The 57671-nt window shown below is 70.6% G+C and carries 43 protein-coding genes (1 of these 43 only partly in view); 28 read left to right on the top strand and 15 right to left on the bottom strand.

Annotation, left to right across the window (positions count from 1 at the left end):
• Both WME79_RS27855 and WME79_RS27850 read right to left on the bottom strand, forming a co-directional pair.
• On the bottom strand, positions 1 to 1322 hold the 5' portion of the coding sequence (locus WME79_RS27855; RefSeq protein ID WP_437520753.1) for a hypothetical protein. 364 nt of this gene lie to the left of the window's left edge; the window shows 1322 of its 1686 coding nt (coding positions 1-1322); the start codon lies at positions 1320 to 1322; the stop codon falls past the left edge of the window.
• Positions 1319 to 1567, bottom strand: a complete 249-nt coding sequence (locus tag WME79_RS27850; RefSeq protein WP_437520752.1) for a hypothetical protein — start codon at positions 1565 to 1567, stop codon at positions 1319 to 1321. Before WME79_RS27850 ends, WME79_RS27855 begins: the two co-directional genes overlap by 4 nt.
• 406 nt (positions 1568 to 1973) lie before the next feature.
• Between WME79_RS27850 and WME79_RS27845 the strand changes: the two genes are divergently transcribed.
• The 4 genes from WME79_RS27845 (at position 1974) to WME79_RS27830 (ending at position 7932) form a co-directional block, all read left to right on the top strand.
• Complete coding sequence (locus WME79_RS27845; protein ID WP_437520749.1) at positions 1974 to 2621, top strand: TetR/AcrR family transcriptional regulator; 648 nt, start codon at positions 1974 to 1976, stop codon at positions 2619 to 2621.
• 86 nt (positions 2622 to 2707) lie between these two features.
• Positions 2708 to 4246 carry an FAD-dependent monooxygenase gene (locus tag WME79_RS27840; protein ID WP_437520746.1) on the top strand — a complete coding sequence of 513 codons (1539 nt, stop codon included), beginning with the start codon at positions 2708 to 2710 and terminating at the stop codon, positions 4244 to 4246.
• Positions 4247 to 4293: 47 nt separating this feature from the next.
• Positions 4294 to 4695, top strand: coding sequence for a group II truncated hemoglobin (locus WME79_RS27835; RefSeq protein ID WP_437520743.1), 402 nt, complete (start codon positions 4294 to 4296; stop codon positions 4693 to 4695).
• A 204-nt stretch (positions 4696 to 4899) separates the two neighbouring features.
• Positions 4900 to 7932, top strand: a complete 3033-nt coding sequence (locus WME79_RS27830; RefSeq protein WP_437520740.1) for a hypothetical protein — start codon at positions 4900 to 4902, stop codon at positions 7930 to 7932.
• Here the strand turns inward: WME79_RS27830 and WME79_RS27825 are convergent.
• The gene (locus WME79_RS27825; RefSeq protein WP_437520739.1) at positions 7919 to 9082 is read right to left on the bottom strand and encodes a M20 metallopeptidase family protein; all 1164 of its coding nucleotides are present in this window, start codon (positions 9080 to 9082) and stop codon (positions 7919 to 7921) included. The two genes, WME79_RS27830 and WME79_RS27825, sit on opposite strands and share 14 nt — an antisense overlap.
• A gap of 61 nt (positions 9083 to 9143) precedes the next feature.
• Between WME79_RS27825 and WME79_RS27820 the strand changes: the two genes are divergently transcribed.
• The 3 genes from WME79_RS27820 to WME79_RS27810 are packed head-to-tail and all read left to right on the top strand — an operon-like array spanning position 9144 to position 10359.
• A complete protein-coding gene (locus tag WME79_RS27820; protein ID WP_437520736.1) occupies positions 9144 to 9482 on the top strand; it encodes a YgaP-like transmembrane domain in 339 nt (112 codons plus the stop codon).
• 8 nt (positions 9483 to 9490) lie between these two features.
• Positions 9491 to 10105 carry an RNA polymerase sigma factor gene (locus WME79_RS27815; RefSeq protein WP_437520734.1) on the top strand — a complete coding sequence of 205 codons (615 nt, stop codon included), beginning with the start codon at positions 9491 to 9493 and terminating at the stop codon, positions 10103 to 10105.
• A complete protein-coding gene (locus WME79_RS27810) occupies positions 10102 to 10359 on the top strand; it encodes a hypothetical protein (protein ID WP_437520731.1) in 258 nt (85 codons plus the stop codon). Before WME79_RS27815 ends, WME79_RS27810 begins: the two co-directional genes overlap by 4 nt.
• A 1-nt stretch (position 10360) precedes the next feature.
• Here the strand turns inward: WME79_RS27810 and WME79_RS27805 are convergent, their stop codons facing one another.
• On the bottom strand, positions 10361 to 10609 hold the full coding sequence (locus WME79_RS27805; protein ID WP_437539968.1) for a hypothetical protein: 249 nt from the start codon (positions 10607 to 10609) through the stop codon (positions 10361 to 10363).
• On the opposite strand from WME79_RS27805, the gene WME79_RS27800 reads away from it, so the two are divergent.
• From WME79_RS27800 to argC, 5 genes are all read left to right on the top strand, one after another.
• On the top strand, positions 10530 to 10940 hold the full coding sequence (locus tag WME79_RS27800) for a hypothetical protein (protein WP_437540116.1): 411 nt from the start codon (positions 10530 to 10532) through the stop codon (positions 10938 to 10940). The genes WME79_RS27805 and WME79_RS27800 overlap by 80 nt on opposite strands.
• A 129-nt stretch (positions 10941 to 11069) precedes the next feature.
• Complete coding sequence (locus WME79_RS27795; protein ID WP_437520728.1) at positions 11070 to 12248, top strand: lipase family protein; 1179 nt, start codon at positions 11070 to 11072, stop codon at positions 12246 to 12248.
• Positions 12249 to 12465: 217 nt separating this feature from the next.
• A complete protein-coding gene (locus tag WME79_RS27790; RefSeq protein WP_437520725.1) occupies positions 12466 to 12642 on the top strand; it encodes a hypothetical protein in 177 nt (58 codons plus the stop codon).
• 4 nt (positions 12643 to 12646) lie between these two features.
• Positions 12647 to 12910, top strand: a complete 264-nt coding sequence (locus WME79_RS27785) for a hypothetical protein (RefSeq protein ID WP_437520722.1) — start codon at positions 12647 to 12649, stop codon at positions 12908 to 12910.
• Between the two features lie 54 nt (positions 12911 to 12964).
• On the top strand, positions 12965 to 13915 hold the full coding sequence (argC, locus tag WME79_RS27780) for an N-acetyl-gamma-glutamyl-phosphate reductase (RefSeq protein ID WP_437520720.1): 951 nt from the start codon (positions 12965 to 12967) through the stop codon (positions 13913 to 13915).
• Positions 13916 to 13936: 21 nt separating this feature from the next.
• On the opposite strand, the gene WME79_RS27775 is transcribed toward argC, so the two are convergent.
• Positions 13937 to 14905 carry a LysR family transcriptional regulator gene (locus WME79_RS27775; protein WP_437520719.1) on the bottom strand — a complete coding sequence of 323 codons (969 nt, stop codon included), beginning with the start codon at positions 14903 to 14905 and terminating at the stop codon, positions 13937 to 13939.
• Positions 14906 to 14981: 76 nt separating this feature from the next.
• Between WME79_RS27775 and WME79_RS27770 the strand changes: the two genes are divergently transcribed.
• Together WME79_RS27770 and WME79_RS27765 are read left to right on the top strand one after the other, a co-directional pair.
• On the top strand, positions 14982 to 15641 hold the full coding sequence (locus WME79_RS27770) for a glutathione binding-like protein (protein ID WP_437520717.1): 660 nt from the start codon (positions 14982 to 14984) through the stop codon (positions 15639 to 15641).
• Positions 15642 to 16169: 528 nt separating this feature from the next.
• On the top strand, positions 16170 to 17720 hold the full coding sequence (locus WME79_RS27765) for a hypothetical protein (protein ID WP_437520715.1): 1551 nt from the start codon (positions 16170 to 16172) through the stop codon (positions 17718 to 17720).
• 68 nt (positions 17721 to 17788) lie between these two features.
• On the opposite strand, the gene WME79_RS27760 is transcribed toward WME79_RS27765, so the two are convergent.
• Entirely contained in the window at positions 17789 to 18952 is a 1164-nt protein-coding gene (locus WME79_RS27760; protein WP_437520713.1) for a PAS domain-containing protein, read from the bottom strand.
• Between the two features lie 226 nt (positions 18953 to 19178).
• On the bottom strand, positions 19179 to 19991 hold the full coding sequence (locus WME79_RS27755; RefSeq protein WP_437520712.1) for a hypothetical protein: 813 nt from the start codon (positions 19989 to 19991) through the stop codon (positions 19179 to 19181).
• A gap of 147 nt (positions 19992 to 20138) precedes the next feature.
• On the opposite strand from WME79_RS27755, the gene WME79_RS27750 reads away from it, so the two are divergent.
• Positions 20139 to 21041, top strand: a complete 903-nt coding sequence (locus WME79_RS27750) for a nucleoside hydrolase (RefSeq protein WP_437520711.1) — start codon at positions 20139 to 20141, stop codon at positions 21039 to 21041.
• Between the two features lie 19 nt (positions 21042 to 21060).
• Here the strand turns inward: WME79_RS27750 and WME79_RS27745 are convergent, their stop codons facing one another.
• Entirely contained in the window at positions 21061 to 21759 is a 699-nt protein-coding gene (locus WME79_RS27745; RefSeq protein ID WP_437520709.1) for a transcriptional regulator, read from the bottom strand.
• 295 nt (positions 21760 to 22054) lie between these two features.
• On the opposite strand from WME79_RS27745, the gene WME79_RS27740 reads away from it, so the two are divergent.
• Positions 22055 to 22921 carry a HEAT repeat domain-containing protein gene (locus WME79_RS27740; protein ID WP_437520707.1) on the top strand — a complete coding sequence of 289 codons (867 nt, stop codon included), beginning with the start codon at positions 22055 to 22057 and terminating at the stop codon, positions 22919 to 22921.
• 96 nt (positions 22922 to 23017) lie between these two features.
• Here WME79_RS27740 and WME79_RS27735 read toward each other — a convergent pair whose 3' ends face one another.
• Together WME79_RS27735 and WME79_RS27730 are read right to left on the bottom strand one after the other, a co-directional pair.
• The gene (locus WME79_RS27735) at positions 23018 to 23785 is read right to left on the bottom strand and encodes a phosphotransferase enzyme family protein (protein WP_437520706.1); all 768 of its coding nucleotides are present in this window, start codon (positions 23783 to 23785) and stop codon (positions 23018 to 23020) included.
• Positions 23786 to 23951: 166 nt separating this feature from the next.
• Positions 23952 to 24791, bottom strand: a complete 840-nt coding sequence (locus WME79_RS27730) for a hypothetical protein (protein WP_437520704.1) — start codon at positions 24789 to 24791, stop codon at positions 23952 to 23954.
• 307 nt (positions 24792 to 25098) lie between these two features.
• Here WME79_RS27730 and WME79_RS27725 point away from each other — a divergent pair, with 307 nt between their 5' ends.
• The 3 genes from WME79_RS27725 to WME79_RS27715 are packed head-to-tail and all read left to right on the top strand — an operon-like array spanning position 25099 to position 30886.
• A complete protein-coding gene (locus WME79_RS27725; RefSeq protein WP_437520702.1) occupies positions 25099 to 26844 on the top strand; it encodes a serine/threonine-protein kinase in 1746 nt (581 codons plus the stop codon).
• Positions 26845 to 26846: 2 nt separating this feature from the next.
• Complete coding sequence (locus WME79_RS27720) at positions 26847 to 29630, top strand: FG-GAP repeat domain-containing protein (protein WP_437520700.1); 2784 nt, start codon at positions 26847 to 26849, stop codon at positions 29628 to 29630.
• Positions 29627 to 30886 (top strand): PEGA domain-containing protein, encoded by a 1260-nt coding sequence (locus tag WME79_RS27715; protein WP_437520699.1) that lies wholly within the window; start codon positions 29627 to 29629, stop codon positions 30884 to 30886. The genes WME79_RS27720 and WME79_RS27715 overlap by 4 nt, the downstream gene beginning before the upstream one ends.
• Positions 30887 to 31072: 186 nt before the next feature.
• On the opposite strand, the gene WME79_RS27710 is transcribed toward WME79_RS27715, so the two are convergent.
• Both WME79_RS27710 and WME79_RS27705 read right to left on the bottom strand, forming a co-directional pair.
• Positions 31073 to 37465: a DUF4215 domain-containing protein gene (locus WME79_RS27710; RefSeq protein WP_437520697.1), complete on the bottom strand. Its 6393-nt coding sequence runs from the start codon at positions 37463 to 37465 to the stop codon at positions 31073 to 31075.
• 402 nt (positions 37466 to 37867) lie between these two features.
• The gene (locus WME79_RS27705) at positions 37868 to 38764 is read right to left on the bottom strand and encodes an SDR family oxidoreductase (RefSeq protein ID WP_437520696.1); all 897 of its coding nucleotides are present in this window, start codon (positions 38762 to 38764) and stop codon (positions 37868 to 37870) included.
• Positions 38765 to 39368: 604 nt separating this feature from the next.
• On the opposite strand from WME79_RS27705, the gene WME79_RS27700 reads away from it, so the two are divergent.
• The 6 genes from WME79_RS27700 to cobT all read left to right on the top strand — a co-directional run bounded on the left by WME79_RS27700 (position 39369) and on the right by cobT (position 46504).
• Entirely contained in the window at positions 39369 to 39599 is a 231-nt protein-coding gene (locus WME79_RS27700; RefSeq protein ID WP_437520694.1) for a hypothetical protein, read from the top strand.
• A gap of 138 nt (positions 39600 to 39737) precedes the next feature.
• Complete coding sequence (locus WME79_RS27695) at positions 39738 to 41009, top strand: hypothetical protein (RefSeq protein ID WP_437520692.1); 1272 nt, start codon at positions 39738 to 39740, stop codon at positions 41007 to 41009.
• Positions 41010 to 41011: 2 nt separating this feature from the next.
• A complete protein-coding gene (locus tag WME79_RS27690; RefSeq protein ID WP_437520691.1) occupies positions 41012 to 41551 on the top strand; it encodes a glycine-rich domain-containing protein in 540 nt (179 codons plus the stop codon).
• Positions 41548 to 42759 (top strand): MFS transporter, encoded by a 1212-nt coding sequence (locus WME79_RS27685; RefSeq protein ID WP_437520689.1) that lies wholly within the window; start codon positions 41548 to 41550, stop codon positions 42757 to 42759. The genes WME79_RS27690 and WME79_RS27685 overlap by 4 nt, the downstream gene beginning before the upstream one ends.
• 65 nt (positions 42760 to 42824) lie before the next feature.
• Positions 42825 to 44468 (top strand): flavin-containing monooxygenase, encoded by a 1644-nt coding sequence (locus WME79_RS27680; RefSeq protein WP_437520687.1) that lies wholly within the window; start codon positions 42825 to 42827, stop codon positions 44466 to 44468.
• Positions 44469 to 44656: 188 nt separating this feature from the next.
• Positions 44657 to 46504, top strand: a complete 1848-nt coding sequence (gene cobT / locus WME79_RS27675) for a nicotinate-nucleotide--dimethylbenzimidazole phosphoribosyltransferase (protein WP_437520686.1) — start codon at positions 44657 to 44659, stop codon at positions 46502 to 46504.
• On the opposite strand, the gene WME79_RS27670 is transcribed toward cobT, so the two are convergent.
• From WME79_RS27670 to WME79_RS27660, 3 genes are all read right to left on the bottom strand, one after another.
• Positions 46456 to 47430, bottom strand: a complete 975-nt coding sequence (locus tag WME79_RS27670) for a hypothetical protein (RefSeq protein ID WP_437520684.1) — start codon at positions 47428 to 47430, stop codon at positions 46456 to 46458. The genes cobT and WME79_RS27670 overlap by 49 nt on opposite strands.
• Before the next feature lie 292 nt (positions 47431 to 47722).
• Positions 47723 to 48103: a response regulator gene (locus WME79_RS27665; RefSeq protein WP_437520682.1), complete on the bottom strand. Its 381-nt coding sequence runs from the start codon at positions 48101 to 48103 to the stop codon at positions 47723 to 47725.
• A gap of 284 nt (positions 48104 to 48387) precedes the next feature.
• The gene (locus WME79_RS27660; protein WP_437520681.1) at positions 48388 to 50286 is read right to left on the bottom strand and encodes a c-type cytochrome; all 1899 of its coding nucleotides are present in this window, start codon (positions 50284 to 50286) and stop codon (positions 48388 to 48390) included.
• Positions 50287 to 51090: 804 nt separating this feature from the next.
• On the opposite strand from WME79_RS27660, the gene WME79_RS27655 reads away from it, so the two are divergent.
• The 3 genes from WME79_RS27655 to WME79_RS27645 all read left to right on the top strand — a co-directional run bounded on the left by WME79_RS27655 (position 51091) and on the right by WME79_RS27645 (position 57585).
• Positions 51091 to 53943: a DNRLRE domain-containing protein gene (locus WME79_RS27655; RefSeq protein ID WP_437520679.1), complete on the top strand. Its 2853-nt coding sequence runs from the start codon at positions 51091 to 51093 to the stop codon at positions 53941 to 53943.
• 236 nt (positions 53944 to 54179) lie between these two features.
• Positions 54180 to 56030 carry an asparagine synthase (glutamine-hydrolyzing) gene (gene asnB, locus WME79_RS27650; RefSeq protein WP_437520678.1) on the top strand — a complete coding sequence of 617 codons (1851 nt, stop codon included), beginning with the start codon at positions 54180 to 54182 and terminating at the stop codon, positions 56028 to 56030.
• An 889-nt stretch (positions 56031 to 56919) separates the two neighbouring features.
• Positions 56920 to 57585, top strand: coding sequence for a pectate lyase (locus WME79_RS27645; protein WP_437539966.1), 666 nt, complete (start codon positions 56920 to 56922; stop codon positions 57583 to 57585).
• The last annotated feature ends 86 nt before the right edge of the window (positions 57586 to 57671 follow it).

Genomic DNA, 57671 nt, shown 5'->3' with positions numbered 1-57671 from the left:
CCGTTGGTTCCGCACGACGCCGCGCCGGTGTCCGGGCAGTCGTTGTCCGGATCGCTGCCGGCCGCGATGTAGCCGCAGGCGCCGTCGGCGCCGCCGAGCTTCTTGGCCGTGGAGCACGCCTGGCAGGCGCCGGTGCACGCCGTGTCGCAGCAGACGGCGTCAACGCAGTGCGCGCTCGCGCACTCGGCGTTGATCCCGCAGGACGCGCCGTCCGGCTTGGCCGCGCAGGTGCCGCCGCTGCAGAAGCCTGCGGTGCAATCGCTCGCGATGTCGCATTTCTTCCCGAAACCGCACTTGTTGCAGGCCGGAGCGCCCTGGAAGGACGCGCCGCCGCAGTCGATGTCGGTCTCGTTGCCGTTCTGGTCGGTGTCCATGCAGCTGGGCGTCGCGCACCTGCCGGCGGTGTTGCAGTAGCCGCTCGCGCAGTCCGAATCGAGCGCGCACTCCAGGTTGTCGGCGCAGGGCGCGCAGCCGGAGCCGTCGTCGATGCCGCCGCAGTCGACGTCGGTCTCGCTGCCGTTCTGCGCGCCGTCGGTGCAAGACACGTCCACGCACGTGCGCGTGCCCATCGGATCGCAGACCTGGGGCGCGGTGCAGTCGGTGCTCGTGAGGCAGCCAACGCACGCGCCGCTGCCGTCGCAGACCTTGCCGCCGGTGGTGCATCTCGTGCCCGCGGTCTTCGGTGAGCTGCCGGGCGTGCCGCCCGCGCACGTGCCGACGTTGCATTCGTCGTCGGCCGGCCTGTCGGTGTTGTCGTTGATCGACGTCGTGCCGCCGTTGCCGCCGCAGACCTGCTGCTTGCAGTCGCCCAGCGTCTGGCCCGCCATCGTGGCGGTGCCGTCAGGCACGTTGGTCGTGCCGCAGCACCGCGCTTCGCACGTGGCCTTGACGCACTCCGTGGTCGGGATCGGGCAGTCGCTGATCGCGTCGCACGGTGTCACGCCGCCGGAGCACGTCATTGAGCCACCGGTGCCGCCGGTGCCATCCAAACCACCGGTGCCGCCGGTGCCATCCGAGCCGCCGGTGCCGCCGGTGCCATCCGAGCCGCCGGTGCCGCCGGTGCCATCCGAGCCGCCGGTGCCGCCGGTGCCATCCGAGCCGCCGGTCCCGCCCATGCCGCCGGTGCCGCCGGTGTCTGACGACGAACTGGCGCTGCTGCTCGTCGTTGTGTCGCTGCCGGAGCCACCGGTCCCGCCGGCGCCGCCTGTGTCGGCGATCTTGCTGCGATCGACGGCGACGATCGCCTCGCAGCCGGTCACGGTCACAGTGAGCGCGCCCGCCGCGAGCACCCATGCGGTGAGGAAGGTCGTTTTCTGGTTCATGCCAAGATCCTGGATCGGAAGGTCGTCAACGCAGCGGCGCCACCGCCCTGCGGGCTGAAGTACGGCGTGACGAAGCCGCGCACGGCGCGCTCCTTGTGCGGGTGCGCCGTGCCGGTCCTGGGCTGCTGCGGTTTCCCCTGCCCAACCGCGGTTGTGGTGAAGGGAATCGCCAGACCCGCGACCATCACCGCTGCCGTGGTCGCCGTCATCTCGATCGCAGAGCCCAAAGCCATCTTGAAACCCATGGTCGCGGCCAACTGACGCTCACGGGGCAAGCGCGTACAAGCACGCTCGCCACGGTGCCAGACCTGACCTGGGGCCGAGCCTACAGCAAAAGGCACAAGGGATCGCCGGTTTTCTCCGGTGAGTCGAATCGGTGGGGTCCGGCACCGCTCGCTGCGCGATCGCCCCTTGTCCGCGGCGCCGAGCTCCGCGTCCGGCGCGCCCTGCTCTGAAGGCGGCACGTGGAGCCCACATCGGGCCACAGCGGAAGAGGACCCAGCCTCCCGGGAGGCATGGGCCCAACGCGGGCCGACCGCCCGCGCCCGAGAGGGGAGAGCCCGCGCCGGGCGCCCTGTCCCCTCGCGAAGGGACGTGGCCAGGTCGCGCCCTTGACCGCCGCTGGTTCATGAGTAAATAAACATTTACCTGATGCCGGGAGACGAGAAAAAGGAGACGCGGCGGGCGCTCCTCGACGCCGCCGCCGAGGAGTTCGCGCGGCATGGGCCTGACGGGGCCCGCGTGCACGCCATCGTGGGGCGCGCCGGGGTCAACGAGCGCATGATTTACCATCACTTCGGGAGCAAGGATGGCCTCTACCGCGCGGTCCTCGAGGACCAGTGGTCCGGCCTGATAGAGGGGTGGCGGCCGGCGCTCGAGGCGTCGGCGGCGCTCGAGCCGCGCGAGGGGCTCTGGCGCGCGTTCACGATGTTCTTCCGGCTGCTCCTCTCGCGCCCGCTGTGCATGCCGCTCGCGATGCACGAGGCGATGAGCGGCTGGCGATCCGCGCCGCCCGCGACGCTCGCGAAGCTGCCATCGCAGCTGCGCGATCTCTACGAGCGAGGTCAAGCCAGCGGGGTGTTCCGGCGAGACTGCGATTTCGAGCTCCTCTATTGCACCGTCGTGGGCGCGCTGGCCGCGATCGGCATCTTCGGGCCGCGCTTCTCGGACCTCCGGGCGCGCCTCTCGAGCGACCCCGAGCACGCCGCGCGCCTCGGCGAGCAGACCGTGAGCCTCTTGCTGGACGGCGTGACCGCGCCTGGATGGGGCGGCCGCGCGGGCGCTTCAGAGGCCACGTGACGTGAGCCTCGTTCATCCATCGTCGGCCACGGGCCGTCGCTGAACAGTCGTTGTCAATCGATCGTTGCTCAACAAGGAGAGCGCGTATGAACGTCGATGTCGTCATCGTGGGCGGCGGTCCGACCGGGTTGATGCTGGCGTGTGAGCTGCGGCTGGCCGGCGTGCGCCCCGTCGTGCTGGAGCGGTTGCCCGAGCCCACGGGGCTCTCCAAGGCGCTCGGCCTCGGCGGGCGCGGCGTGGAGATCCTCGACCACAGGGGCCTGCTCGATCGCTTCCGCGGGGAGCAGAGCGCCGCAGAAATGACGCGCTTCGTGCACTTCGGCGGGATACCGCTGGCCCTCGGCGGCGACAACGCGCGCGTCTCCAGGCGCTTCCTGACCATCCATCAGGCACGCATAGAGTCACTGCTGGAAGAGCGTGCGCGCGAGCTGACGACGGAGATCCGTCGAGGTCACGAGCTCATCGGGCTGGATCAGGACGCGGAGGGCGCGACGGTCGCCGTCCGAGGCCCGGACGGCGACTACCCGCTTCGAGCGCGCTTCGTGGTGGGGTGTGACGGCGGCCGCAGCGCCGTGCGCAAGCTGTCCGGGATCGGCTTTCCTGGCCTCCCGCCCTCTCGGCTCCTGCGCCTCGCCGACGTCACGCTGGCCGAGGGCGCGACGGAGGACGGGCACCTCGTGCTCTCCGGTGGCCGCCGCGTTCGGTTCGGGCTCGGCGGGATCGCCCTCGTTCCGCTGGGAGCGGGCGTGTTTCGTGTGGTCACGTCGGAGCCGTATCCGCCGGACTTCGATCGCGATGCGCCGATGACGCTCGATGAGCTCCAGACCAGCGTTCGCGCGGCGCTCGGCGAGGATCTGCCCATCCGCGAGGTGCGGTGGTTGTCTCGGTTCACCGACGCCAGCCGCCAGGCGGATACGTACCGCGCGGGCCGCGTGCTGCTCGTGGGCGACGCGGCGCACATCCATCTTCCCGCCGGCGGGCCAGGCCTCACCACCGGACTGCAGGACGCGGCCAACCTCGGCTGGAAGCTGGCCGCGGAGGTCCACGGCTGGGCGCCGCCGGGGCTCCTCGACACCTACCATGCGGAGCGGTACCCCGAGGGCAAGCGCGTGATCATGCACACCCGGGCGCAGGGCGCGCTGATGATGCGGGACGAGCGCGTCGCCGCGCTGCGCGAGCTGCTCGGCGAGCTGCTCAAGCACGAGCAGAGCCTGCGGTATATCGTCGAGATGCTGGACGCGGCCGACGTCCGTTACGAGATGTCGACCGAGCCCGGCGAGCAGCATCCGCTGCTCGGGCGATGGGCGCCGGACGTCCCGCTGACCACGCAGAAGGGGGAGACGCGGGTCGCGCAGCTCATGCACGGGGCCAGGGGCGTGCTGCTCGACCTGACCGGCGGCGCCGCGCTCGGCGGCGTGGCCGCGCCCTGGGGCGATCGCGTGGACGTCGTGAGCGCGCGCTGCGCTGCGCTTCCGCGCCCCGCGGAGGCGCTGCTGATTCGCCCCGACGGCTATGTCGCCTGGGCGGCGGCGGCAGGCGAGCCCGAGGCCTCCGCCCACCGCCGGCTGCGCCGCGCGCTCATCACGTGGTTCGGCGCGGCCTCCGGCAGCTCCGTCGCGGCGTGAGCCAGCGGCGTGCAGCGCCGGCGCAAATCCGGTAGAGGGCATCGCCCATGGCCGAGCCCTCCGAGACCCCTTTCGATCTGCTGGGCGGCGAGCCGGCGGTGCGCCGGCTCGTCGAGCGCTTCTACGACTTGATGGGCCGCGACGAGCCGGCGCTCACGCGCCTCCACGTCTGCGACGAGGGCGGCCAGGTCGCCCGCGAGAGCCGCGACCGATTCGCGCTCTTCCTGATCGGCTGGCTGGGCGGGCCGCAGGACTACATCGCGGCGCACGGCCACCCGCGGCTGCGGATGCGCCACGCCCGCGTCCCGGTCGATGTGGCGATGCGCGACGCCTGGATGCGCTGCATGCGGGCGGCCATGGCCGAGCTCGACGTGCCCGCGCCGCTCCGCGCCTTCCTCGACCAGCGCTTCGCCGAGGTCGCGGACTTCATGCGAAACCGTCCGGGCTGACGGGAAGCGCCGGCCGGCGCGGCGCGCGGGGTCGCGCGTCCGGGCGCCCCCATCGCTCCCCGATTTTCCGTACGATACGTCGTCCGCTCTCGTGAGGTCGCGCGAGACGCCTGCCGCCAGCGCACGGGGATCCGCTGTGCCACGGCGGGCGTGCGGCGCCTGGAACCCGTGCGGGGAACGATGTCCCAACCGAACGAGCACCCGATGACCAAGCCCACACCGCCGGACGACGGGCGCGCGCTGAAGCAAGGGAGCACCCGCGCCGGTGACGCGCCGCATCGGCAGGGGCCGCGCAACGGGGAGCGCAGCCCGTGGCCATGGGCAAGGCGCTTGCTTGGCGAGCTGCATCCGCGCGTTCGGCGGCTCCTGGTGCCCTACTGCCTGATCGTTGCGGCGGTGCTGTTCAGGGTGCCGCCGAAGCTCGTCACTCCCGTCTTCGAGCAGCGCGGCGCGCTCGCCAGCGCGGCGGCGCACGCGTTCCCGATCACCTTGGTCTTCTTGCTGTCCATGGCACCTCAGGCGGTTGTCCTGTGGAGCTTCTTCCGGCGCCCGCCGCAGGATCCACCCCCAGCAGCGGGCTCGGGCCGGCTGAAGCCCATGAGCCGCGGCGGGCTCTTGATCGCCGTCGCTCTGCTGGTGACCACGTTTCTCACGGTGTGGGGGGTGGCGCTGTGGTACGCGGTCCACGGGAACGAGCACACCAACCTGCTGTACAAGGCGGGTTGCTCGTTCATCGTCTTCCTGATGCTGATCCTCGGCACGCTGCTGACGATCCTGCAATCGTGGGAGTCCGCCGAGAGGCCTTCGAGGGACGAGGCCGTGTACCCCGACATCGGTCGGCTTCGCGCGCTCGAGGCCGAGTGGATCCAGGCGCGGCGCTGCGCGGCGAAGCTGAAGCACGAGGCCGCGGGCGACGGCGATCCGCGCGGCGCGCACCTCGTCGGGCTATCGCTCTCCGGCGGAGGCATCCGCTCGGCGACCATCTGCCTCGGCTTCCTGAAAGGGCTCGCCACGATCCCGACGAAGAGCGGTGAGGTGATCCTCAAGTACGTCGATTACATGAGCTCCGTGTCCGGCGGCGGCTGGGCGGGGGGCGCGCTCACGGCTCGGACGTCCGGCCCTCGCCCGGAGGGGGACGCAGAGCGTGAGCGCCGCTTCGACCCGCTGGAAGCCGCCTCATGGAACCGCCTCCTCGACAGGATCCGCTTGCGAGGCGACTACCTCATTCCCGGCGGAATCGGCCTCACCGCCAACACGCTCCAGCCCGTCCTCATGATCTTCGTCGGCGCGATCGCCAATGCGCTGTCGCTCCTGACCGCCGGGTTCGCGGCGATCGTGTTCCTCCACCACTCGAGCGCAAGGTCGCCGAAGGCGTTCCTCGCGCGCGTTGTCGAGCACGGCGTGACCACGGTCGTCTGCCACGTCGACGGGGCGCGATCGCTCTTCTTCACCACGGCCTTTGTGGAGCCTGGCACGTTGCCTGGCGCGATCGCGAAAGAGCTCCCCGTGCTCGACCTCCTCGTGTTCGTCCTTGTGTTGATAGGGGGTGTCCTTCTCGCCGCCCTGCTCGTCATGTACCTCGGGATCCTCTTCTCGTGGCCGTCCGTCCACGAGGCGGGGACCTGGCTCGCCGCGCGCGCGGCGCTGCTCGTGGTGCTCACGTGGGGCTCCCTGCTCGCGCTGCGGGCCGATCCCCTGCTCACCCTCCTCGTGCTGTGCGCTTCCCTGGCCGTCGCGCTCGCTGTCCTGCTGAGTCGCCTGAAGCGCGAGCAGCTCCTCGCGGTCATCGGGGTCGTCATCAGCGGACAGGTGTTCGCGCTCAGATTCACCGATCTCTACAATGTCGTGAAGGGCGTCACGTCGACATGGGCGAGCGCGCTTCAGTGGCTGCTCTTCGCGCCGATCGAGTTCGCTCGGTCGATCGATGGGCTCGTCCACGTGCCTGTCCAGCAGGACCCGATGAAGGTCGTCGAGCTGACGTTCGGGGCGATGCTCTGCCTGGTGTTCATCGGGCTCAGCTTCCTGACGTCGAGGAACTACGCGGGTATCAACAGGTTCTGGGGCAACCAGATCCGCCGTGCCTACCTGTCGCTGCCGGGCGACTCACACCGGGCGGCCAGCGATTCACCCTCCGCCTGGCCGCTCGCGGCGCTGCGGCCCTCGGACAAGTCGCGCGTTAAGAGGACGTACGCGGCGGACCCGGCGCCCTGGAACCTGGGGGGGCCGCACCGCGGCGCGCCGCTCCACGTCGTGAACGCCACGGTCAACACCCCAGGTTCGGACGATCCTGTCCTCTACAAACGGGGCACCGCGCGGTTCGAGTTCAGCCCCTATGCCGTCGGCGGGCCCGCGACCGGGTGGGGGCCGGCCGAGGCTTATGGCGACGCGCTCACCCTGGCCCATTCGATCGCCATCAGCGCTGCAGCCGTGAACAGCCAGGGCGGCACGTTGATCCCGCGGTGGGCGCGCGTCGTCCTCACCCTGCTCAACTGCGGTCTCGGGGTCTGGGTCCGGAACCCGCGCTTTGCGAGGCGCGCCGGCAAGCAGCTCGTGCTCTTCCGGAAATGGGCGCACTTCTGGAGCGCCTATCATGTCAAAGAGATCTTCGCGCGGAACAAGGAGAGCGACACGCTGGTCTTCGTCTCCGATGGCGGTCACCACGACAACCTGGGACTGACCACGCTCGTCGAGCGAGAGTGCGAGCTCATCCTGTGCATCGACGCCGGCGCCGATCCCGAGTGGACGTGCGACGAGCTCGCGAAGGCGGCGCGGATCCTGCGCGTGGACCATGGGCTGAACTTCGAGCTGAAGCGCGAGGACCTCGAGCGCGTTCGCCCGAAGGATCCGCGAGGCACCTGGGAGCAGCGCACCCCACGCACGCCGATCCTGGTGGGGAAGTTCACGCGGGATCAGGGCGCAAAGACCGAGCCGGCCAAGGAGGTCGCGGTGGTCTACGTGAAGGCCGGCCTCTTGCCCGGACTGCCGCTCGACGTCCAGCGTTATGCGGAGTCTTACCCCGAGTTTCCGCACCAGACGACCGCGGATCAGTTCTTCGATGAAGCCCAGTTCGAGGCGTACCGGCTGCTCGGCGAGGCGCTCGCTCGCGAGGTCGTGTGCACGCTGGACGACACGACGGGGAGCGCAGGCCGGATATGGGCGAGCACCGTGGAGGATCTTCGCCCCGAGCCTCGCGCCGTCGGACCCGGCGACGTCGCCAGTCGCGTCACTCCGGCTTGAGCGCGGCGAGCGTGGCGCGGGTGAAGATCTCCGCGATGAGCCCGATGGCGCGCTCGTCGAGATCGAACGCGTGGTGGTGGTGCGGCGCCGCGCTCGGCCCGCCCGCGCCCACGGTGAACAGGCAGCCCGGGACGCGGCTCGTGAACTCGGAGAAATCCTCGCTCACCGTGAGCGGGCCGGGATCCATGACCTCGGCGCGCTCCGTCGCCCGCGCGGCGGCCGTCACCAGATCCACGGGCGCCGCGGCGTTGGCCGTGACCGGCGAGCTCGACAGCACCCGGAACTCGCACGAGGCGCGCAGCGCCGAGCACACGCCCGAGGCGATCCCGTGGATGCGCTCGAGCGCGTGCTCCCGGCTCGGCTGCGAGAACCAGCGCACCGTGCCCTGGAGCGCCACGCGCTCCACGACGACGTTGGACGCGTTCCCGCCGGAGATGGCCGAGATGCTGACGACGAGCGGCTCGCCCGGCTTCGTCTCGCGCGCGACGATCGACTGGAGCGCGGTCACGACCTGCGCCGCTGTGTAGATCGGATCGACCGACATGTGCGGCAGCCCGCCGTGGCCCGCCTTCCCGACGACGGCGATCTCGAAGGTGTCGATCCCCGCGAAGAACGGCCCGGTCCGCGTCGCCACCACGCCGAACGGGAAGGGGGAGATCACGTGCGCGCCGAGCGCCTGATCGACGCCGTCGAGCGCCCCGGCCTCGATCATCTGGAGCGCGCCGCCGGCGAGCTCCTCGGCCGGCTGGAAGAGGAAGCGCACCCTGCCGGCGATGCGGTCCCGGCGCGCCGAGAGCAGCGTGGCCGCGCCGAGCAGCGCGCTCACGTGGGCGTCGTGGCCGCACGCGTGCATCACGCCCCGCGTCTCGGACGGGAAATCGTGGCCGGACTGCTCCTCTACCGGGAGCGCATCCATGTCGGCGCGCAGCAGCAGGGTGCCGCCGGGGCGCTCGCCGTCGAGGTCGGCGATGACGCCCGTCCCGGCCACACCCGTGCGCACCGACAGGCCGAGCTTGCGCAGGCGCTCCGCGACGATCTGGGACGTGCGCACCTCGGTGTAGCCGAGCTCCGGGTGCCGGTGAATGTCGCGCCGTACGGCGACAAGATCGCGGTCGAGGAGCTGCACGTCCCTGCTCAGGTCATCGGCCATGCGCGATGCTAGCACCCGCCTGGATGCGTCGCGTAGGCGTGGACGCATCGCGTAGGTGTGGATGCGTCGCGCAGGATGGATGCGTCGTGCAGGCGTCGCTCGGTCGCTTTCTGCGCCATCGGCGCAACGATTTCGTGAATCCTCCACCCCGCGTCGGGGCTTCTCCGGACGAAGGATGGAGGAGCTCATGAAACGCAATGTGGGGAACATGGATCGGTTGCTGCGTGGTCTGGGTGCGCTTGCGCTGCTGGCGTGCGCCTGGGCGGCGCCGCTGACGCTTGTGACGCGCCTCGCCGTGTTCGGTCTGTCGGGCGTGTACATGATATTCTCGGCGCTCTCGGGCACGTGTTTCGGGTACGCTCTGATGGGCAGATCCACATGCCCCCTCCAGCGGAGCTGAGGCGTTGAATGGAAGCATCGAGATCCCACGATCCGGTCTTCACGGCGGCGGCGCGCGGCGATGACGGCGCGCTGGAGCTGCTCGTCCGCGCCTACCACGACCGCGTGTACCGCTTCGGGCTGCGCGCGTGCCGCGACGCCTTCGACGCCGACGATGCGGTCCAGGAGGCCTTCACGAAGCTCGCTCGCCGCCCCGAGGTGGCGCGCGATCCGGGCGCCCTCTCCTGGCTGATGACGGTGGTCCGGAACGCGTGCCTGCGCATGCTTCGCCCCTTCGCGCGGGAGCGCTCGCGGCTGGGGGATCGGGTGGACGACATCGATGCAGTGCCATCGGGCGATCTCGACCCTCACGCGGCATTCGAGCGCTGGCGGCTGGTCCGCGCCGTGCATGAGGCGATCGGCGTGCTGGAGCGGCCCTATCGGGAGGTGCTCGTGCTGCGCGACGTCGAGGGTCTGACGGGCGAGGAGGTGTGCCAGATGCTCGGGCTCGGCGAGGCGGCCATGAAGAGCCGCCTGCACCGGGCGCGGCAGCTGGTGCGGCGGGAGGTCCTCCGGCAGGAGGGCGCGCCTTCCGCCTCATGGGTGCGGGGAGGGGAGGAGAGGAGAAATAAGCCATGTTCATGAGCAGGAGCCTTGTGGAGCACTTCGCGCGCGGGGCGATCTTCCTCGCGGCCCTCGTGGCCTCGGTGCTCGTCGCGCGCGCTTCCCTCTGGCTGGCGATGGCGCTGTTGCCGGTCGCGCTGGTGGCGGTGGGCGGATGCCCGATGTGCTGGACGCTGGGGTTGATCCAGATGGTCAGCGCCAGGGCGCGAGGGGAGCACCTCGAAGAGCCGTGCGACGACGGCGGATGCGCCTGGGCGCCGCAGAGCCGTCGGTGAGCTAGCGCGTCATCCATCGATCTCGCCAGCTATCCATCGACCTCGCCAGGTCGCGTCGCCGGCTTCGTGCTCCTCGGGCGGTAGCAGCGCGCCCACGGTGAAGAGGCAGCCCGGGACGCGGCTCGTGAACTCGGAGAAATCCTCGCTGACCGTGAGCGGGCCGGGATCCAATGCGGTCCCGGCGCGCCGAGAGCAGCGTGGCCGCGCCGAGCAGCGCGCTCACGTGGGCGTCGTGGCCGCACGCGTGCATCACGCCCCGCGTCTCGGACGGGAAATCGTGGCCGGACTGCTCCCTCGATCGGGAGCGCATCCATGTCGGCGCGGAGCAGCAGGGTGCCGCCGGGGCGCTCGCCCTCGAGGTCGGCGATGACGCCCGTCCCGGCCACGCCCGTGCGCACCGACAGGCCGAGCTTGCGCAGGCGCTCCGCGACGATCTGGGACGTGCGCACCTCGGTGTAGCCGAGCTCCGGGTGCCGGTGAATGTCGCGCCGCACGGCGACGAGATCGCGATCGAGGAGCTGCACGTCCCGGCTGAGCTCATCGGCCATGCGGCGATGCCAGCACTCCACCACGGTTCGTGAAGGTCGGAACCGCCCTGGGGTCGAGACGTCCGAGCGAAGATCCATGTTCGATCCATCGCCTCGATTGACCATCGATGGTCGTGAAGTAGGATGTTCGATCGCGGCTGGCTCGAGCCAAGGGGGAGGCGTATGAGAATCGATATTGCAGCTGTGCCGGAGGAGGACGAGCGTGACGTGGAGGCCGAGTCGAACTCGAGGGGTTTTGGCGATCGGTTCATCGATCACCTGTTCGAGGTGCGGCAAGGCCTATATGACCACAAAGCTGCGCACATCATGTCGCTCGTTGCGTCCTGGTCGTACTCCGATGTGACCACGTTTGCCGATGTGATGAGCCGTCGCGGGTTCGGCGGAGGAACTGCGGTGTCCGTCAACCTTCAGAACGACGCCATGCTGGTGGGCACGACAGCGATCCTCCTCCAGAGCGCGGATAAACGCGTGGTGGTGCTCTCGTTCCGCGGGACAGAGCCGGGCAGCCTGATCAGCTGGATGGGGAGCATCAACGCCAAGGTGGAGCTGTTCCAGGCGATGGGGTATGTGCACGGCGGGTTCTATCGGCCTTTTCTGGCGTTGTGGCCCACGCTTTCGCGGCTGCTCGGCGCCGCCATGGCAGGGACGTCTCTCTTCGACGCGAGCAATCGGGAGGTGGAGAGATTCAACTCTCGTCGTGCTGGTGCCGACGCTGCTATCTCCAGCGAGATCGTCGAGCCAGACCGCGACGACGAGCGCGACTTGGGGGCTCCCATGCTCTCGAAGGTCGGAGCCTCCCGGGCCGGCGACGCTCCGGCCGCCGGGGACAAGGACGAGCGGGCGCTCTATATCACAGGTCACAGCCTGGGCGGCGCGCTGGCCGTGCTCGCTGCGGCGCGTCTTTTCACCATAGGCTCCCTGTACAGGAAGCACTGGAAGAACCTGCGCGGCATCTACACGTTCGGTCAGCCGATGGTCGGCGATCCCACTTTCGCTCGGCGGTACGAGCAGGCGTTCGGACATACGCTCTTCCGGCACATCTACAAGAACGACGTTGTGCCGCGGATGCCTCCACGAACCGCTGGTGAATTCAAGCACATCGGCGAGGAGTACCACGCGGGGGACGATGGCTGGGCGTATCGAGGAAAGTTCGTGAGCCAGGCGTCCAGCTTCGTCGGAAGCATGCTCACCGGCGTCACGGACTTCTTCAGGGACCAGCTGGGCGGCATCCCCGGACTTGCGTGGATACCCTTCCCTTACTCCTGGATGGCTCACTCACCCGTCAACTATCTGCGCGTCTCGCAGAGGAGCCGCGCCGCCGCGGGGGTATATGGTGCATGATCGGCTCGACAGCGCCGGCCAGCGCGCGGCGGCGGCCCTGCTGTGCGACCGCGCCCAGCCCTCCGGCCGCCCGTTGCGCATCGCGCGGCACGCGTCGATCTCCTCGCCGGGCGCTGCCCGGACCTCGTCCGGTCGGGGCGCGAGCGTCGCGCGGTGACGATTTCCTGAATCCTCCGCCCCGCGCCGGGGCTTCTCCGGGCGAGGGATGGAGGTGCTCATGAGACGCAATGTCGGGAAGATGGATCGTCTGTTCCGTGGTCTGAGGGCGCTCGGCTTGTTGACGTGCGCGTGGGTGGCGCCGCTGCCGCTCGCCGCGCGCCTTTCGGCGTTCGGTCTGGCGGGCGTGGGCACGCCCGCCGCGCCCCGCGCGCGGCGGGGCGGAGAAGGAGGGTAGCGGCGTGTTCGCCAGCAGGAGCCTCGCGGCGCACCTCGCGCGCGGGGCGATCGGCCTCGGGGCCCTCGTGGCCGCGGCGTTCCTCGCGCGGGTGTCCCTCTGGGCGCCGGTCGCGCTGCTGCCGGTCGCGCTCATGGCGCTGCGCGGGTGCCCGATGTGCTGGACGGTGGGGCTGATCCAGATGATCGCCGCCCGGGTGCGGGGGGAGCGCCCTCGCGGGCTGTGCGACGACGGCGGGTGTGCGACGGCGTCGAGGAGGCGTCGGTGAGCTAGCGCGAAGCGCTGGTCCCGGGGGCGCGCTCGGCGTATGGACACAGCCACCATGCATCGGGTCTTCATCGACGGACAGGAAGGTACGACCGGGCTCCAGATCCGCGAGCGGCTGCAGGGCCGCCGCGACCTCCAGCTGCTCGAGATCGACCCGGAGCGCCGCAAGGACCCGGCGGCGCGCCGCGCGCTGATCAACGAGGCGGATGTGCTCATCACGTGCCTGCCCGACGACGCCGCCCGCGAATCCATCGGGTGGATCGAGAACCCGAGGACGCGCGTCATCGATCCGAGCACCGCGCACCGCACGGCCGACGGCTGGGTGTACGGCTTCCCGGAGCTCCGCCCCGGCCAGCGCGAGGCCGTCCGCGGCGCGCGGCGCGTCGCCGTCCCCGGGTGCCACGCGACCGGGTTCCTCGCGCTCGTGGTGCCGCTCGTCGACCAGGGGCTCCTGCCCAGGGACGCCCGCGTGATCGCGCACTCGCTCACCGGCTACAGCGGCGGCGGGCGCAAGATGATCCAGGCCTACGAGCAGGCCGACGGCGCCCGCCGCGAAGCGCTCCGCGGCCCGCGCCCGTACGGGCTCACCCTGCAGCACAAGCACCTGCCGGAGATGCGCGCCATCGCGGGCCTCGACAGGGCGCCGCTGTTCCAGCCGGTCGTGGGTGACTTCTACAAGGGCATGCTCGTCTCGGTGCCCCTGTTCGTGGACGCCCTGGCCCGGCCGGCGACGCCCGCCGCGGTCCACGAGCTCTACGCGTCCTATTACGCCGGCGAGCCGTTCATCCGGGTGATGCCGCTCGGCGGCCAGGGCGCGCTGGAGGACGGTTCCCTCGGCGCGGTGGAGTGCAACGACACGAACCGACTCGACGTGTTCGTGTTCGGCAAGCCGGACCAGATCCTGGTCGTGGCGCGCCTCGACAACCTCGGCAAAGGGGCCTCCGGCGCGGCGGTGCAGAACCTGAACCTGATGCTGGGCACGCCGGAGGCCACCGGCCTCGACTGAGCCTCACCCGGGTCACCCGGGTCACCCGGCGCGCGTGTAGAGCCGCGGCGCCGAGCCCTCGAGGGCGGCGAGCAGGCGCTCCGCGGCGTCGGCCGACGCGCGCCGGAACGCGATCCGCCAGGGCCGGCGGAGCGGGCCGGACGAGAGCCGCTTGACCAGGAGGTCGCCGCCGTCGAGATAGGATTCCGCCACCCACTCCGACAGGGCCGCGATCCCCATCCCGGCGCGCGCCGCGTCGATCACGGCCTCCGTGAGCGGGAAGCGCAGGAGCTCGAGCTTGGGCCGCTGGCGCCCGAAGACGGCGCTCATGAACCAGCGCGCCTCGGCCGGCGGCGCGTTCGACGTGATCAGCGGGCCCTTCCGGAGGTGGTCGCGCGTGAGCGACGACCGCCCGGCGAGCGGGTGCGAGGTCGAGATCACGAAGACGACCTCGTCCGAGAAGAGCGGCCGCTCCACGAGCGCGCAGCCCGCCTCGCGGTCGCTCGGCAGCGGCGATGTGGTGAGCAGCGCGACGTCGATGTCCCCCCGGACGAGCGCGGCGACCGGATCGTGGGTGTGCTCGACCGCGAGCACGATATCGAGGCGGGGCAGCCTTCGCCGGAGGCTCGTCATCGTGGAGGGCAGCCAGCGGTACGCCGTGTAGCACTCGCACACGAGGCGGACGCGCGTCGTCGCGGCGACCGGCGCCGCGACCTCTCGCTCGAGCTCCCGGAGCTGCGCGAGGACGAGCCCAGCCCCCGCGATGAGCCGCTCCCCCGCGGCGGTCGGCGTGACCCCGCGCGCGGTGCGCTCGAAGAGGCGCGCGCCGACGCGGTCCTCCGCCTGGGCGAGCGCCCGGCTCACGGCGGACTGCGTGATGTGCATCGCCGAGGCGGCGCCGGCCGTGCTCCCGGCGGCCGCCAGCGAGAGGACGAGCTCCAGATCGCGGATCTCGAGCTGAGGTCGCGGTCCGATCGCAGGAGGCGCAGGTGAAGAAGGTATGCGTGACACGCATAGACCTTATCACGACGATGCGTTGGACGCACAGCCTCTCGAGGCGCACCTTGGGCGCCGTCAGGAGGTTTTCATGAAGCTCTATTTCGCTCCGCTCGCATGTTCTCTCGCCACGCGCATCGCCCTCTACGAGGCCGGCGCGGAGGTCTCGTATGTGGAGGTCGACCTGAAGACGAAGCGGACCGAGGGGGGCGCCGACTACCGTGCGATCCACCCGCTCGGGTTCGTCCCCGCGCTCGAGATCGAAGGAGGCGAGATCCTCGCCGAGAACGCGGCGATCCTTCAGCTCGTGGCGGATCGGTTCCCGAAGGCGGAGCTCGCGCCGCGGGATCCGCTCGGCCGGGCGCGCCTCCAGCAGTGGCTCGGCTTCATCGGGAGCGAGCTCCACAAGGCCGTCTACACCCCGCTCCTGGACAAGACGGCCTCGGCCGAGGTGAAAGCCTATGCGCTGGCCGGGGCACCGCGCCGCCTCGGCTGGTTGGCCGAACGGCTCGAAGGGCGGGAGTTCCTTCTCGACCGTTTCTCGGTCGCCGACGCGTACCTGTTCGCGGTGCTCAACTGGTCCGTGGTCACGCCGATCGACCTGAAGTCCTGGCCGGCGCTCGCCGCGTACCATGCACGCCTCCACGGACGTCCGAGCGTGGCCCGCGCCTTCGCCGAGGAGCGGGAGGGCTACTTCCGGGAGCAAGCGCGGCACGCGAAGGCCGCCGACGCGCCGGCGCCAAACGGTTGACCCGAGCGGATCGCGCCCGGCGGCGGTGAGGTACTTACCCCACCCTGCCGGAATGATGGAGCCGCCAAGGCGCCATAAGATGCCAAGATTATTAAATTTTCTTGGCGTCTTATGGCGCCTTGGCGGTTCAAAAAAACACCTTCAGCCAAAGTACCCCACCACCCTCCCGGCGGGGGGCGCTGGGCCCGCCGCGAAGGCGGAGCCGCCCGGGGCGACGATCGCTTGCGACGCAAGCCGACAGAGGAGGACGGGATGCGAGAGGAGGCGATAGCAGCCGACAGGCGAGGCGCGCGATGAGAGGCGGCGATGCGATGACCGGGGGACTCGATGAATGATGGGAGGGGGCAGCGCAACCAAGGTATCGGCGCATGGCCACATGGCCGGCCAATGGCCGGCCGATGGCCGATGGCCATTGGCCGGCCGATGGCCAATGGCCGCATGACCGATGGACGCGCGACGTCATGGCGCCCTCACGAATCCAGCTTTTCACGCGCGACCGGCTCTGATACGAGGGTCATTATGAGACACTTGCGACAACTCTTCGTATGTTCGGTCCTGGCCATTGCTGCGATCCCGGTCGGCTGCACGGCGGACGCGCCGGATGACGCCGAGCAGGAGTCGGATGTCGGCTCGCTCAGCCTGGCCCTCGTCGGGAGCAGCTCCTCGGGCGCGACGTACCGCCTGTCCCAAGCGTGGTTCGATATCTACGGCCCGACGGCGCGGACCCTCTACGGAGGTGGCGACACGCCGGCGCTCACGGAGGTGCTGCCGGTCGGCGGTTATAACGTGATGCTCCAGCCGGGCTGGGTCCTCGAGCGGTGGACCGGCGGCGGCTTCCAGCCCGTCTCGGCGTCCCTCACGTCGGCCAATCCGGTCGGGGTCTTCATCGGCGAAGGCACGACGACGACCGTGGCGTTCCAGTTCCGGGCAGACGGCGATGTCATCTCCGTCGGGCAGGGAAGGATCGACATCGTCATCGGGGTCGACGACACGCCGCTGTACGAGAACAACTATGTGGCCTGTAGCAACGGCTACGATGACGATCTGGATGGCCGCGCGGATTGCGCCGATCCGGAATGCCAGGGGCAGCCATTCTGCGCGCCGCAGCGCGAGGACACCGAGTGGGCGTGCAGCAACGGCTACGACGACGACGGAGATGGCCTCCCGGATTGCGCCGATCCGGAGTGCCAGTGGATGCCGCTCTGCTCCCCGTGGCGCGAGGACACCGATTGGGCTTGCAGCAACGGCGCCGATGACGACGGGGACGGCCTCGCGGATTGCGCCGATCCGGAGTGCCAGTGGATGCCGTACTGCGCACCGGTGCGCGAGGACACCGACTGGACGTGCAGCAACGGCGCCGATGACGACGGGGACGGTGCAGTGGACTGCTCCGATCCGGACTGCCAGTCGCAGCCGTACTGCATGCCGTGGCGCGAGGACACCGATTGGGCCTGCAGCAACGGCTCCGATGACGATGCGGACGGTCTCACGGATTGCTCCGATCCGGACTGCCAGTGGTTGCCCGTCTGCGCGATGCCGGGCCTCGTCATCGAGGACTTCGAGGACGGCGATTTCCTCTTCTCCCCGCCGTACGCGGGCAGCGCCCCGCCGTTCACGGGGCCGTGGGCGACGTACGACGACGGGACCGTCCCGCCGGTCGACCTGTTTCCCGTTCCCGGGCCGTTCGGCTCGACGGCGCTCGCGGCGTACTCCCCGGGGGTGCCGACCGCGTCGGGCGCTGGCGTGACGCTGTCCTTCGAGATGTGGCCCGTCGATGTGTCGCCGTTCCAGGGCATCCGCTTCCACATCCGTGGCCAGGGCACGCAGGTTCGCTTCGACGTCGGCACGCTCCTTACGACGCCTGAGGGCGGGCTCTGCTCGGCTTGCTACGACAGCCACGGTATCGACCTCTGGGTCGGACCGGAGTGGGTCACCGTGGAGCTGCGCTGGTGGGATCTGAGGCAGCAGGGGTGGGGCACGCTGGTGCCGTTCGAGCCCTGGAGCGTCATGAACCTGAACTGGCGCACGCCCGTGGGACAGCCGCTGCGCATCGAGATCGACGACGTCCAGCTGTTCTGAGCTCGGGCGCCCAGGGAGCAGCGCCAGCGCTGGTGCTGCTCCCGAGCGCCTCGTCCTCCGCAGTCGTGTTATGCGACGTCGCGGGTGGGCGGCGCCGGGCGCGCCGTCAAACGCCGCATGCAGTGCATAAGGCCGGCCCGCAGGTTGGCCTTGGTCACGATGGCGCTGAGGTCGAGCCCCAGCGCCACCATCGTCTGCGCCACGGTCGGGCGGATGCCGCAGATGATCCCCTCGGCGCCGAGCAGCTGGATGGCCCGCACGAGCTTGATCAGGTGATCGGCGACCTTCGTGTCCACCATCTGCACGCCGGTGAGATCCAGGACCGCGAAGCGCGCCCCGCGGCTCGAGATCGCCTCGAGCAAGCTCTCCATCGCGTCGGCCGTCCTCGCGCTGTCGACGACGCCGATCATGGGCAGCGCCAGCACGCCGTCCCATACCTCGATGATCGGCGCCGCGAGCTCCCGGATGACCCGCTGCTGCGCCTCGATCACGTCGAGCTTCGTCTGGAGGGCCTGCTGCGCGCGCTGGCCCTCCGTCACGTCGAGCGAGAACCCGACGACGGAGCTGACGTTCCCCTCTTCCTCCGCGAGGGGGACCATCCAGCTCTCCCATACACAGCCGTGCGCCTCGGCCAGCCCGTGCACCGGGTTACCGGCCAGCGCGTGCGTCACGGCGCCCTTGGCGTCGCCGTAGAGGTCAAAGATGTTCGCGCCGACGAGCTGCCCAGGTTGATGGCCGACAGCCTCCAGCCCCTTGCCTTCATGGTAGAGATACGTTCCGTCAGGATCGACGGCCCACATCGCTATCGGGAGAGCGCTGATCAAGGCGCGGAGCATCTTGTCCCGCGCCCTCAGCTCGGTCAGCTCGTCGAGCGCGCCGTCGCCGACCGGCGCGTCACGGAACGAGCCGTAGACCAGCCCATCCGAACGCGCGCTGCGCACAACGCAGGCGAGCGGTTTGTAGCTGCGCTCCGCGCTCATGACGCGGCCGTGGACGTGAATGGGGGCCGTGCTCTCGCGCACTTGCTCCCACCTTGTGGTGACCGCGCTGCGGTCCTCCGGGTGGAAGAGCTCGGTCAATGGGGTTCCTTGCGCGAGCGCGGGCCCGATCGTCTTGCCCAGCGCGTCGCTCCATCGCAGCAGCGCGCCGTCGCCCCCGGCGACGAACAGCATCTCCGTGGAGTGTGCGATAAAGTCATCCAGCGAGCTCAGTGCTCCGTTTGCGTCAGCCATCGTATTCCCCTCCGCAACCGGACAGGCATACCGGGATTGCGCATAACAAGGTAGATCGATGACCGCACACGAATAGTAGGGCGCAATCCGCGACGCGCACGAAGGCAAGACCTTAAACCAATCGTCGAGCGCACGAGGCGGACATACCGCCTCGGGCGACGCTCGCCGCGCGATCTCCGGCGATCTGTATGACCGGTACGTACGGGTTCGTCCGCGCCGGAGCGGCTCAGCCGCCGGAGCCGGCGTCGCGGGTAGGAATGCCGAGCAGATAGAGCTTCTTCGCTCTCCCGCCGGTCACTCCCTTCTCCCATCTGTAATCTTCATTCCGGAGCCCGCTCAACAGCTCATCCAGGTCATCGAGCGTGTAGGTCCTCGCGTTCGAGACCGCTCCGTCCCATGCGAAGCACAGCGGGATGATCGGCACGATATAGGTGAAGACGAGCTGCCGTACGGTCATGGGCCTCGCCAGGGGCGTGATGAGGAGGCACATGACGACGTTGATCGGGAGGGCGAGCCAATTGAGGAGCAGCGGATGACTGTTGTCGCTGATCTCGAAGATACAGATAGGCTGCCTGCTCTTCTGGGCCGACTCCAGTATCTTCCTCGCGTCGTCCGGCCTCATGTGATGAAAGCTGCTGACCATTGTTCTAAGGCCCCTGAGGCCGGCGGTTTGACCGTCGATCTTCGTGGCGTCCACCGGGCTCGTCTGGTAGGATACGTTGCTCCCTTCCTGGTTGTTGATGAGCTCCGCCGCCTCCTTGCTCGGGTACAGATCCGTGAGTGTCAGTTGTATGCCCTCGAGCCCGGGCCTCTCGCGCAGGATCCGCACGACGTCGATCATCGGCCCGCCGCTCCCGGAGCAGAGGTCGATGATGTTCGATGTGTTCGACTCCTTCAGTGCTCTGGCGATCAGCTCGGCCAGCGCCTCGCGCGTGCCCAGCGCTCTGTGCATGACCACGATCAGGCGTGTCAGGCAGGCCCGTAGCCACCCGGGAAACCAGCTGAAATCCTCTAGCTCGAACAGGTGTATGCGCTTCATTCGCTCCTCGGGGTCGTGCAGCCTGGCCGCGCGCAGCAGCGCGGGTCGAGCGCTGGCTCCGTCGGGCGGCCGGTCGTCTCTCCGGCTGCCCGCTCGGATCGAGTCTATTCAATTTTGCGTTACGGCGCGATGGCCTGGAGGTGCGGCGTGAGGCGCATGATCTTCGAGATGGAGACCGCGGACCCGGATGACTTCATGACGCTGCTCTGGCTCGCCGATCACCCCGACGTCGAGCTGCTCGGCGTGCTCGTCACGCCCGGCTCCGAGGATCAGTGCCGGCTGGTCCGCTGGGGTCTGGATCGCTGCGGGCGGGCGGAGGTCCCGATCGGCGCGCTGCACGGCCCCGCGTGGTGGGCGACGAGCGAGGGCAAGAAGGCGCGGGTCTCCGGCTTCCACCAGGCGTGCTACGGCCCCGGCATCCTGGAGCACCCGGCCGGCGAGGTCGCGGTCGGCCCCGCGCTGCTCGCCGAGCTGCTCCGCGAGCCGGACGCCACGGTGCTCGTCGGGGCCGCGCCCAAGAACATCGGCAAGGCGTTCAAGGACGTCCCCGGGCTCCGGCTCGCTCGCTGGGTCCAGCAAGGCGGCTTCGCGGGCGACAACCTGGTCGCCGAGCCGCTCGAGAAGTTCCGCGGGCGCCTCACCTGCCCGAGCTTCAACCCCGGCGGCGCGCCCCGGGAGACGCTCGCGCTGCTCGCCTCACCGCAGATCGGAGAGCGGAGGTTCGTGTCGAAGAACGTATGTCACGGGGTCGTCTATACCGAGGCCATGCGCGAGGCGCTGAACCGCCGGGTCTCGGGGCGATCGCCGCGGAGCGGCCTGACGAGGATGATCGAGGCGCTCGATCGGTACCTGGCAGACAAGGGCGTGGGCAAGGCGATGCACGATCTCGTGGCGGCCGCCTGCGCGCTCGACGAGCGCGTCTGCGACTTCGTCGAGGTCGAGATCTATCGCGAGAAGGGCGAATGGGGGGCGCGCGCCATGGAGGGCACGAACACGCGGATCTCCGTCGGGTTCCACGAGGAGCGCTTCCTCGACGTGCTCGCGCGCTGAGCCGCCGGCGGAGCCCGCCTCACCGGGCTGCGCAGGTCTTGCGGAGGGCGCGCGCCCTGTCGATGCACGCGGCGAGGGTGTCCTCGGGCGGCTCGTCCGGGCACGCGGCCTCGAAGGCGCGGATGGCGTCGCGGAGGCCCCCCGCGCCGCCGACGCCCAGATCGAGCTTGTGCTTGTTGTCGTCGTCGTCGTCGCCGCCGACGAGCAGGAGCGTTCCAACGACCGCCCCCACGACGACGACGCCCGTGACGACGCCCGCCACGATCACGCCTGTCTTGCCCTCCACGTCCGGCGGCTCCGCGTCCGGGACCGACGGCGTGCCCGCCGGGATCGGCGGGGCCTCGAGGCCCGCAGCGAGCGCGGTGGTGGCGATGCCGCCCGCGAGCCCCAGGCCGCCGATGACGAGGCTCGACAGCGTGAGCGCGCTGGGCCCCGCGTCCGCGCGCGCGCTCACGCTGGCGGAGAGGCGCACCTGCGCCGCGTTGCACGCGGCGTAAGCGTCGAGGCGGTGGATCTCGAGCGATGCGCGGGGCGCGGTCTCGGGCGGGAGCTTCGCCGCGAGGATGATGTCGTCCGCCGAGCGCCGGAACGTGAGAGGTGCGAGCGGCTCGGGGGCGGCCGCGGGCGGCGTGGAGGCCTTGCCGCCGCAGCCGGCCAGTCCACACGCGATGAGCAAGAGCGTCGTGCAGCAGAGGGCATGATCGCGCCTTTGGGTCATACAGCCACGCTACGCCGATCGAGCGCGGTTTCGTCGAGCGAAATTGGCCTCGTCGCAGATCGGAACGACCGCCGGCGAGCGGGCTGAGCCTGGATGACAACGTGGTGTGGTCGACGCGCCGAGGAGCGGAAGGTGCGATATGCGCAGGCCTGTTGACCGTCCCGAACGTGAGCTCCACCGCGTGTGTTAAGATACCGTTCCTGTCGACCGGTCTCGCGTTTCGCGGGAAGAGGGCCGGTCCCGGCGAGGGTCTTCGCAGGATGGGATTCGAGCAGGCGTCGCGCGAGGTCAGGAGATGAGCACGGCCGATCGCCGGCGACCGGTGGATGTCCTCGAGGCGCTCGTCCGGGAGCCGCAGCTTCGCGCGCTCTGGCAGGCGTCGGCCCGAGCGCTCATGGCGCTCCGCCGCGGTCCGGTGCCCGCCGAGCTCTCGGCCGATCTGCTGGTGCGGGTCCTCGCCGTGCGACGTCCTGCCGAGGGGTACGACGAGAAGCTCTATGCACGTCTGGACGTCGCGCACCTGCGCGGACACGTGGCGCGCGCGCTCGGGAGGATGGGCCGTCGCGCTGCCGTCGCGGTGCCGGTGCTCGTCGAGACGCTGCGTGAGCCGCTCGGGGAGCGGTGCTCGCCCATGTGCTGCTCGGCCTCGTCCGTGCGTCACGAGCAGATCCTCGCCCGGGTCAGCGTGCTCGATGCGCTGCGCCGGCTGGGCCCGCAGGCGGGGACGAGCGTGCCGGCCGGCGTCGTGGCGGAGCTCCTCGCGCCGGCGTCCCGCAGGATCGCCCTGAGCGCGGCGGAGCTCCTCGCGCGACATCCGGAGAGCGCGCTTCACCACCGCGCGGCGCTGCTCGAGGCGCTCGAGCATCCGTACGCGCCCGTGGTCGAGGCGGCCGCGCGCGGGCTCTCGCGGGCGGCCTCGAGCGCCGCGCGCGAGGCGGTGCGTCCCCTGACGAAGCTGCTCCGACACGAGCAGGGCGCCGTGCGGCGCGCCGCGATCCGGGCGCTCGTCGCGATGCGCCCGGACGCGAGGGGAAGCGAGATCGCGCGGGCGGAGGAGCGCTTCGTGGGGCTCGCCGAGCGCGATCCGGACGCCGCCGTGCGGGCGGTGGCCCGCCGCGCTCTCGGGTCGCGCGAGGGCCCGTCGGGGGCCGACGGTGGCTAGGACTTCCGCTCGCCGCCGTCGCCGAGCATCCCCTCGGGCTTGAGCCCGACCACGAACTTCCCTCCAGCTTTCGCCATCTGCGGGTGCGTCGGCCCCTCACGGGGTGAATGCCCGCAGGAGCCGATCGCGCTGCGCCTGCAGGTAGCGGATGTCCTCTTCGTACAGCGCGGGGTGCCCGGCCGCGATGTGCGCCTGGGACGCGACGTCGCCGGCCGCGGCCCGCGCGCGCATGGAGGCGAGCAGCGCCGCGAGCCGGTCAGCCACAGCGTCGAGCAACAGGGGCCCTGGCGCGAGGCCATAGGCGCGGCAGAATTGAGCTGCGTGCCGCGCCTGGTCCTCGGGGCTGCCGGCGCTGTCCGGGTTGCTCGGCGCGTGGAGCGGCGCGAAACGGTAGACCGCGTACCCCACGTCCCAGAGGCGCGGGCCTGGATGAGCGGTATCGAAATCGATGAAGCCGACGACCCGGCCGCCGCGGACGACACAGTTGTAGGGCGCGAGGTCGCCGTGACAGATCACCTCGGCCGGCGAGCGGGGCGGGAGCTGCCACCGATCGTCCGGCCCCGGGACGAACGTCGCGCTCGCGTCGTGGAAGCGTCGCAGCAGGGTGGCAGCGGACGTCAGGAGCTCAGGAGTGCGCAGCTCGGCCGGGAGCGGGTTGTGCACGTCGCCATCGAGGTACGACAGCACCTCGTTCCCCTCGTCGTCGTATCCGAGCGGCTCCGGCGCCGCGTCAAAGCCCGCTGCCCGGAGGTGCCGCAGCAACCGGTGGATGGCAGGCGCCGCCGACGTCGCGGGCCGGTGCACCCTGTCGCCGCGCCGGCGCACGGTGTTCACGCCGCCCTTGAATACCGTCTCTTCGACCATGCAAGGCTCTCTGATCGCAGCGCCAGCCCCCAGGGCGAGCGGCTCGGCGGGGTGGTTTCTGGATGCTCACTTGTCGCATACCCGCTCTGCGCTCGTTTGTACATGACCCATTGCGCGCGATGGGTTCTTGTCCACGGAGATGACGATGAGCTGTTCACTCGCATCCTCAGGGCACAGGACGGTGCCTGGCACAGCGACTGGAAGCCGGGCCGGGAAGCGAATCGCCATGATGTCGAGCGCGCCGAGCAAGGCCGCGCAGCCAGAGCGCCGCGAGCAGCGCGCACAGCCACGCGGCGCCGTAAGCGGCCGCCGGGGACATCCACGCGAGCCCCACGTGGAGCGCCACGAAGAAGGAGGCGAAGCCGAGCAGGCCGCGCAAGAAGCCCGCGAGCAAGGCCACCGTGGCGGCAGCGCCGTGCCTGGGCAGCGTGAAGCACGGCAGGACGTTGCCGGTGATCGGGATCGCCATCAGCAGGCCGCTGAAGCCCGCCGGCGCGGCGCCAGCGCTGCGCACGATGCACCAGGCCATGACCATCGCCGCGACAACGCGGCAGGCGAGCTCGACGCGCGGGATGGCCACCGCCGCGGGCGGCTCGCGCAGGCGTGGCAAGGCGAGCGCGCCCAGGGCGGGCGATGCCAGCGCTGCAGCGCACGCGAGCGGCGGGGGCAACCGCAGCGCGAGCAGCGCCGCGCCCACCGACAGGAAGGCCGCGTTGGCCGTGAGCAGCGCCACGCCCCAGCGCCACCCCCGCCGCGCGCACCAGGCGAAGGTGAGCACATGGACGATCGTGGCCGGGACGCACACAAGCGTCGCGAGCGCGATCGCGCCCGCGTGGGCTGGCGTCTCCTGCATCAGCACGAAGCCCATGATCGGGCCCACGATCATCGGCAGTCCGGCGAGCGTGCCGCCCACCGCGTGACCGAAGCGGCGCGCGGCGAGCGAGGAGAGCAGCACCGACGCGCCCACCAGCGCGAGCTTCAGCAGCACGAAGGCCCGTGCCTCCATCGATCGCGCCGCACGACACGCATGGCTCGCGGGGCCCTGTAGGGCCGCACCCCGTGTGAGACAATGCCAGAGGCTCTCCTGCTCGGCGCCTCGAGGTGGTCAGATCTCCGGCGCGGCGAGACCGGGCCACGCACCGCGGCGAGGCCGGGCCTCGAGGCGGCGAGCGGCAACAAACGACGCGACGCCGAAGGGACGCGTCACGCTGCGCCCGCCCGCCGGAGCGAGGAGCTCTCCTCTCGCCAGTTTGCGACGCTCGGGGGCTCTGGGCTGCGCCGGGCTCCCCGTGTACGCTCTCCGTGGTTTTCTCATGTCGACATGCCCTACGTGCCGAACCGAGCATGCGGACGGCGTCGCTGCCTGCCCGACGGACGCCGAGACGCTCGCGGCGGAGCCCGCGCCGCCTGGCGCCGATCCGGAGCTCGCGCCGGGCACGCCGGTCGGTGAGTACCGCGTCGAGGCGAAGATCGGGGCAGGGGGCTTCGGGACGGTCTACCGCGCGATCCACCCCGTCATCGGCAAGGCGGCGGCCATCAAGGTCCTGAGCCGCCAGTGCTCCGCGAACCCGCAGCTCGTCTCCCGCTTCGTCGCGGAGGCGCGGGCCGTGAACCAGATCAGGCACCGCAACATCATCGACATCTTCTCGTTCGGCGCCCTGGAGGACGGCCGGCACTACTACGTGATGGAGCTGCTCGAGGGGATGACCCTCGACGCCTACCGCCGCAAGCGCGGGCGCCTCCCGCCCGCCGAGGCGCTGCCCATCCTCGTCAAGATCGCGCGCGCGCTCGACGCCGCGCACGCGGCGGGCATCGCGCACCGCGATCTCAAGCCCGAGAACGTGTTCCTGGTCTTCGACGAGGACGGCGCGATCTTCCCGAAGCTGCTCGACTTCGGCATCGCCAAGCTGCTCGGCGAGTCCTCGAGCACCGTGCACAAGACGCGGACGGGGCACCTGATCGGGACGCCGCTCTACATGTCCCCCGAGCAGTGCCGTGGAAAGAACGTCGATCACCGGACGGACATCTACTCGTTCGGGATCCTCGCGCACGAGCTGCTCGCAGGCGCGCCGCCGTTCGACGCCGAGAACGCGTTCGACCTCCTGATCAAGCACACGTCCGAGGCGGCACCCCCCGTGTCGACCGTGGCGACGCACCTCTCGCCGGCGCTCGACGCGCCGCTCCTGCGGATGCTCGAGAAGGAGCCCGCGAGCCGCCCGGCGTCGCTGCTCGAGGCGACCGCGGCGCTCGTGGAGGCCGCGCGTGGCGCGGGGTACGAGCTGCCCGGCGGCCTTCTGCGGGCGAGCGACGCCGCCGTCGGGCGCGGCGCCGGCGGGGCCGCCGCGCGGGGCCGCGCGCGCGGCGCGGCCGCGGAGGCGCTGGACGCTGGGCTCGCGCCGACGCAGCGCGGCCCCGCCGCGGAAGCGACCACGGGGCTGCACGGGAACGAGACGTTGCTGCAGGGATCGCTGCCGAGCCAGCTGGAGAGCACGCCGGCCATGGCGTCGCGACGGAAGGCGGCGCTCACGGCGGCCGCCGTCCTCGGCATCGGCGCGGCCGCGGCGCTCACGCTGCACCTCGGGCACATGCACCTCGGGCACGGCGAGCCGGCGGCCGACGCACCGCCCGCGTCGGCCGCGCCCGCGTCGGCCGCGGCGATGCCGAGGACGGAGGCCGCGCTGGTCGCGCCGGTCCTGCCGGCTTCCGCCGTCGCCGCGGCCGCGCCGGAGTCGGCCGCGCCGTCTCCATCGCTGGAGGCGACCGCCGCGCCTGCGGCGAGCGCTGACGCGGCGCCGCCCGACGTCGAGCTCCGGATCCAGGCGACGCCGAAGGAGCTCGAGGTGTGGAGCGAGGGCAAGCTCATCGGCAAGGCGCCGGGGCCGCTGCGCCTGCCGCGAGGGCGCGCCCTGAAGCTCACCTTCAAGGCGCCCGGGTACCAGGAGCAGGCGCAGGAGGTCCCGGCCGAAGCGGACGGCGCGATCACCGTGGCGTTGAAGAGGGCGGCGTCGACCGCGAGGGGCGCCGTCAGGAAGGGCGACCTGGAAAACCCGTTCCAGTGAGCATGCGCGCGCGGACCAGCTTCAGGCGATACGTGCGGGCGATCGGGGGGGCCGCGGCGCTGCTCGTCGCGGCTGCCGGCTCCGCCGGGTGCGAGGACCTCGCCGAGATCTCCCCGGGCGTGTGCGGCAACGGCGTCATCGAACCGTCGCGCAACGAGGACTGCGACTGCTTCGAGAAGAGCGAGCCCTGCGAGGTGAAGACGCAGGATGCGCAGGGCGCGACCTCGACCACCTGGTGCAACCCGCGCGGAAGCGAGAACGAGTGCCGCTTCGTGTGCAACGACGCGGACCAGACGTGCCCGAGCGGGTGGGGCTGCGGGGTCGACGGCGTGTGCCGCGTCTCCACGGGCAATTTCAAGCCGCTCGGCGCCGCGCTGCCGCTCGGCGCGCAGCGGCTGATCACGGGTGATCTCGACGGCGACGGCCGCGGCGACCTCGTGGGCGTCGGCTCGACGAGCCTCGAGGCGCTCTATTTCGATGCGAACAGCACGGTGGGGACCCAGGTGTCGATCCCCTCCGCAGGGGACACGCCCGCGCTCGCGCGCCTCACCGACGACGGGACGACGGACATCGCGCTCAGCGTGGGGCCTGGCGTGGCGATCCTGAGCGGCGAGCCGGGCCGCACGTTCGCGCCGGTCCCCGTGCTCGCGTCGGTGTTTCACCTGGGTTCGTTGCTCGGCGCGGCGTCCGAGACGACGACCCTTCGCGGCGCGCGGCTCTTGCCCGTCGGTAGCACGCGCGAGGATGGCCAGACGTGGGTCGCCCTGGTCGTGGGGACCGACACGGGCGGGGCGGCGCCGGAGGATGTCATCGCCGTCGTGCAGGGGGCGGAGAGCGGCCGGTTGTCGTTCATCGATCGGCAGCGCGGGCTGCGCGACGTCGCCGGTCCGCTCGTGAGCGCGGACCTCGGCGGCGGCCCGCTCCACGAGGTGGTCGTCGCCCTCGCGGACGACTCGGCCGTGCACATCTACTCGCCGGACGACGGCGCGCACTCCGCGGTGGAGCTCCCGGCCGGCGCGCGGATCGCGGGCGCGGCCTTCCTCCGGGATGTCACCGGCGATGGCGTCCTCGACCTGCTGGTCGGCGCCACGTGCGCGCAGCCTGACCCCCGTTTGTCCGCGGGCGCGCCTTGTTACGAGCTCGACGTCGCGGAGGGCGCAGGCGGCGGCGCGTTCGGCGGCATGGCGCCGTACGGCGATCTCTCGTACCCGGCCGGCGACATGAGCTCCGAGCGCTTGCCCGGCTTCGGGGCTCCCGTCGCGATCGGTGATCTCAACGGCGACGGGGTGATCGACATCGTGGACCCGGACGCCGTGAGGCTCGGAAAGGCCCCGCCGTCTCCTCCCTACCAGGTCGAGTTCGACCGGCTCGCGCCGGCGAACGGCCGGCGCTGGACCAGCGCGGTGATCGCAGACCTGACCGGCAACGGCGCGCCCGACGTCGTCGCTGGCTCCGCGGACGCGACGGATCTGACGTTCTTCAACGGCGTCCCCGGCGCGCAGGCCTCCGACTTCAAGCTCAACGAGCTCAAGATCCCGACGCTGGGCAACGTCTCGAGCTTCGTCGTGGGCGACTTCGACGGCGATCTCCTGCCGGACCTCTCGTTCGCCGAGAGCGCCGGGAGCTCGCTGTCGAGCGCGGACCACCCGACGCTGGCCGTCTGCTTCGGCCGGTTCATGAAGGCGCCGGAGGCGCCGGTGCGGCTCGGCGCCTTCGAGGGGCTCCTCGACATCGCGGCGGTGCGGCTTCCCGAGCCGGACGACGCCGTGGACGACATCAGCGTGCTCTTCTCGCACGGCGGGGACATCGCGTTCAGCCTCATCGAGGGCAGCAGCTCGCGGTCGCTGCTGCCGCCGTTGCCGCTCGTCCGCTCGGGCGACGTGCGGCATGCAGGCGAGCTGCGCGCCGTGAGGAGCATCGCCGGCCGCTTCGGGGGCGATCGGGCGGAGGTCGCCTCGCTGACGATCGCTCCTCCGAGCCCTGGCTCCTCCCGGGGCTCGGCCGAGCTCTGGCTCTTGCCGGCGGTCGACTCGGGCGCGATCGCCATGGTCGACGAGGCCAAGCACCGCGTCTCGCTCCCCGCGGAGCTCGTTCCCTCCCGGGAGCCCGCGTGGGCGCTGGATGGGGTCGCCGTCGATCTCGACGGCGACGGTACCGATGAGCTCGTCCTCTCGCTGCCGATCGAGGTCGCGGAGGAGGACGCGGCAGCGGAGCCGGGGACGCCGGCCCTGGCCGGCGCGGTCGCCCTCGTGCGCCGCGGCGCGAGCGGCGCCTTCGAGGCGCCGGAGGCCGCCTTCTCGCCCGCGCCTCACACGCTGTACGGGGGGCTCCGCGCCGGCGACGTGGACGGCGATGGCCACGTGGACGTCGTGGGCATCGCGTACGAGCTGGCGCCAGGGACGCGCACGATCACGGCGAGCCGGCTCGCCGTCTTCTGGAACACGGGCGAGGGCGCGCTCGACGCGCCGATCGAGCTCGAGGCACCCGACCCGAGCCTCGAGGACCTGGCGAGCGAGGTCACCAGCGCCGACTTCGCCCGCGTCGACAAGGAGACGGGAAGGTCGCTCGTCGTGCTCACGCGCAGCGCGGCCTACGCGCTCGACGTGTGCGGCGACGGCGCGGCGGACTGCCATGACCTCGGCCAGCACCAGCTCCGCAAGCTGGACGGCATCCCCGGCGGCTCCGCGGTCGCGACGTGCGACGTCCTCGGCGATGGGGTCGACGATCTCGCGGTGCTCAGCGACGGCGCGCTCCGCGTCCACGAAGGAGTCCCGATCCGCCGATGAAGACCTCGCTATGCGTCGTGCTCATGGCCTTCGCGGCGACCGCGCTCGCGCCGAGCGCGGCCTCGGCGGAGGAGGACATCGAGCAGGCGAAGGCGCTCTACAACGCCGGCGCCCAGGCCTACGCCGCGACACGGTACCGCGACGCGGTGCAGTCGTTCGAGGCGGCGTACAGGAAGGCGCCGCGCCCTGCCCTCCTGTTCTCGCTGGCCCAGGCCTACCGGCGCCTGTACGTGGTCGAGCAGAGCCCCGAGGCGCTGCGGTCCGCCATCGCGAACTACCGGCGCTATCTGGAGCAGGTCCCGCAGGGCGGGCGCCGCGCGGACGCGACCGACGCCCTGAGCGAGCTCGGGGTGATCGCCGCGCGCCTCGAGGCGAGCGCTCCGTCGTCGCCCGACGCGCCCGCCGCGCCGGAGGCGGCGCCGCCCGACGCGAGGCCGCGGACCCGCATCAACGTCACGTCGCCGACCGCGGGGGCCCGCGTGTCCATCGACGGCGGCGCGCTGGCCGACGTGCCGCTGATGGCCGAGGTGCAGCCGGGCAAGCACCGGATCAAGATCACGGGCGACGGCCACGTCGACGAGGAGCGCGAGGTCGTCGCGATCGAGGGGGACATCCTCGGGATCGACCGGGAGCTGCGCGAGCGGCCGGCGCTCCTCCAGGTGAAGGCCCCCGTCGGCGCGCAGGTCACGCTGGACGGGCGCCTCGTCGGCACGACGCCGCTGCCGCTCCTCCAGGTCGCCCCGGGCAAGCGGTTCTTCGTCGCCACGAAGAACGGCCACAGGCCGTTCTCTCGCGAGCTGTCGCTCCGCCGCGGCGAGCGCCGTGTCATCGAGGTGGGCCTCACGAGCTCGTTCCAGCGGAAGATGTCCTATGGCCTCGTCGCGATAGGGGTCCTGTCCGCCGGCGTCGGCGTGCTGACGCTGTCCTCGAGCCTCGCGGAAGAGGAGCAGGCGCGCGAGATCGCCGAGAAGCGCACGGGGCAGGGGATCTCGGAGGGGGAGCTGGGCGAGTACCAGGCTCACCTCGACACGCGCGACGAGCTCGCGAACGCCACCATGGGCCTGTTCGGCACGGCCGCGGCGTTCGCCCTCGGCGGCTTCGTGTTCTACGCGTTCGACACGCCGAACCCGCCGCCGCTGCCCGCGCGCACGGACCCGGCGCCCGCGCGCACGGGCGGGCCGATGCTCGAGCTCTCGGCCGCGCCGATCCTCGGGCCGGGGCTCGGCGGGGCGGGGCTCGTCGGCCGGTTCTGGTGAAGGCACCGCAGGGCCCCGGGCCGCTGAGGGCGGCCATCGCGGACGAGCGGCGGTCGTCGATTCCGAGCTAGCGGCGGTATCTGGGAGGAGGTCGACCCGAGCGACGCGCGGTGCGGCGCCGGCGTCGCGGGTGCGCGGGGGAGGCGTCGAACGACGCCTTCGCCCCGCGCGCCCGCCTTGGCTCGATCAGTTGGGGAACCCGTCGAGCTGGCAGGTCAGGCTGCAGCCGTCGCCGCCCGTGCGGTTGCCGTCGTCGCACGCCTCGTAGAGGCTCTGCACCTTGCCGTCGCCGCAGTACGGGCCGTAGACGCAGCCCGGCGCGCACTTGCCGTAGCCGCCGGTGTTGTTGCCGTCGCCGTCGTCGCACTGCTCCGGGCCGTTGCGGATGCCGTCGCCGCAGCGCGGGCCGAGCTGGCAGCGCGGGCCGCACTGGCCGTAGCCGCCGTCGTTCTTGCCGTCGTCGCACTGCTCGCCGGGCTGGACGACGCCGTCGCCGCACTGCCCGCCGAGGCGGCAGTTGTTGCTGCAGCCCGTGGCCTCGTTCGGGGGATCGCACTGCTCGCCCCACTCCTCGTCGACGCGGCGGTCACCGCACTTCGCCGCCGGGCTGCAGTCGGGCATGCAGCTCCCGTAGAAGCCGTCGTTCACGCCGTCATCGCAGGTCTCGGTGCCGTTGACGCGGCCGTCGCCGCAGTACGGCCCGTACTGGCAGAGGGCGTCGCACCCGTTGTATTCGCCGCTGTTCTTGCCCTCGCCAAGATCGCAGTCCTCCTCCTCGGGCTGGACGATGCCGTCACCGCAGCGCGGCCCGAAGATGCACGAGGGCCCGCACTTGCCGTACTCGCCGTCGTTGATCCCGTCGTCGCACTCCTCGCCGAACTGCGGCTGGATCACCCCGTCGCCGCAGTGCGCGCCGAGCCGGCAGCTCACGCAGTTCGGGTCGGTCGTGCTGTCGCACTCCTCGCCCCACTCCGCGTCGACGCGGTTGTCGCCGCATTTCGGCGCCGGCGCGCAGCCCGGAGCGCAGGTGCCGTAGGTGCCGTCGTTCTTGCCGTCGTCGCACGCCTCGGCGCCGTTCGTGATGCCGTCGCCGCAGTACGGCCCGTAGTCGCAGGTCGCGGTGCACCCGCCGTACCCGCCGGTGTTCTGCGCGCTGCCGAGATCGCAGTCCTCCTCGGAAGCCTGGACGATGCCGTCGCCGCAGCGCGGCCCGTTGAGGCACGAGCGCCCGCACTGGCCGTACCCGCCGTCGTTGACGCCGTCGTCGCACTCCTCGCCGAGGTTCGGCTGCGTGATCCCGTTGCCGCACTGCTTGGGGAGCCGGCAGCTCACGCAGCTCGGGTCGGCCGCGTTGTCGCACTCCTCGCCCCACTCGGTGTCGACGCGGTTGTCACCGCACCTCGGCGCCGGCGTGCAGCTCGGGTTGCAGGTGCCGTAGGCGCCGTCGTTCTTGCCGTCGTCGCACCCCTCGGCGCCGTTCCTGATGCCATCGCCGCAGTACGGACCGTAGTTGCAGGAGGCGGTGCACCCGCCGTACCCGCCGGTGTTCTGGGCGCTGCCGAGGTCGCAGTGCTCGTCTTCCTCGAACTGGACGATGCCGTCGCCGCAGCGCGGCCCGTTGAGGCACGAGCGCCCGCATTCACCGTAGCCGCCGTCGTTGACGCCGTCGTCGCACTCCTCGCCGAGGTTCGGCTGCGTGATCCCGTTGCCGCATTGCGGGGGGAGCTGGCAGTTCAGGCAGTTCGGGTCGGCCGCGTTGTCGCACTCCTCGCCCCACTCGGTGTCGACGCGGTTGTCACCGCACCTCGGCGCCGGCGTGCAGCTCGGGTTGCAGGTGCCGTAGGTGCCGTCGTTCTTGCCGTCGTCGCACCCCTCGGCGCCGTTCCTGATGCCATCGCCGCAGTACGGACCGTAGTTGCAGGAGGCGGTGCACCCGCCGTACCCGCCGGTGTTCTGCCCGCTGCCGAGGTCGCAGCGCTCTTCCTCGGACTGGACGATGCCGTCGCCGCAGCGCGGCCCCTGGAGGCAGAAGCGCCCGCACTGGCCGTACCCGCCGTCGTTGACGCCGTCGTCGCACTCCTCGCCGAGGTCCCGCTGCGTGGCCCCGTCGCCGCAGTGCTCGCCGCGCTGGCAGCTCACGCAGTTCGGGTCGGTCGCGCTGTCGCACTCCTCGCCCCAGTCGGCGTCGACGCGGTTGTCGCCGCACATCGGCGCCGGCGTGCAGTTCGGGTTGCAGGTGCCGTAGAAGCCGTCGTTGACGCCGTCATCGCACCCCTCGGTGCCGTTCCTCTTGCCGTCGCCGCAGAACGGCCCGATCTGGCACTCGCGCGTGCAGCCGCCGTAGCCGTTCGTCGTGTTGCCGGAGCCGAGATCACACGCCTCGTACGGCGCGTTGACCGCGCCGTCGCCGCACCGGGGCGGGGCCACGCACCCCGGCGCGCAGGCGTTCGAGGCGTTGGCGTACGTGCTGTTGTTGACCCCGTTGTCGCAGGTCTCCATGCCGTTCCTGACGCCGTCGCCGCAGTACGGCCCGAGCTGGCAGTTGTTGCACTGGCCGTAGCCCGTCCCGTTCTTGCTGCCGTCGTCGCACTCCTCGCCCGGCGTCAGGACCGGCGGGTCGACCCCGCACTGCGGCGTGCACACCGACGTGCCGGCGCTGAAGCCCGACAGCGTGAGCTGGTAGTTCGACCCGGTGACGTGGCGCTCGGCCTGGAACACCGCGATCTCGTAGACCTTGCCCGGCTCGAGGTTCAGGTCGACGTCGTAGGGCGTGCGGGCGTCTGCAGGGCAGGTGTTCTGGGTGCAGGGGGTCACGCGGGCGTCGCCGTTGTCCAGGATGGTCACGCTCTCCTGGAGCTGCCCGTGGATGCCGCCGATGTCCGCGGTCAGCGTGTTCTTGATGAACACCCAGACGTCGTCATCGCCGAAGAAGGTGAGCACCGGATCGGCCGCGGCGCCGTTCGGCGTGAACTGGAACCAGTACCGGACCTCGCTCGTGAAGTAGTAGTTGTGCGAGGGGTTGCTCTGCGCCTTCTCCAGCCCGGCGGAGACCAGGTTGTTGAGCCTGGGATCGCCATTCGGCGGGGTGGGGTCCACCGGCCAGAACGGGCTCCGCTGGTACACGTACCTGCCGGCCTGCGGGGTCAGCTCGATGGTGGTGACGAGCGTCCTGTTGTACGTCGCGCTGTCCCGGTACCACCACTGGAAGTTGTTCTGCCCCGTGGTCCAGCCGTTCGCATCGCTCGGCGTGACGAAGGCGGGGCCGAACCTGCTGACGGGCCTGCCGGCGGCGTCGAGCGTCGGCTGGACCATCTTGTCGATCTGATTGCCGCTGGGCTCGATCTCGAAATCGAAGTGCCCGACGAGGCTGTCGTTCAGGTTGTTGTCGCACGCGGTGTTGCTGACGCTGCGGTCGTACGTGGTCGGGCACCAGCCGATGAAGTCGCGGATGACCATCGGCAGCCGCATCTCGCTGGGCTGAACGGCGCAGGTGTAGCCCGGCTCGATCGTGCACGTGGCGGAGCAGCCGTCGCCGCTCGCGGTGTTGCCGTCGTCGCACGCCTCGGTGGGGTCGTTGGGCAGGAGCATGCCGTCACCGCACTTCGAGATGCACGCGCCGCCGCTGCAGTTCGGCTCGCCCTTGCAGTCCGGCGTGCAGCCGTCGCGCCAGTTGCCGTTGCCGTCGTCGCAGGGCTCGGTGCCCTCGCGAATGCCGTTGCCGCAGACGGAGAAGCCCGTGCAGTCCTGGGGCTCTCCGTTGTCGCAGACGCTTCCGGGCTCGATGCGGCAGGTCTCGTCGCAGCCGTCGTCCGAGAAGGGATTGCCGTCGTCGCACTGCTCGGCGCCGTTCTTGACGCCGTCGCCGCAGACGGTCTTGCAGGGGAACCCGACGCGCGAGCAGTCCCACCCGTCCTCGATCGTCTTGCAGTCGGCGCTGCATCCGTCGCCGCTCGCCGGGGGCTGCTTCCCGTCGTCGCACACCTCGGTGCCGCTGATCTTGCCGTCGCCGCACACGGGCGCCGGCGGCGGGTTGCAGCGCCCGCCGCCCGGCGGGCACGTCCAGCCGACCTCGATCTTGCATTGCGCGGTGCAGCCGTCGCCGCCGACAGGGTGTTCCCCGCCGCCGTCATCGCACTGCTCGCCGAGCTGCACCGTGCCGTCGCCGCAATAGGTCCTCACGGTGCAGGGCTGGCCGGGCTTGCAGATCCAGCCCTCCTCGAGCCGGCAATCCGCGGTGCAGCCGTCGCCCGACGCGGGCGGGTCGTCGCCGTCGTCGCACTCCTCGCCGTTGTTCACCCGCCCATCGCCGCACTGGTAGACGAGGACGCAGGCCCTGCCCGGCTCGGGGCACACGTACGCCGGGTCCACCGTCTTGCAATCCGCGCTGCAGCCGTCGCCGCCCGCGGTGTTGCCGTCGTCGCAGAGCTCGCCGGGGTTCACGGCGCCATCGCCGCACCGGAACAAGAGCACGCAGGGCTGCCCCGGGGTCGGGCAGTTGTAGAAGGACTCCTGCCGGCACAGGCTCGAGCAACCGTCGCCGCCCGCGGTGTTGCCGTCGTCGCACTGCTCGCCGGTCTCCTTGAGGCCGTTGCCGCAGGCCGGCAGCCGCGTGCAGGGCTGACCCGGCCGGCTGCACTGATACCCCTGCTCGCGCATGCAGTCCGCGCTGCAGCCGTCGCCGGACGCAGGCGGGGAGTCGCCGTCCTCGCACTGCTCGCCGTCGTTCACACGGCCGTCGCCGCACCAGTAGTTGAGGGTGCAGGGCTGACCCGGCGTTGTGCACGTGTAGATCGGGTCCACCCCGCTGCAGTCGGCGCTGCAGCCGTCGCCGCCCACGGTGTTGCCGTCGTCGCAGACCTCGCCCGGGCTGAGCACGCCGTCGCCGCACCGGATCAAGAACTCGCAGGGCTGCCCCGGGGTCTTGCAGTTGTAGAAGGCCTCCTGCCGGCACAGGCTCGAGCAGCCGTCGCCGCTCGCGGTGTTGCCGTCATCGCACTGCTCGCCGGTCTCCTTGAGGCCGTTGCCGCAGGCCGGCAGCCGGGTGCACGGCTGGCCGGGGCGGCTGCACTGATACCCCTCCTCGCGCATGCAGGTCGCGCTGCAGCCGTCGCCGCTCCGGGTGTTGCCGTCCTCGCACTGCTCGCCGTCGTTCACGCGGCCGTCGCCGCACCAGTAGAGGCGGGTGCAGGGCTGACCCGGCTTGGGGCACGTGTAGATCGGATCCACCGCGCTGCAGTCGGCGCTGCAGCCGTCGCCGCCCACCGTATTGCCGTCGTCGCAGACCTCGCCCGGGTTGATCTCGCCGTCGCCGCACCAGTAGAGGAGGGTGCAGGGCCGGCCCGGTGTCGGGCAGGTGTAGAAGGACTCCTGTCGGCAGAGGCTCGAGCAGCCGTCGCCGCTCGCGGTGTTGCCGTCATCGCACTGCTCGCCGCTCTCCAGGGCGCCGTTGCCGCAGACCGGCAGGAGCTCGCACGGCTGCCCGGGCCGCGAGCACACGAAGCCGGGCTCGCGCATGCAGGTGGCGCTGCAGCCGTCGCCGGAGGCGGGCGGGTCGTCGCCGTCCTCGCACTGCTCGCCGTTGTTCACGCGCCCGTCGCCGCAGCGATAGAGGAGGATGCAGGGCTTCCCCGGCTCGGAGCACGCGTAAAGCGGGTCCAGCGCCTTGCAATCGGCGCTACAGCCGTCGCCGCCCTGGGCGTTGCCGTCGTCGCAGATCTCGCCCGGATCCACCGCGCCGTCGCCGCACCGGATCAGGAGCTCGCAGGGCTGTCCCGGCGTCGTGCAGACGTAGAAGGACTCCTGTCGGCAGAGGCTCGAGCAGCCATCGCCGCTCGCGGCGTTGCCGTCGTCGCAGAGCTCGCCGGCCTCCTTGACCCCGTTGCCGCAGACAGGCAGGCGCTCGCACGGCTGCCCGGGCCTCGGGCACACGAAGCCTTCCTCCCGCTTGCAGTCCGCGCCGCAGCCGTCGCCGGCCCGCTCGTTGCGGTCGTCGCACTCCTCGGAGCCGTTCACGCGGCCATCGCCGCAGTCGTAGAGCAGCGTGCACGCCTCGCCCGGCCTCGGACAGACGTACGAGGGATCGACGAAGATGCAGTCTGCGCTGCAGCCGTCGCCGTCTGCGGTGTTGCCGTCGTCGCAGAACTCGCCCGGATCGACCACGCCATCGCCGCACGCGATGGTCAGCACGCACGGCGCGCCGGGCGTCGGACATGCACAGTAAGGCTCGATCTCGCACAGACCGGAACAGCAATCGCCGGGCAGGCTGTTGCCGTCGTCGCACGCCTCGCTGGCCTGGTTGATCTCGCCGTCACCGCAGGCCGGCTCCTGGGGCAAGAGGCACTCGGGGGGCGGATCGTCGCCAGCGCACGGATCGGGCGCGCCGCCGCTTCCACCGCCGCCGGAGGCGACGCCCGAGCCGAAGTCACTGCCGCCGCCGCCGTCGCCGGAGCCGCTGGAGGTCACGCTCCCCGCGCCGCCTACGCCAGGCTCGCCCGTGGTGGAGGGCGCTCCCCCTCCACAGGCGGCGACTATTTGCAGCAATCCCACGGCCAAAGCCAGATAAGACGTTCTCAACCTCACGACACACCTCGACGGACACGAGCGGCTGCGCTCGGGCAGGACCAGGACGAACACGAGCGGCTGCGCTCGGGCAGAAAGGCCGACGACCCGTTTCCAGGGTAGCCCGGCCGCCCTTCGCACCTCTAGACGAAAATCACTTCATCCTGCGCCACTCGGCCACACCCGCACGAGTTCCCGTTCGCAGCGGAGTCTGCGGAGCACCGCTGACGAATGACGCGCGTTGCGCGACGCAGCGACGGATGGACACGGTGTTTCATTTCAGCTGCTGGTGCACGGGCGCGCGAGCCAGGCTGGCAGCCCGGTTCGGTCTTGACATTCGCGCTGTGACGGGACGCCGGAGATGGTTTGTGTCCCAAGAAGGTGCGGAGATCTCCGTGCCCCGCGGATCTCGGCTGCAGCGCGCTATCCGCCGGCTCGCTTGAGCACGCCGCCGAGGCCCATCCACTCGATGTACGCCCGCTGCACGTCCGCGGTCCTTCGGTTGATCTCCTCCACGGCGCCGTTGCCCAGCGGGTCGAGCACGGTGCGCAGCGGCCGCTCCCCGGCCGGCAGCGCCGTGAGCTTCAGGATCGCGTCCGCGACCTGCTGCGGGTCGGGCGGGCCTTGGCGCTTCATCGTCTCGGTCACCGGCCTCCACAGCTCCGTGGCGAGCGCGAACAGGGCGCCATACTCCGCCGCTCGGGCCTCGTCGGCCTGCATCGCGTTGGTGATCACGCCGGTCGTCGGGAACGCGCCCGGCTCGACGATGGCGACGTCGATCCCGAGCGGCGCGAGCTCGTAACTGGTGCACTCGGCCATCGCCTCCAGCGCGAACTTGCTCGCGCTGTAATGGCCGAAGAGCGGCGTCGCGACCCGCCCGACGACGCTGCTCACGTGGACGAGGAGGCCGCTCTTCTGCCGCCGCATCGCGGGCAGCACGGCGCGGTTGACGCGCACGGCGCCGAGGTAGTTCACCTGGAACGTCGCCTCGGCCTGCGCCACGGTGAACGCCTCGATCGGCCCCTGAGACAGGACGCCCGCGTTGTTGATCACGACGTCGACGCCGCCCGCCTCGTCGAGCACGCGCGCCACGCCCGCCTCGACCGAGGCGTCGCTCGTCACGTCGAGCTCGAACACGTGGAGGGCGAGCCCCTCGCGCGCGGCGAGCTCCGCGAGCTCGGACGCCGGCCCCGCGTTCTTCGACGTGATCGCGCGCATCCCGGCGAAGACGCGGTGTCCCGCGCGGGCGAGGGTGACGGCGGTCGAGCGGCCGAAGCCGCTGCTGGATCCTGTGATGAGGGAACAGAGCTCTCGGGTCATTCTCACGCTCGCTTTCGAAAGGGGGAGCAAGGAGAGTATCGCGCTGGATCCCCCCGGTGGCACCGGCGAACGGCGATCGTCGGAGTGGCCGCGCGCCGACACCGATGTGGCAGGCGGCCCGCTCCCTCCGCGCCTGTAGGCCCACCGAGCTTCCAGGTTCAGCGGCGCGGTCGTGGAGCGGCGGACAGCCAGAGCGATGATGCGGTCAACCGGGTTGTCGCTCGCTCGGACGACGTCGAATCCGCCCGAGGTGCGCGGGACAATTTGCCACGCCCCAATTTGCCACGCCCTCATTTCGGTATCGTCGCGATAGGATCGATTTCAATGCGAATTGCAGAGGTTAAATCGCAGGCTCGCGCGTGTGCGCGCCCAGATAGTTCCATTGGTCCTGGAGCGGCCGATTCGGCAGATGGCCGGGCGGCGCGATCCCCCCACGGATTGCCCGCCTTGACCCCTTTGGGCTGAACCGTATAGTCAGCCAGACGGTCGGGCTGCCCACAAATCGTGTCTGCCGGACCGTCGAGCACACGGCCGCCGCCCTGCGCGGGTTGTCGACGTGTGCGCCGTGGTTGCATCGTCCACCATCACATCATCGGAGGTTCGAATGGAACACCTGATTCGGCAGATCGCCCAGGATCGTCTCTGGAACCAGTGGATCGCGGCCAACTCGTCCGGCGGGCCGACCCTCGACGCCGGCTGCATCTCACGGAAGGAGGGCTGTATCTCGAAGAAGGCCGGCTGCGTCTCGCGGAAGGCCGGCTGTATTTCGAAGAAGGCCGGCTGCATCTCGCGGAAGGCCGGTTGCATTTCGAAGAAGGCCGGCTGCATCAGCTGACGGAGCCGCCGGGGGCCGCGAGCGAGGCGGCAGGGCCATGTTCATCTTCCCGTGGTCCTCTGCCTCGCTCGCGCGCGCCCGGACCGATGGGTGCTGCGCTTCTCGATGGCCGTTCAACCTTTTTCCTGGAGTCGACCGATGGACGCCCACGGACCGACGCTCGCAGCGATGATCGATCAGGTCAGGGACATCCCTATCTACCGACAGTCGATCGAGAAGGGCTCCTTCCCGATCCTGGAGAAGCCGGAGATCGCAAGAGGCTTTCCGGACAACTGGATGACCCCGCGGCTCGCCGAGGCGCTGAAGGTCGGCGAGGCGGAGCTCGTGCTCTCGACCGGGACCAACCACGCGCGGATGCAGATCATCCGCCCGCCTTTCTTCCTCCTGAAGTCGTATTACCGCCTGTGGAGCGAGCACCCCGACATCGCGGTCACCTGGCATGAGGGCTGCCAGCGCGTCTCGATCACCACGGTGCTGGCGACCGAGCACGTGGCGCGGCTCGCCGCGAGGCGGCGCGGCGCCGAGGTGCCGGCGCTCCCCAGCCTCGAGGATCGCCGGCTCGACGCGAGGACGCTCTATATCAACCTGCAGCTCGACCCGGCGCTCTGGGAGCGCGGCGATGTCGAGCGCATGCTCGCCGAGATGGCCGCCGTTCGAGAGGCGCATCCTCGACGCCTTTACCACCTCGACTGCGATGGCTACCACCTCGCTCACCTGGTGAAGAAGGCCATCGACTTCGGAGCGTGGGAGCGCTTTCCGAGGCCGGCCAGCATCGTTCACGCCTACGAGCTCACGCCGACGAATGTACGGCGGTTCCTGGCGCGGCACGTCGAGTGCCCGATCGTCGACCTCTTCGGCAGCACCGAGCTCGGGTATCTGTACTACAGCGATCGTCACGGCCGCTACTGGCCTTACCTCGACAAGATGCACCTGGAGCTGATCCCTGTCGAGGAGGGCAGCGCGATCTACAGCCTCATCGTCTCGAGCGTCCGCAACCCCTGCATGCCGCTCATCCGCTATCGCTCGGGCGACTGCGCCGAGACGGTCGACGGCTCCCCCGATCCGCTCCGGATCCGCCGGTTCTGCGGGCGCGAGCGGGAGCTCCTCTGGTCCCAGAAGCGGGGCCCGATCTCGCAGGCCGATCTCGATGACTGGATCGCCGTCTCCGCGCCGTCCATCTTCGTCTATCAGCTCCACGCGGAGGGACAGCGGCAGGGCCGATTGCTCTATACCACCTTCGACGGCGTGCCCGTCGCTCCGGCCGCTGCGCGCGCGCTGCGAGAGCGGATCTGGGAGGGCGCCGGCCTCGACTGCGTCCTCGAGCACCGCGCCCACATCGCGATCGGCAAGTCCGGGAAGTATGCATGGCTGGTGCAGGGCGGCGAGGCCGCGGAGCGAGGTGGCTCGTGACGATGGAACGACCCAGGGTGACGGCCACCGCGCTGAAGGCGCGGCTCGACGACGCGTTCTTCTCCGGCGTGGTGCGCCATTTCGTGCAGACCACAGGCGAGGAGCCCGCGACCGTCGAGCGTCAGGTGCTCGAATGCCTGCGGTACCTCTACCTGATATCGCGCTATCCGGAGCCGCTGGCCGGGCTCTTCTTGCCCGTGGAGCAGGCGATCGACGAAGTCTGGCACTACCTGATCTTGCAGACGCGGGAGTACCGTGAGCTGTGCGAGGAGCGCCTCCCGGGGCGCTTCTTCATCCATCACCGCAGCCTGCCCTACGAGGACTATCAGGAGGCGCAGGCCAGCCGGGAGCAGGCGATCGAGGAGGCGTTGCGCTGGCTGCCGCTCTACCGCGACGAGTTCGGCCCTTTCGACGAGGGCGCGCTGCCTCACTGGACGATGGTGCGCTTCCTCCATGAGCGCCTGGGCCTCTCTCTCGAGGCGATCGCGGCGCTCGACGGGGGGAACGAGGCCGCCCTGCCTGGCGTGGAGCGCGTCCGTTGAGCCGTCAGGCTGTCGTCACCGCGCCCGCGCCCGCCACGTCCGTCAACACGCTGGTCCTGCTGCTTTGCCAGGTGCTGGGGATCGCTTCTGTGGTGTCGATCCAGTTTGCTGGAAGCGTGGTGGGTGAGCGGCTCGCCAGGGACATGCGGCTCGCGACGCTCCCGGTGGCCGTGCTCGTGCTGTCCTCGGCCCTGGGCACCTGGCCGGCCAGCCAGCTGATGCGCCGCTTCGGGCGCAAGCCCTGCTTCATCGCCGCGGCGCTCCTGTCCGCCGGCTGCCTCGCGCTCGCGGCGCGCGCGGTGGACCGCTCCGATCTCCCGCTGTTCTGCGCGGCGGTCTCCGGCGTCGGCCTGCACGGCGCCTTCGTGCAGCAATATCGCTTCGCGATCCTCGAAGGGCAGGAGAGCCACCGGGCGCCGCGCCTCTTGACCATGATCCAGCTCGCCAGCGCGCTCGGCATCGTCCCTGGCATCTCGCTCTTCGGCCTGCTGGAAGGACGGACCTCCAGCGAGTTGCCCTCTGCCCTGCTCGTCCTTTCGGCGCTCCAGGTCGTCGCGGCGCTCGCGTTCGTGTCGTACCGGCCGCAGGAAGCGCGGGTCGCGGAGGCCTCCGCCACGCCCGACGCGGGGGCTCGCGCGCTGTACTGGCCCATGGTGGCGATGGGCGCCGGCGCTTTCCTCGTGATGAGCCTGATCATGGTGCCGACGCCCCTCCAGATGTGCGGCGTCGAGCAGAGCTCGATCCAGCAGGCGGGCTGGGTGATCGAGGTGCACCTCCTGAGCATGTACCTGCCTTCGCTCTCGGTCGGCGCCCTCCTGAAGCGGATGTCGATCGCGGCGCTCCAGGGGCTCGGGCTGCTGTTCTTGCTCGCGGGGTTCGTGATCAGCCTGGCTCCAGGGTTCGAAGGGCACCTGGTCGGGCTCTCGCTGGTCGGGGTCGGATGGTGTTATGTGTTCGTGACGGCGACGACCCTGGTCGCGCGCAGCCGCTCCGGTACCGAGCGTTTCCGCGCGCAGGGCGTCAATGATCTGTGCGTGTTCGCCGCCAGCGGCGTCGCGTCGCTCACGTCCGGTGCGCTCCTGTCGGCGCTGGGGTGGAGCGGCCTCGTGCACCTCGGGGTGGTGCTGGTCCTGAGCTTGATGGCGCTCGCCCTCCGCGTCCACCGCGCCTCACGCCCGGCGCCGGCGCAGGGCGGAGCGCGTCTCTGAAGCGAACGCGCCGGGGCCTCGAGCGGCCTTTCGCGCACCGATGTCCGGAGAGGGAGGCGAACATCATGTCTGACGTGCAGTCGAATCGTTCAGGAGACAGCCCGGCGCCTCTGGGCCGCGTCGACGCCGTCGTCGTCGGCGCCGGGTTCGCGGGCCTGTACATGCTCTACCGCCTGCGCCGGCTCGGCCTGTCGGTCCGCGTCTACGAGGCGGGCGGCGGGGTGGGCGGCACCTGGTACTGGAACCGCTACCCCGGCGCGCGCTGCGACATTGCGAGCATGGACTACTCCTATTCGTTCTCTCCCGAGCTCCAGCAAGAATGGACGTGGACCGAGCGATACGCCACGCAGCCGGAGATCCTGCGTTATCTCGAGCACGTCGCGGACAGGTTCGCGCTCCGCGCGCACATCCAGCTCCGGACGCGGGTGACCGCCGCCGCCTTCGATGAGGCGACGGATCGGTGGGTGATCCGGACCGACGACGGCGCCAGCGTATCCGCCGGGTTCTTGATCATGGCGACGGGCTGCCTGTCCGCCGCGAAGGTGCCCGACCTCAAGGGGCTCGAGGCCTTCCGGGGCGAGCGATACCACACCAGCCACTGGCCGCACGGCGGCGTCGACTTCACCGGCAAGCGCGTCGGCGTCATCGGCACGGGCTCGTCCGGCGTCCAGGTCATCCCCGCCATTGCCGAGCAGGCGGCGCGCCTCTTCGTCTTCCAGCGGACCCCGTGCTTCAGCGTGCCCGCGCGCAACGCGCCCCTGGACGCGGCCTACGAATCGTGGATGAAGGCGAACTACACGGAGCACCGGTGCAAAGCCCGCGAGACGCGCGCCGGGGTCATCATGGATGTCGACCCGCGGTCCGCGCTGGAGGTGCCGCCCGAGGAGCGGGAGCGCGCGTATCAGGCTCGCTGGGAGCAGGGCGGCACCGGCTTCCTCGCGACGTTCTCGGACGTGATGCGGTCCCGGGAAGCCAACGAGACCGCCGCCGAGTTCGTCCGATCCCGGATCCGCGCGACGGTCCGCGACCCGACCGTCGCCGAGGCGCTGTCGCCGAGGGGGTATCCGCTGGGCACCCGGCGGCTCTGCGTCGACACCGGCTATTACGAGACCTTCAACCGGGAGAACGTCACGCTGGTCGACGTCAAGGCGTCGCCCATCGAGGAGATCACGAAGGCGGGGCTCCGGACGCGGAGCGCGGAATACGCGTTCGACAGCCTCGTGCTCGCCACGGGCTTCGATGCGATGACGGGCGCCTTGACCAGGATCGAGCTCCGCGGGAGGGGCGGCGAGCCGCTCATGGCGAGGTGGGCTGACGGCCCGCGCACGTACCTCGGCGTCGCCATCGCCGGCTTCCCGAACCTGTTCACGATCACAGGCCCCGGGAGCCCGTCCGTGTTCAGCAATGCGATCGTCTCCATCGAGCAGCACGTGGAATGGATCGCGGACTGCATCGCTTACCTGCGAGAGCGAGGCTTCGCGTGCATCGAGGCCACCGCCGAGGCGGAGGACAGGTGGGTCGCGCACGCCAGAGAGGTGGCCGACGGCACGCTGTATCCGCTGGCCAGCTCCTGGTACGTCGGGGCGAACATCCCTGGCAAGCCGCGCGTCCTCATGCCCTATGCCGGGGGCGTCGGCGCCTACAGGAAGAGGTGCGAGGCGGTCGCGGCTCAGGGATACGAGGGGTTTTCTCTCTCGAGGGCAGGGTAGCCGCGTCCAACCAGGGTGGGCTCTCGGGATGGATGCGATCGGCGCGGACGCCGCGCACGGCGGTTCCCGCTTGCCCAAAGCGCCCCATCGGCGCGGTTCGCTGGCTCGAAGGAAGACGTGCGAGGGGGCCCTCTGCAGCGCACGGCCGTCGGCTGCCCATCGCCTGACAATTGTGGTAGCTGACCGCGGTGCCAGCCACACATGAACCGTCGTACCTGGTCCCGGAGGCCGTTGTCGCCTTCGACGAGGGCGCGCGCCAGGCGGTCTACGACGTCATCGCCCTGCGGCGCGACGTGCGGCAGTTCGAGCCGGGGCGCGCGCTCGACCGGGCTGTCCTGCGGCGCATCCTCGAGGCCGCCCACCTGGCGCCCAGCGTGGGATTCTCCCAGCCCTGGGGCTTCGTCGTGGTGCGTGACGAGGCGCAGCGCGCGCGGATCCGCGAGAGCTTCCTTCGCTGCCGTCAGGCGGAGGCTGCCCGTTTTCCGGAGGGCCGACGCGAGAAGTACCTCTCCTACCGCCTCGAGGGCATCCTCGAGGCGTCGCTCAACGTGTGCGTCGCCGTCGACCTGAGGCCGCGCGGGGAGGCGATCCTGGGCACCATTGTCCAGCCGGAGGCGGTGCGCGCGAGCGCGTGCTGCGCGGTGCAGAACCTCTGGCTCGCCGCGCGCGCTGAAGGCGTCGGTGTCGGCTGGGTGAGCATCGTGGAGCCCGCCGTCCTCCGCGCCGAGCTGCGCCTCCCGCCGGGCGTGGAGCCGATAGCGTATCTCTGTCTGGGCCACCCCGTCGCGTTCCGGCGGCGACCGATGCTGGAAGAGAGCGGCTGGCGAGAGCGGCGCGCGCTCGATGAGGTCGTCCACGAACATGGCATCTGGCAAGACCGCGACGACGCCAGCACGCCTGCGGCGGGCCGCGCGAGCGAGCCGCCGCGTTCATCGCTCCGGACGACGGCGATCTCACCGCTCGACGCCGCCGCCATGGACGCCTTCCGTGCGCAGCAGGCCACGCTCGGCCTGCCGGCTGGCAGCCTGGGGCGGATCGAGCAGCTCGCGGCGTGGTGGGCCGGCGTGCGTGGCGAGCTCCCGCTCCCTTTGCCCGCGCCGGGGCTGGCCGTGTTCTGCGCGGACCACGGCGTCGTTGCGGAGGGCGTGAGCGCAACCCCCTCGTCGGCGACGACGGCGAGGCTCGCGAACGTCATGGCCGGGGGCGCGGCGGTCTCGGCGCTGGCGGCGCGCCACGGCGTGCGGCTCGTGGCGGTCGACGTCGGCCTGACGGGCGATCTCTCGGCGCTGCCGTGTGCGCCTGTCGTCCCGCTGGCGCCGCGTGTGGTGCGGCGTGGCACCGGGAACCTGCGGCGCGAGCCGGCGATGACGCGCGACGAGGCGGCATGCGCGATGGAGGCGGGCGCCGAGACCGCTCGCGCGCTCGCCGCGCAGGGCGTCACGCTGGCGGGCGTCGGCGACATCGGCGTCGGCAACACGACCGCATCGACAGCGATCCTGTGCGCCCTCACAGGCGCGCCGCCGGCGAGCCTCGCGGGCCCGGGCGCCGGCCTCGACGCGGAGGGCGTCGCGCGCAAGTCCGGCGTCGTCGCCGACGCGCTCGCGCTTCACGTGCCCGATCCCACGGACCCTCTCGATGTGCTGGCGAAGGTCGGTGGGCTGGAGATCGCCGCGATGGCCGGCTTCGCGCTGGAGGCCGCGCGGCTGCGCATGGGCGTCGTCGTCGACGGGCTGACGGCGTGCACCGCGGCCCTCTGCGCCGTCAGGATGGCCCCAGCGCTCCGGCCATGGCTCCTCGCCGCGCACCGCTCGGCCGAGCCGGCGGCGGCCCTCGCGCTCACCGAGCTCGGGCTCGATCCGATCTTTGACCTGGGTCTAGGGGTGGGCGAGGGGATCGGCGCCGTGCTCGGGCTGCACCTCGTCGGCACCTGCGTATCGACGTTGAGCGGGCTCGACCCTCGTCGGGAGCTCGCGCGCGGCTCCGGTGCTCACGGGGTCGTGGCCTCGGGCTCCGTCTCCGGCGGCGGGTCCTTGTAGAACGCCACGTCGTCGATCCACACGCTGAATTGACGGCTCGCATTGAAGCGAAACTGGACGGCCCAGATCTGCGTCAGGTCGATCGCCTCGAACTGCTGGCCCCAGTTGGACTGCTTGAGGGTGGAGAAGGGCACCTTGATCTGAGTCCAGCAATTCGTCAGCGTGATGGTCTTGGTGAAGTGATCGTCGCACTTCTCGCAGATGCCGCCGTCCCGCCAGGTCTGCACGTCGACGACGTCCACGAGCACCTTCGTCGTGGAGCCTGCATCGGCGTAGCCAAAGAAGGTGATGCCGCTGAACTCGGAGGCATTGTAGAGGCCCTGCTCCGACGGCGAAGCGCTGTTCACCTGGAAGCCGAAGAGGGCTCCCCAGCCTGAGAACATGTCGTCGGCCACGGCGTGCACTGCCATCGTGCTGTCGCCGCGCGCCGGTTCGAGGAGGCTCATGAGGAACGGCTCGCCCACTCCGGGCGTTTGCGTACCCTCGCCGTCGTTCGCCACGTACCAGGCCCCTTGGCGGGGGTTCGTTTCATCCGCCACTTCGATGATGGTGTCGTTGTCATCTTCCATGTCGTCGATGACCGACAGTTCCAGGGTGGGGTCGCCCGTCGGCGGTTCCCCACATTCAGCACCCTCTCCGCCACCTCCCGCGTTCCCGCCGGCGCCGCCTTCGCCGCCAGCGCCCCCGCCTCCCGTGTCCGAACCGCTGCTACTGCCGGTAGTACTGCCTTCGCCGCCAGCGCCCCCGCCGCCCGTGCCCGCGCCGCCGGTGCCGCCTTCGCCGCCAGCGCCCCCGCCTCCGGTGTTGCCGTGCGCGACCTCGTATAACTTATCGAAGCCGAAGATCTGGGCACATCCAGCCCCGAGCACCGCAATGAGGCACCCGCTGGTCCACCGCACAAAAGCCAGCTTGCTGTTCATGGTCATGGATAGGGATCTCCGAGATGCTTCAGCCAATCACGATAGGACGCTGCGTGCCAGAATGGAAGCGCGTCCATCGCGACGCGAGCCGCCGCGGCGCGGGCTCGAGACTACCTATGGCGGCCGCTCGCCGGCCCAGCGCTGCTCGGCCTGTCGAATCAAGGCAGCTCGGCAGCGCGCGCGTGGAGCGACCGTTCCCTACATGAACTGTCGGCGTGAGGAAGCCTCCGCCATCGCCTGTTGGCGACTCGGTAGCTCTGGCGAGCTCGGTGGCGACAGCCCTGTGGCGCCGACCGTCTCACGGCGCTGCGGGAGCGCTCTTCCTCGAGCGCGCATTGGCGAGGTGGCGCTCGACCAGGGCGACGAGCTCGGCGTGATCGAACGGCTTGGAGAGGTAATCCGCGGCGCCGCGATTCACGGCATCGACGGCCGCCTTCACGGTGGCGTAGCTCGTCATGAGCACGACCGGCGCGCTGCCGCACCGGCCGACGAGCGCCGTGCCTGGCGCGCCTGGCAGGCGCACGTCGGCCAGCACCAGATCGAACGCGCGCAGATCGTGGGCCGCCGCGGCCTCGGCGATCGAGCCCGCCTCGATGACGTCGTGACCGTGGCGGGCGAGCAGCCGGCGGATCTCCATCCGGATGACGACCTCGTCCTCGACAAGCAGGATCCGGCTCATCGCGTCACCTCGGGTGCGCGCCGCGCCCAGATCGCTTTTTCGTGGGTGTCGCGGCGCAGCGCTCCGCGGGCGAGCGGCGCGAGCGGCGCGAGCGGCGCGAGCAGGCGTGTCGCGCTGGCGTCCGCTCCGTGTCCTCCGTGCATGAAACAAGGCTACTCAATACCGCAACGGCTGAATATGCGCGGACGCACGGCGCGGCGTGTTCGAGCGAAGTCGATGAACTGACCGCGTTACCGATCGTAGCGCGGCATGACCGGGTGTTACCGATCGTAGCGCGGCATCCGTCAACACGCGCCTTCGGCGCGGCGGCCGCGGGCCGCGCCGGCGAGCGCGAGCCCGAGCAGCGCTGCCTGGACGAGGCATGTCTCCACCGCAGGGTAGATGCCGAGCGCGGTGAATCGAGGGAGCGGCAGCCGGTGGAGCGGCAACAACCCGCAGAGCTGGAAGGCGGCCACAGCGCGGCCGGCGAGCGGGACGCACAGCAGACAGGCGAGCCAGGCGGGAGGGCTCGCCCAGCGGCGCGCGGCCGCCCGGCTCGCGCGGGTGACCAGCGCCGCGGCGGCGGCGAGCAGCGCGAGCGTGATCAACACGCCGGCCACGGCGGGCGGCGCGACGGGGAGCGACACCCCGAGCGCGGCGTCGAGCGCCGAGAACGCCGCGCCGAAGCCGGCCAGCAGCGCGGCCGCGAACACGGCCGCTCGGCCGCCACGCGACAGGCCGTCACGCGGCGGATCGTGCGAGCGCATCTCCCGCGCGTCGCGCCGCCAGGCGAGCGCCGCCGCGCCGGCGAGCGCCGCGAGCGCGACCGAGATCGTCGCGCCTGCCGTGAGCGTTCGCCAGAAGCCGGCCATGTGCCCGAGCGCCGCCGCGACCCAGGCGGCGAGCGCGAGCAGCAGCGCCGCGCCCGACGCGACGTGGACGACACGCCGGCTCCGTGACGAAGCGACGGCGGCGAGCGCGCCGAGGAACAGCGCCGCAGCGGCGAGCTCGCGCAGCAACAAGCGGCTCGAGACCTGGGCCACGAGCCGACCTGGCGCGCCCCCGGACCGCGCGAGCGCGACCTCGGCGTAGGTCGCGTCGCGCAGGAGCGTGGCCATGCCCGCGTCGAGCGTGTCCGCCGTCGCGCCTGCCGCGAGCTCCGCTCGCAGGGCGAAGGCGCCATCGCCGAGATCGTTCGCGAGCCCCTCCTTCACGGTGCGGACGCTCGCCTCGGCCGCGTCGATGCCGTCGAGCTGGGCGGTGCTGAGCGCCTCGCGCGCATCGACGAGCCTCCCCTCGCGCAGCGCGGCGCGCCCCCTGTCGAGCGCGGCGCGCGCGATGGAGAGGGGATGTGAAGCGGCCTCGCGGCCATAGGCGACGCGCCGCCGGAGCTCCGCGAGGAGCGCCGCGTGCCGCTCGGCGGGGATCCCGCGCGTGGAGAGCTCGGCGCGCAGGTCCGCGTCGGAGCGGACCGCGAGCTCGACCATGGAGTAGTCCGGCAGATCGAGCGGCCTCGGGGTTTCGCCGGGCTGCGGGTGGTGGAGGCCGGCGACGTGGAAGGCGAGGTCCCAGCGGTCGCGGGCGGAGAGAAAGGTGAACGGCACCATGGCCGTGCCGGTGACGCCGAATCGAACCGCGGACTCGACACCGACGGGCGCGAGCTGCTCGGCGATGATCGCGTCGTGGAAGTTCGCCGGGTGCGGGACGAGGGTCGCCGCGCGCCGGGTATCGGCGTACCCCGTCGGGCCGTGGCAGGTGGCGCAGTTCTCCTGGTAGAGGGCCGCGCCGCGCTCCGCGTCGGGCCGCGAGAGCGGCGCCTCGGCCAGCCGGAAGGCGGCCGCGACCCGGTCGCGCGCGCCCCTGGCCGCGATGGCGACTTGATCCGCAGCGACCTTCGCCTCGACGAGCTCACGCACGCCGACGATGCCCTGCGCGAGGTCGCCCGCCCCGCTCTCGAGCGCGGACGGCTGGATGCGGGAGGCGACCTGGATCGCCTCACCGAGCAGCGCCAGCTGCTCGTCATACTCGATGACGCTGGTGACGGCGCCGTTCGCGACGCACCCGCCATAGTCCATGGCGACGTAGCCGAGCACATGGACGAGGCGGCGCGCCTCGACCTCGGCCGGCTCCCCCGGGTCTGCCAGCGCAGGGCGCTCGCCCAGGAGCAGGACGGCGGCCATGGCGGCCGCGCTGACCGCCGCCATGGCGGTGAGCCTGGCCGTCGCTGCCCGCGGGCTACTCGGGAATCGTGGAAGTCGCGGGGTGGCGCCGGCCCGCGTCGGCGATCCAGCGCACACCCCCGTCGCGATCATGCGCCCAGGTCGCGCGCGGAGAGGAGTGAGAAATCGCGATGACACATATCCCTCATACAATCGAAATAGAGTTCATGCTAGCTTCCCTCGATCGTGCAGCGACCCCGCTGCTCGACGACAATGCTTTGAGGTCCTCCTGATGATGATCCTGCCGCGTGGCGCTCAGGGGCGCCGCACCAGCTGGCCAGGAAGCAGAAAGGTTTTGCAAGACTGACCTACCGCTGTCGCTCGAGGTGGCTACGGGCGAAGGCCCCAGCGTCCATTCTCCGTGCGAGCCTCGGTGCAAGAGCAAGCGGACGCGGCTGACGCGGCTGAGCGCTGGGACGACGAGCGCCAACCGTCGACGCCGGGCACGCATTCAGTGTTGGCCGGTGTTGGCGCGCGTTCGACAGTGGCGACGGAATTCCATTGTGCTTTGAGTACGCCCTGACCAGTCACTGCCCTCCGGCGCCGCTCAGAGACAGAGACCAGAGTGGTCTGCCGTCGGCGCGAGGCTCTCCGATTTAAGATGATCTCTCAAGTGTGTTTTCGGTAAGATGGTAGCAGCGCGTTCACGTCCGATGCGCTGATCGCGCACGGTATCAGGCGCGATGCGATCGCTTTCGTGACCGTGCCGGGAAGGCGCCCGGCTCGCCGCATGGCGAGCGTTTGTTGGAGGCAAGGCGGGATGAATCAGGAAGCTCGGAGGGTGAAGCAATGAAATTGAACCCCGGACATCTGGCCGCAGCGTCGGTGGCAGTGACGATGGCGTGGGCCGGCCAGGCGGCCGCCCAGTCGGTGATGAGGCAGCCCTATCTGCAGTCGTTGACGCCCAACTCGGTCTACGTGGTGTGGACGACCGACGTGGGCACGAACAGCCGCGTGCGCTACGGGACCGATCCGGCGAATCTGACGCAGACGGTGGATCTCGGCGCGCTCGCGACCCAGCACGAGGTGTTCATCGGCGGTCTCACGCCGAACACCCGCTACTACTACAGCGTCGGTACATCGAGCGCGGTGCTGGCAGGGGGCTCCTCCTCCTTCTACTTCGAGACGGCGCCGACCGTGTCCACGCCGAAGAAGTTCCGGGCGTGGATCATCGGCGACACCGGCTACGGCGGCACAGCGCCCTGGGCGACGCGAGACGCGATGCTGAACGCCGTCGGCGCGTACCGCCCCAACCTGTTCCTGCACATGGGGGACATGGCGTACAACTTCGGCACCACCGAGGAGTTCACCAACGGCTTCTTCAATCAGTACGCGACGATCCTTCGCAACACGGTCGTGTGGCCGACGTTCGGCAACCACGAGGGCCTGAGCTCCGACTCGGCGACGCAGACCGGTCCTTATTACACCGCCTACGTGCTCCCCGCCGCCGGGGAGGCCGGCGGGGTCCCCTCCGGTACGGAGGCTTACTACTCATACGACTATGCGAACGTCCACTTCGTCGTGCTCGACGGTTATGGCTCCTCGCGTTACTCGACCGGCGCGATGGCGGCCTGGCTCGCCGCCGATCTCGCCGCGACGGATCAGGACTGGATCATCGCGTACATGCATTTTCCGATGTACACGAAGGGCACGCACGACTCGGACGATGACTGGCTGATCATCGAGCACCGGGAGAACCTCGCGCCCATCCTCGATGCGGGCGGGGTCGACCTGGTGCTCGCGGGCCATTCGCACAATTACGAGCGCTCGTTCCTCGTCGACGGTGCCTACGATACGCCGACCACGGCGGCGGGGCACATCGTCGATGGGCACGATGGCAAGCCGCTCGGCGACGGCCCCTACGTGAAGCTCCCTGGGAAGGGGAGCCACGAAGGGGCGGTCCATGTCGTCGCCGGCCACGGCACGTACGTGGGCGGCTTCGGGGGTCACCCGCTCATGTACTTCAGCGAGCAGCAGAGCGGCTCGTGCCTCCTCGACGTCGAGGACAACCGGCTCACGGTCTCCAACGTTCGCTACGATGGCGTGATCAGCGATCGCTTCGCCATGGTGAAGGGAACGGCCATCGACGTCGCGGCGCCCGACGGCGGGGAGCGCCTGCCGCCGGGCGGCATCTACCCGATCCGCTGGGCGACCGTCGGGAACATCCCCTCCGTGCGGATCGAGTACACGACCGACAACGGCGCGACCTGGACCACGATCGCGAGCAGCGCCGCGAACACGGGCCGCTACAACTGGGTGGTTCCCTCCATCGACACGACGACGGCCCTCGTGCGCGTCTCGGACGCCGAGCACCCGCTGCTCTCCGACGAGAGCAACGCCGGCTTCACGATCCAGAGCCTCCCCCGCACGGCGGTCTACTTCGGCGATTACTGGGTTTACGACGACCTGGGCGTCGACCGGGGCACGGCCTGGCGAAACCTCACGTACGACGACTCCTCGTGGAAGGGGGGCTGGGGGCAGCTCGGCTACGGCGACGGCGGGGAGAGCACGGCCCTCTACCGGGCCACGCCGTCGTATCCGACCGCCTACTTCCGAAAGATCATCCCGATCGACGGGCCGGTCGCGCAGGCGACCCTGAAGCTCATCCACGACGACGGCGTGGTCGTCTGGCTCAACGGCACCCAGGTGGCCTCGAAGCGCGTGACCGGCACGGCCTACGGTGACTATGCGTCCGCGGAGTCGCGCGACGACGAGCTCACCACCGTGACGCTCTCCCCGAGCTCTTTCGTGGTCGGAAGCAACATCCTCGCCGTGATGGTCAAGCAATCGGCCCCCAATTCGACCGATCTGTCCTTCGACATGGAGCTGACGCTCACCTATGCGCCACCGGGCAGCGGGAGCAGCAGCAGCTCGAGCTCGTCCAGCAGCTCGAGCTCGTCCAGCAGTTCGAGCGTATCCAGCTCGAGCTCGTCCAGCAGCACGAGCAGCAGCACGAGCGTATCGAGCACGAGCAGCAGCAGCACGAGCGCCTCCAGCACGAGCAGCAGCAGCAGCACGAGCGCCTCCAGCACCAGCACAGGCAGCGTCATGATGAGCAGCGCGATGAGCGTGGGCAGCAGCGGCTCGGGCGGGGCGGGCGGCGCCGGCTCCGGAGGCACGCCCGTGTGCAGGACCGTGCAGCGCGGCGTCTTCGGCACGGTCTGGGACGCGACGCTCTGGTCGGCCTCGCCGACCTACAAGGAAGGGTCGTACCCGTCGATCTATACGGGTGGAGCCGGCACCGGAGGCTTCCGTGCTGCGCTTGTCTGGTTCGACCTCTCGTTCATCCCCGCGGGCGCGCCGGTCTACTCGGCCACCTTGACGATCAATCAGGTGTACAAGTCGGCGGTCACCACCGTTCGTCTCCACGAGGCCCTCGCGCCCTGGGGCGAGACGACCGTGAGCTGGTCCAGCTACAACCAGAGCTGGGAGTCGCTCAGCTTCGCGTCGATCGTCACCGTCAACGGCACCGGCGATCGGACCGCCAACCTCACCGACCTGGTGCAGGACTGGGTAGATGGCGTCCTCCCGAATTACGGGTTCGTGATGGAAGAGGACGTGGCGGGGGCGACCCAGTGGCGGGCCAGCGAAGACACAACGGCGTCGCGCCGCCCGCGCCTCGAGGTCTGCTACGCACAGTGACCGCGCAGGGCAGCGCCCCGGCGGGCATCGCCGGGCGACCTCGTCGCCCCCTGCGCGTCCAGGGTCTCCCATCCATCCTTGTTGAGCGCTGAGCGCCGCGCTGGCCAGCTTGGTTGCGCGGCCCAGCCGCACTGTCTACGCTCGTCCGCCGAACAGCGAGCGATCCGCGAGCGCCGCGGCGGGCTGTCGAGGCCCGCCGCTGGCGCGCGGTGGCGCTGAAAGGGAGGGGATCGTCCATGTGCGGCATTGCTGGATGGGTGGACTACGAGCGCGATCTGACGCTGGAGCGCGATGTCCTGCAGACGATGACAGCGACGATGAAGCTCCGCGGCCCGGACGACGAAGGGGTATGGCTCGCCCCGCGCGCGGGCCTCGGGCACCGCCGCCTCGCCATCATCGATCTCGAGGGGGGCCGCCAGCCGATGATCGCCGACCAGGACGGCGCGCCGGTGGCCGTGCTCATCTACACGGGCGAGGTCTACAATTTCCGCGAGCTGCGCGCCGAGCTCGAGGCCCAGGGCCATCGCTTCAAGACGCACAGCGACACCGAGGTCGTGCTCCATGCGTATCTCGAGTGGGGCGCGGGCTTCCCCCGGCGGCTCAACGGAATGTATGCCTTCGCCCTCTGGGACGTCCGCGCAGAGGAGCTCCTGCTCGTGCGGGATCGGCTGGGCATCAAGCCGCTGTTCTACCAGCGGATCGGCTCGGCGGTGCTCTTCGGCTCCGAGCCCAAGGCCATCCTCGCGAACCCGCTCGCGTCGCCGGTCGTGGACGTGGGCGGCCTGCGCGAGCTCCTCGCCTTCGTCAAGACGCCGGGGGCCGGCGTGTTCCGCGACATGCGAGAGGTCCGCCCAGGCCATGTCGTGCACGTGCGGAGGGACGGGATCTCCGAGCGCCGGTACTGGGCGCTCGAGTCCAGGCCACACGAGGACGACCTGCAGGCCACGATCCGCACGGTCCGCGGGCTGCTCGAGGACACCGTGGCGCGACAGCTCATCTCCGATGTGCCCCTTTGCTCCCTCCTGTCCGGAGGGCTCGACTCGAGCGCCGTGACCGCGCTCGCGCAGCGGGCGCTCAGGGCAGAGGGCGCGGGGCCCGTGCGCTCCTTCTCCGTCGAGTTCGCGGGGCACGCAGAGCACTTCACGCCGGACGCGCTGCGGAGCACGCAGGACACGCCGTACGTCGCCGAGGTCGCGCGGCACGTCGGGTCGGACCACGCGGGGATCGTGCTCTCCGCAGCCCAGCTGGCCGACCCCGAGATCCGCGCCGCCGTGGTGCGCGCCCGGGATGTCCCGATCGCCTTCGGGGACCTGGATACGTCGCTGTACCTCCTCTTCCGCGCCATTCGCGAGCGCTCCACGGTGGCGCTCTCCGGCGAGTCGGCCGACGAGGTCTTCGGCGGATACCCTTGGTTCCACGACCCGGAGATGGTGGCGGCGGAGACGTTCCCCTGGATCGCCATGCGCATGAAGATCCGGGGCGCGAGCGCCGCCGCTCAGCTGCTCGCCCCCGCGCTCCTCGCGCAGATCGACCTTCCTGGCCACGTCGCCGCGCGCTACCGGGAAGCCCTCGCCGAGGTCCCGCGCCTGCCGGGCGAGGACGGAGCGGAGCGGCGCATGCGGGAGATAGGCTATCTGCACCTGACGCGGTTCCTGCCGATCCTGCTCGACCGCAAGGATCGCATGAGCATGGCGACCGGCCTCGAGGTCCGGGTCCCGTTCTGCGACCACCGGCTCGTGGAGTACGTGTTCAACGCGCCCTGGTCGATGAAGACCTTCGATGGGCGCGAGAAGAGCCTGCTGCGCGCCGCGTCCGAGGATCTCCTGCCGCGCTCGGTGCTCGACCGGCGCAAGAGCCCGTATCCGGCGACGCAGGATCCAGCGTATACGGAGCGGCTCCGAGGCCAGCTCGCGGGGCTCCTCGCCCGGAAGGACGCGCCGGTGCTGCCGCTCCTCGACATGGACCGCGCCCGCGCCGTCGCCTCGGAGTCCGGGGGAGCGGTCGATGAGCTCGCCCGGTCGAGCATGCATCAGGTGCTCCTCCTCAACGACTGGCTGACGCGTTATCGGATCAAGCTCGCGCTCTGAGCCGCCGTGGCTGGCGCCGTCGGCGAGCGCGACCGCGGCCGCGCCCGGAGGGCAGGCTCGCGCCGTCGAGCCGCCGGCGGGCTCATGTGTCAACCGCCGGTTGACATCGTTGACGGCGGCCCATGACAGCGGCGAGCGTGCCTGTTCGCCGAAGCGGGTGAAACGCTGTCCTTCAGCGGAAAAGTGCAATCATGGTGCCCTGAGCTGCGGCCGCGGGGGATGGCGCGCTGTGGCCTGGGCATTGCTCTGACGTGGAGACACGAAGCCATGACAAGACATCACGTAGACATCGCGAGGACATGACGACCCGTGGGGGAGGGGTGCGGAGAGGGAGTGAAGGGTGGGAGTCGTCGGTCGCGCGCAACGTTAAAGATTGAGGGATAACATCATGAGCTTGAGATTGACCTATGCTTTCGGTACCCTGCTGTCGTTTGGTCTCGTCGGCTGCCTTGCGGCAGACGGCGCCGACCTGGATGTGGACGTGGACTCGGCGAGCGACGCGCTCAGCGCCGTGAGGATAGAGGCCGAGAACCAGAACTGGTCCATCTCGTCGGGCGACAAGATCGAAGACAACGCGGACAACGTGAAGCTCCGCGCCAACCAGAGCGGGGATACCTTCAAGTTCTCCGCGTCGGTCGCGTCCGGCACATACAAGATCGTCCTTCGTTACGCCAAGCGGAACGTGTACGGCAAGTACGAGCTCGCCGTGAAGGGATCGTCGGTGAAGTCCTTCGACGCTTATGGCTCCTCCACCGGCGACAGCTGGACGACCGCGACGCTCGGGGAGAAATCGCTCTCTGGCAATGTCGAGTTCGCGCTCAACTGCAAGGGCAAGAACTCCTCGTCGTCCGGGTACGATCTGAAGGTCGATTACATCGAGCTCGTGCCGGTGGGCGGCGGCGACTCTGGCGGGAGCTCGGGCGGCAGCAGCTCGGGCGGCGGCACCACCACGGCGGGGAACGGCGGCGTCGTCAGCTCGACGATCATCGTGAAGGCGGGCGAGACGTTCGACGGCGGCGGCAAGCGGTACATCGCCGACAAGAACACGCTCGGGGACGGCAGCCAGGCCGAGGATCAGAAGCCGGTGTTCAAGCTCGAGGACGGTGCGAAGCTGAAGAACGTGGTCCTCGGCGCGCCGGCGGCCGACGGCATTCACACGTACGGCAACGTCACGCTCGAGAACATCGTCTGGGAGGACATCGGCGAAGACGCCCTGACGGTCAAGAAGTCCGGCACCGTGGTGCTGAACGGCGGCTCCGCGAAGAACGGCGACGACAAGGTGTTCCAGATCAACGCGGCCAGCACGTTCAAGGTGTCGAATTTCACGGCGCAAAACGCCGGCAAGTTCATCCGGCAGAACGGCGGGACCGACTTCAAGGTCGACGTCTTCATCGACCGGTGCGACATCTCGAAGATGAAGGAGTCCATTTTCAGGACGGACAGCAGCAGCAGCAGCGTGACGATGACGAACACCCGCTACAGCGGCATCGGCAAAGAGCTCTTCATGGGCGTGAGCTCGTCGAAGATCACGACGTCCAACAACACGCAATACTGATCCAGCTGCCCCCGCGGGATGACAGGGGGTGGCGGGAAAGGCGTATTGACCCCCTGAAGGGCTGGAGTGGGACGCCCCGGCGCCGG

This window comes from Sorangium sp. So ce726, from assembly GCF_051521405.1.
Classification (GTDB): domain Bacteria; phylum Myxococcota_A; class Polyangia; order Polyangiales; family Polyangiaceae; genus Sorangium.
This window is presented reverse-complemented; position numbering and strand designations above follow the sequence as displayed.

Coding starts and splice junctions, on each gene's coding strand:
- WME79_RS27665 (WP_437520682.1), bottom strand. CDS start 48,103: ATGAGCCGGATCCTGCTTGTCGAGGACGAGGTCGTCATCCGGATGGAG.
- WME79_RS27770 (WP_437520717.1), top strand. CDS start 14,982: ATGAAGCTCTATTTCGCTCCGCTCGCATGTTCTCTCGCCACGCGCATC.
- WME79_RS27720 (WP_437520700.1), top strand. CDS start 26,847: ATGCGCGCGCGGACCAGCTTCAGGCGATACGTGCGGGCGATCGGGGGG.
- WME79_RS27820 (WP_437520736.1), top strand. CDS start 9,144: ATGCGTCGCGCAGGATGGATGCGTCGTGCAGGCGTCGCTCGGTCGCTT.
- WME79_RS27760 (WP_437520713.1), bottom strand. CDS start 18,952: ATGGCTGACGCAAACGGAGCACTGAGCTCGCTGGATGACTTTATCGCA.
- WME79_RS27690 (WP_437520691.1), top strand. CDS start 41,012: ATGGAACGACCCAGGGTGACGGCCACCGCGCTGAAGGCGCGGCTCGAC.
- WME79_RS27700 (WP_437520694.1), top strand. CDS start 39,369: ATGGAACACCTGATTCGGCAGATCGCCCAGGATCGTCTCTGGAACCAG.
- WME79_RS27755 (WP_437520712.1), bottom strand. CDS start 19,991: ATGAAGCGCATACACCTGTTCGAGCTAGAGGATTTCAGCTGGTTTCCC.
- WME79_RS27740 (WP_437520707.1), top strand. CDS start 22,055: ATGAGCACGGCCGATCGCCGGCGACCGGTGGATGTCCTCGAGGCGCTC.
- WME79_RS27800 (WP_437540116.1), top strand. CDS start 10,530: ATGCGGTCCCGGCGCGCCGAGAGCAGCGTGGCCGCGCCGAGCAGCGCG.
- WME79_RS27670 (WP_437520684.1), bottom strand. CDS start 47,430: ATGACCATGAACAGCAAGCTGGCTTTTGTGCGGTGGACCAGCGGGTGC.
- asnB (WP_437520678.1), top strand. CDS start 54,180: ATGTGCGGCATTGCTGGATGGGTGGACTACGAGCGCGATCTGACGCTG.
- WME79_RS27795 (WP_437520728.1), top strand. CDS start 11,070: ATGAGAATCGATATTGCAGCTGTGCCGGAGGAGGACGAGCGTGACGTG.
- WME79_RS27680 (WP_437520687.1), top strand. CDS start 42,825: ATGTCTGACGTGCAGTCGAATCGTTCAGGAGACAGCCCGGCGCCTCTG.
- WME79_RS27725 (WP_437520702.1), top strand. CDS start 25,099: ATGTCGACATGCCCTACGTGCCGAACCGAGCATGCGGACGGCGTCGCT.
- WME79_RS27790 (WP_437520725.1), top strand. CDS start 12,466: ATGAGACGCAATGTCGGGAAGATGGATCGTCTGTTCCGTGGTCTGAGG.
- WME79_RS27850 (WP_437520752.1), bottom strand. CDS start 1,567: ATGGGTTTCAAGATGGCTTTGGGCTCTGCGATCGAGATGACGGCGACC.
- WME79_RS27745 (WP_437520709.1), bottom strand. CDS start 21,759: ATGACCCAAAGGCGCGATCATGCCCTCTGCTGCACGACGCTCTTGCTC.
- WME79_RS27840 (WP_437520746.1), top strand. CDS start 2,708: ATGAACGTCGATGTCGTCATCGTGGGCGGCGGTCCGACCGGGTTGATG.
- WME79_RS27815 (WP_437520734.1), top strand. CDS start 9,491: ATGGAAGCATCGAGATCCCACGATCCGGTCTTCACGGCGGCGGCGCGC.
- WME79_RS27825 (WP_437520739.1), bottom strand. CDS start 9,082: ATGGCCGATGACCTGAGCAGGGACGTGCAGCTCCTCGACCGCGATCTT.
- WME79_RS27730 (WP_437520704.1), bottom strand. CDS start 24,791: ATGGAGGCACGGGCCTTCGTGCTGCTGAAGCTCGCGCTGGTGGGCGCG.
- WME79_RS27695 (WP_437520692.1), top strand. CDS start 39,738: ATGGACGCCCACGGACCGACGCTCGCAGCGATGATCGATCAGGTCAGG.
- WME79_RS27705 (WP_437520696.1), bottom strand. CDS start 38,764: ATGACCCGAGAGCTCTGTTCCCTCATCACAGGATCCAGCAGCGGCTTC.
- WME79_RS27655 (WP_437520679.1), top strand. CDS start 51,091: ATGAAATTGAACCCCGGACATCTGGCCGCAGCGTCGGTGGCAGTGACG.
- WME79_RS27835 (WP_437520743.1), top strand. CDS start 4,294: ATGGCCGAGCCCTCCGAGACCCCTTTCGATCTGCTGGGCGGCGAGCCG.
- WME79_RS27810 (WP_437520731.1), top strand. CDS start 10,102: ATGAGCAGGAGCCTTGTGGAGCACTTCGCGCGCGGGGCGATCTTCCTC.
- WME79_RS27845 (WP_437520749.1), top strand. CDS start 1,974: ATGCCGGGAGACGAGAAAAAGGAGACGCGGCGGGCGCTCCTCGACGCC.
- WME79_RS27735 (WP_437520706.1), bottom strand. CDS start 23,785: ATGGTCGAAGAGACGGTATTCAAGGGCGGCGTGAACACCGTGCGCCGG.
- WME79_RS27715 (WP_437520699.1), top strand. CDS start 29,627: ATGAAGACCTCGCTATGCGTCGTGCTCATGGCCTTCGCGGCGACCGCG.
- WME79_RS27805 (WP_437539968.1), bottom strand. CDS start 10,609: ATGCACGCGTGCGGCCACGACGCCCACGTGAGCGCGCTGCTCGGCGCG.
- WME79_RS27830 (WP_437520740.1), top strand. CDS start 4,900: ATGACCAAGCCCACACCGCCGGACGACGGGCGCGCGCTGAAGCAAGGG.
- argC (WP_437520720.1), top strand. CDS start 12,965: ATGCATCGGGTCTTCATCGACGGACAGGAAGGTACGACCGGGCTCCAG.
- WME79_RS27660 (WP_437520681.1), bottom strand. CDS start 50,286: ATGGCGGCGGTCAGCGCGGCCGCCATGGCCGCCGTCCTGCTCCTGGGC.